Here is a 54,542-nt window from a genome sequence, read left to right as displayed (position 1 = left end):
GGCGCGCCAGATAAGCTCGGTACAGTAGAGATTGTTCTCGCTGTCGAGATTGTAGCCCCGGTCGAAGGGGGTGCGGCGCTCGGCTTCACCTCGGGCCCAGGCAAGCATCCGCGCGCGCTGGTCAGCGTCGAGCGCCAGGCGGAAGACGCCGACATGGTCGACATCGCCGAGAAAGGCCTCGAGCGGGACATCCCGGACGGCGCCGATCTCTTCACCGGGCCCCGGGGGCTGTCCGGGATTGCCCGTGCCGGTATCGGCGTGAACGATGCCCGCATCACAGCCTCCGGCGTCTGGGCTGGCGTCCGGCCGGCCTTCGCCCTGCGTGTCGACAGTTACGACGAGGCCGACATGGCCCCAGCGCCGGTCGGTCGCATCAGACCAGCCCGCAGCAAGCTGCGTCCAGATTGCCGTGCTGGCCCCCTTGAAGACAAGATCGCCAGGCTGCAGGACAGGGCAGAGGCTTTGCGCCAGCTTCGCGGCCCGCTCGCCATCCGGAGCGGCCAGGGCGCTTCCCGCTGCCGAAACAGCGCAAAGCGCGCCTGCGATCAGTACTTTGAGAAGCACGTATTGACGGAATTGGCCGACGGCACGGAGATATTCTGCTTGGCCTCTTCCAGCCCCTTGCCGAGCGTTTCGCCGGTACGGATGGCCCTGGCGATGGCCTTGGCATCCTTGATCGGCATCGGGTCGCCGGAATAGGACGAATTCTCATCGGACCAGAGCGGCGTCGTTATCCGACCCGCAATGCATTCGCAGGTCGAGACGTCATAGGCGTAATCGCCGGCCGCATTGGACCGCTCCACCGCCGCCGGACAGGCAGCAGTGGCCCGCGACGCGATATCTTCCAGCCGCTCAGGCTCTGATGTGGCGCAGGAAGCCAGCAGAAGGGCAGGCACGGCCAGTCCCGCCAGAATGGAAATGTGTCTCATAGTCGTCCCCTCAGACGTGTGGATGATATCCGGCTTATCCCCCTTCGCGCGAACCGGCAACGGCGCTGAAATTTCAATAGGTCGAAATTTTCTGAATTCGTTAACCCCTGTCTAACCATGCCGCGCGGCACGCAATCTGTAATGTTGACGGGGCATGGAACCTTTTTGCGCCATGCGAATTACTGCTATGCGAGTTAAACATGAATTCACCCGAAAGGGACTCCCGGGCTGGCTGGCTTCATGATACATTAAGATAGAAACGGGACTCTCCTATGCAAGTTCGCTGGGGAGTTCGGACTATGAGAGGCGTCGGACAAGGAATGCTTTTAAGCGTATCCACACTTGCCGTGATTGCCTGCCAGGGCTGCCAGTCTGGCGCGAGCGGTGCTTATGGCACGAGCCTGCAGGTTCGTGACACCGCCAGTTCTACGCCAAGTCGTGCCGGTGTGATGCAGGCGTCCGGGCTGACCGGTTCGCGTGCCGCCCTGCCAACATCCGCCAGCGTCGTTGCTGCTGAGCCGGCGCTGCTCCTCCATACGTCTCCTGATTTTTCGCTTTCGCAGTCGCAGACCGTCCCGACACCGTCGATTTCCATTACACCGGTGCTCGGCCGGAGCGGCCTAGACGCCGACGTGTCCTTCAGCCCGGATTTCAGCGCAAGGCGCATGTCGAATGCGTCGGCCATCATCGATTTTGAGGGCGCGCGCAAATCCGCCAATTTCAGCATGCCGGCCCGGTCAGTGAGGGAGTTCGATGCCTCCTTCACACTGTCGGCCGCGAACGCACAGACCGGCTTCGGCTTCGATGTCGGCGTCGTCCCACGCATGAGCGTGCGCAAGGACGGCCAGTTCGAAACCCGCCGCTTCGGTGGTGAAATCCGGATCGGTCAGAACTTTGACCAGCGCGGCGCTGATGTCGAAGCCAAGAGCTGGTACTTCTTTGCTGGCGCAGACGGCGAAGCGCTCGTCTATGAACCGTATGGCGATCGTGGCTGGACAAACAGCATGGCACTTCGTGACCAGGTGACGGTTGGTGACATGCAGGCCGGCCTGTCCCTCACCCAGGGCGGTGGCCAGCTATCGGTAAGCTATATCCGCCGCGAAATCTCATACAATGAGCGGGGCATGCAGGGCCGCGAGGACGTCGAGAACTTTGCCGGCATCAGCTTCACGCTGCGCCGCTAGGCTCTACAATAGAAAAATGCTGATTGATGCGGCGCAGTCTGCGATCGCGAGCTGATTTCTGTAATTTTAGCTGACGAGGCGCTGCCGGCACGCTAGGCCGCAGGAAATTCTCCTGTTCCGGTTTGCCCGCCATGCCATCCTTTCACCATTCAGTGATCCTGTCCGCCCTGTTTGTCCTGGCGCCGCTCGCCAGCGCGCAGGATGGCGGCGACACATCGAACAATCGCGGTGTCTGGTCCCTGACATCCGAGAACGACCTGTTTGGCGGAACGGACCGGAACTACACCAATGGCGTGCGCATCGAACGCGTCTCGCCAGCCAATGACGTCTTCCCGGTCTTGAACTGGGCGGCCGAGCGGCTTCCCTTCCTGGATCTTGAGCGGCGGAACCTGCGTCAGGGGTTGGCGCTTTCACACGCCATCTTCACGCCCCAGGACATTACGCTGAGCGTGCCGGACCCGGACGACCGGCCCTATGCCGGCTGGCTTTACCTTTCGGGCACGGTCGTCGCATCGGACAGGCACATCCAGGACGTGCTGCAACTCAATCTCGGCGTTGTGGGCCCGTCGGCGCTCGGCGAATTCGTTCAGACCAACTGGCATGAAATGATCGGTGCGCCGCAGCCCCAGGGCTGGGACTACCAGCTGCGCGACGAACCCGGGATCGAGCTGATCGCCCAGCGGATGGCCCTGTTTGACGGCCCGGACCTGCCTCTGGGGCTGCAAACGGATTTCGGCTTTTATGGTGGCGGCGCGCTCGGCAATGTGCGCACCTATGCAGGCACGGGCCTGGTCGGACGAATCGGCTGGGATCTCGAATCTGATTTTGGCCCGCCGCGAATCCGTCCGGCCCTTTCCGGCGCGGGGACCTTCTCCCCGGAAAAGCCGCTCGGCGCCTACCTGTTCGCCGGTCTCGACGGACGGGTTGTGCTGCGGGACATGTTCCTGGACGGCAATGCGTTCCGCGACGGGCCGCGCGTCGCCGATCGCAACAAGCTCGTCGGTGACTTCCAGGCAGGCCTTGCCGTGCATGTCGAGAATGTGCAGGTCGCCTTTACCTATGTGCACCGGACCGAGGAGTTCCAGCGGCAGGCGGGCCCGCAGCGGTTTGGCGCGGTGTCTGTCTCGGTGGCATACTGATCCACAGGCCGGCCTTTCGCTGTGGAAATTTGTTAACCCTCAGCTGTATATATCTTGCGTTCGAGAGATGTGTTTGGCACCATATATGGTGCTGATGATCCAGAAAGGGGTAAAGCCATGACACTCGTAAACACGTCAGGCGTCGGCCTGCTGACACCGAGCAAGGCTTACAAGCCGTTCCGCTATCCGTGGGCCTATGATTTCTGGAAAATCCAGCAGCAGGTTCACTGGCTGCCGGAAGAAGTTCCGCTCGGCGAGGACTGCAAGGACTGGTCGAACAAGCTGACCGACAAGGAGCGCAACCTGCTGACGCAGATCTTCCGCTTCTTCACCCAGTCGGACGTGGAAGTCGGCGCGAACTACATGGAAAACTACATGCCGCTCTTCAAACCGGTTGAAGTGCGCATGATGCTGGCCTCCTTCTCCAACATGGAGACGGTCCATATCGCTGCCTACGCCCTTCTGCTCGAGACGATCGGCATGCCGGACTCTGAGTTTGGCGCCTTCATGGAATATGAGCAGATGGCCGCCAAGCATGACTATCTTGGCCAGTTCGGCTGCGACACCGAAAAGGACATCCTGACCTCGATGGCCGTCTTCGGCGGGTTCACCGAGGGCCTGCAGCTGTTCGCATCCTTCGCGATGCTGATGAACTTCCCGCGCTTCAACAAGATGAAGGGGATGGGCCAGATCGTGTCCTGGTCGGTGCGTGACGAGTCGCTGCACTGCGAAGGCATGATGAAGATGTTCCATACCTTCGCCGAGGAGACGGGCGCGCTCACCAAGGATGTTAAGGACAATATCGCCGATTGCTGTCAGACCGTGGTGAAGCTCGAGGACAAGTTCATCGAACTGGCGTTCGAGGCGGGCGAAGTCCAGGGCATGACGCCAGACGATATCAAGCAGTATATCCGCTACATTGCCGACTGGCGCATGGGGCAGCTGAAGCTCGATCCGATCTACGGTGTCGACAAGCACCCGATCCCGTGGCTGACAGAAATCCTGAACGGCGTCGAGCATGCCAACTTCTTCGAGGCGCGCGCGACCGAGTATTCGAAAGGCGCAACGCAGGGCGACTGGCACGGCGCGGACGGCGTCTGGGCCATGTTCGACAAGAAGCGCCACATCGCCGCCGAATAGCCCGGCGGGCCCGCCGGGCCGGACGGGAGTGGATCAAAACAAAAGGGCGCCTCGATCGGGGCGCCCTTTTTCGTGATTTCTGTGTTGAGGCTGCGGCCTATTCGGCGGCCGCCTCGGCCTGGCTGGATTCGCGGGAGTCATCGGAGTTGTCGTCGTCGCCACCGCTGCTACGGCCGCGGGCCAGTGTGGACATCACGCCGTCATTCTCGCCGGAAGCCTCAGCCTTCTTGCGATAGGTGCGCCGGCGCGGCTTGGACTGGCCGTCATCCTCGCCTGAGGAAGAGCTATCATCGGACGTGTTAGACTTGCCGTCATCGTCCGACGCAATGACCCGCATCGGATCATCCTTGTCTTCCTTCTCGGCTTTCGGCTTGCGGCCCCGGCCGCGCGGCTTCTTGCCGTCATTGCCTTCGTCCTGCGAGCCGGAATTGTCCTGATTGTTCTGCGACTCATTGGAGTTGTCGTCAGACGAGGTGTTGTCATTGTCCTCGTCATCATCCGAACTGTTGTCGTCATTCTTGTTGCGCGGCTTGTCCTTCTGGAAGCTCGCAACGATGCGCGCATAATGTTCGGCATGCTGGAAATGCGCTTCGGCCTTCACCCGGTCGCCGGCTGTCAGGGCATCGCGCGCATATTGCTGATACTTGTCGAGAATCTGCTGCGCCGAACCACGGATTTTCACGTCCGGGCCGGTGCTCTCATAGTGCCGGTTCGGATTATTGCTGTTGTTTCCACCTGAACGGCGTCCACGTCCGCGCTTGCGTTGCATACGCTAAGTTCCTGATCCCGTTCTTGTCTGTAATCTCAGACCGTTCGCGTCACATCCCGGTCGGGAATATACTCAGTGATGTTTCGCTTGCTCCTGGCGGGGCATCCATTCTCATGAGAAGGAGCCCTCTGGCCGACTCTTGCTCTAGCGCGCATTTGGGCTTTCGCCAAGCCCCCTGCTGCGCTTTCAACGCCTTGCGGCAACAACGCGGTCCCGCTGACCATGGTCCTGTCCACAGGAAATGGACCCGAAGCCGGCATTTTCGAGCAGCCCGGTGACCGCTTCACGCTGGTCGAAACCGATTTCGAAGACCAGCCACGCCCCTTCCTTCAGGCGTGCCGCCGCGAGCGAGATAATCGACCGGTAGGCCTCCAGGCCGTCCTCTCCGCCATCCAGCGCGTCATGTGGCTCGAAGGCGCGCACGCTTGCGTCGAGCGTGGCGATCGTTCCTGTCCGGATATAGGGCGGATTGGAAATGATGAGATCGACGTCGCCCCAGCCATCCCAGTCTTCCCAGGATCCGATGGTGATCGACGCGCGGCTCCTGACCCGGTGACGAATGAGGTTCTTTCGTGCGATCGCGGCGGCAGCCGGCGATTTCTCGACCGCATGGCCGCTCAGCCCGGGCTGGTTTTTCAATAGCGCAATCAGCAGGCAGCCCGTTCCCGTGCCGAGATCGGCGACACGCGCCGTCCGGCCGAGCGGCAGGCGCGCAAGGGCCTCATCGACGACAACCTCGCTGTCGGCCCGCGGGATCAGTGTCTCGCGCGTGCAGTAGAAGTCGAGACCGTAAAAGCTCGCGACGCCCGTCAGGTACTCGAAGGGCTCACCCGAGACGCGCCGCTCGACCAGGTCAAAGAATGCGCCGCGGGCCTTGTCATCCATTTCGGACAGTTCTTCGCGAATGAGATCGGACGCACTCATTGAGCAAACATGTTGCATCAGCTGGCGCGCTTCGCGGCCAGGCTTGTGGAAGCCGGCGCTTTTCAGCCGCGCAGCGGCAATTGCCAGCTGGGCCTTGAAGGTTCTCGCCTCATGCATCTTCGTCCATGGCGGCCAGCTTGCGCGCCTGGTCCTCGGCGATCAGCGCGGAAATGACCTCGTCCAGCTTGTCGCCGGTGATGATCTTGTCGAGCGAATAGAGCGTCAGGTTGATGCGATGGTCGCTGACCCTGTTTTCGGGATAGTTGTAGGTCCGCACTTTCTGCGAACGGTCGCCCGATCCGATCTGGTCCTTGCGGGCTTCGGCACGCGCGGAATCCTTCTCCTCGCGCTCGCGTTCATAGAGGCGGATCTTTAGCTGCTCCATCGCCTTTTCGCGGTTCACATGCTGGGACTTTTCCGAGCTGGTCGTCACGATGCCGGTGGGCAGGTGGGTGATGCGCACCGCCGAGTCGGTTGTGTTGACGTGCTGGCCGCCCGCGCCCGAGGAGCGCATCGTATCGATCCGGATGTCCTCCGGGCGCACGTCGATCTCGATGTTTTCAGGGGCCGGCAGCACGGCGACCGTCGCGGCGGAGGTGTGGATGCGCCCGCCGCTTTCGGTTTCCGGAACCCGCTGCACGCGGTGAACGCCGCTTTCCCATTTCATCTTACCGAAGACGCCATCGCCTTCGATATTGGCGATGATTTCCTTGTAGCCCCCGACATCGCCTTCGGAGACGGACACCACATCCACTTTCCAGCCTTCCAGCTGGGCGTAGCGCGAATACATGCGGAAGAGGTCGCCTGCAAAAAGGGCCGCCTCGTCGCCGCCTGTGCCCGCGCGCACTTCGAGGACGATATTGGCCTTATCGTCGATATCCTTGGGGATGAGCAGCAGCTGGACTTCCTTTTCCAGCGCCGGCAGCCGTTCCTTGATGTCGTAGTATTCCTCGGTCGCCAGCTCGGCCATGTCCTTGTCGGCGCCGTTCATCATCGTCTCGGCGTCCTTGAGCTGCGCCTTCAGGTCGATCAGCTCCTTGGCCTTGTCGGCAACGGGTTTCAGCTCGGCATGCTCGCGCGAGAGCTGGACGATCTCGTCGCCATCGGTTGTCGCGCCCATACGGGCTTCGACCTGGTCGAACCGGTCAATGACCTGTTCAAGGCGGGAAACGGGAATAGTGGCCATGACCCCGCGTCTAAAACGAAACGCGATGCGGGGGAAGCTCCCCCGCGCCGCTCATATGCTTCAAAGGATCAGGCGACGATCCGGATCACTTCCTTAACAGCCATCACGATCAGCACGATGGAGCTGAGCATGAAGACCAGGAAGCGCTGCGTGACCTGGGATGACAGCACCTGCGCCAGCGAATGAATGACGCGCAGGCCGACATAGGCCCAGGCAAGATACATGAAGATGTTGTCGCTTCCGCCTGTCAGTGCCGCAAAGAAGACCAGCGCGTAGAAGATGGTCGGCTGCTCGTGCAGGTGATTGTAATTGTCCGCGACCGACCGGACGCTGGACGGGATCTTGTCGTTGTAACCGGCACCCGGATGGCGCGCATCATTCGGATCGATCTTCGCTTTCTGCATGGCCGGGATGCGCGTGGCATACATCCAGAGCAGCATGACGAGCGTCCACACAATAAGGGCGAGGACAGGATAAAGGTCTTCGGCTTGAAACGGCATTTTATAGTTCCTCCCAGCTAATTGCCGGGAGAGACGCTAGCCGTATTCGAGGCGGCTGGCACCTCGTTTCCTTGCGGCATGACCTGGTCAAGCCAGTCGAGCCAGAAATCCCAGTCCTGTCCGGTGATCGCGTGCCCGCCGGCGCGCATCCAGAAGACAAGGTCGGCATCGGCGCTCGCCTCGCGCATGCCGGACTGGTCGAGACCGCCCGTGCCGGCGGCCTTGTAGACGGGATCGGCCTCCAGCGTGGCCCGCCAGCTGCCATTCGGGTCAGACCAGACATCGCGCCGCCCATTGCCGATGAGCAGCGGGGTCGGTGCGTTCAGGGCGATCAGGGCGTGCATGTCGACCGGCGTTGTGTTCGGGCCTTCGGCATCGAAAGCCTGATAGGCAGGATCGAACCAGTGGGGGTAGTTTTTCACCATCCCTTCAACGGTCTCGCCCGGCTTGTCGCGGCTGAGTGCCGTGCCGCCTGTGCCGGCCTGGTGGGCAATGATCGCATCGATGCTTCTGTCATAGGTGCCGGCAACCAGCGCCGACTTTCCCGAACGCGAATGGCCGATGATTGCCGTGCGCGCCGGATCGGTCCGCGGGTCGTCTTCAAGGATGTCGATGGCGGCCGAAAAGCCGGCCGCCCAACCGGAGACCGCGCCGGTGATTTCGCCGCGCGGACCGTGCGGGAAGTCAGGCATCAGGGCGCGTGCAGGTTTCCGCGAATCCGGGATGAGTTCGGAGGTGTAGAAGCTCGCATAGGCATAACCGCGCGTGAGCACCTGCTCCATGGGCGGGCTGGAAATGTAACGGCCGAAGATCAGCCGCGCGACGCGCGACATCGTGCTGTCCTCCCCACCGCCGCAAAAGTCGCTGACGCTCTCGTCGATTGGTGGGGACATGTCCGGGTACTGGAAAGCGGTCTGGTTGCCACAGAAGGACTGGCTGATGATTACCGGAACAGGCGTGTCCGATTGCGGCCAGGCAATGCCGAGCGTGAACTGGCGGGACTTTCCGCTGCCCTGGATCTCGATGATGTACTCCTCGAGGCTTGCCAGCCCGCCAATATAGGCGTCGTCGATGACCTCATGGCTGACGAGTCGGGCTTCAACACCTTCGGGGAAGGGCCCGAAGACATGGCTCTCCAGCCGCGCCTTCCACATTTCGCGCTCGGCGAGGAATCCTTCCGGGTCATCGGCAATCGGCGGGTAGGCCGCTGGCTTTCCATCGACATCGAGGCTGGCATAGTTGAGCCCCAGCTGCGTGCAATTGGCCATGCCGGTCAGCAGGACGAGGCCCACAAATACGCGTCCGACCCAGCCAAGACCCGTCAATAGCAGTTTCATGAAGCTTCCTCCGACGCGCGAAGCCTTAGCAGCCCGTTGGCCATCGCGGAATTCAAATCACGGGCTTGTGTTCGGTCAATTGCAGCGCCCGCCACCAGACGAAGCGATCACGTCCGCGCATCGTAGCGGTCACGGTAGCGGCGTGAGCCGGGCACTTCCTCGCCTGTGTCGAGGACCAGCGTGACATCGCCTTCACCCGTCGGAATGATTTCGCGGATATGGTTGGTATCGACGATGTGCGAGCGGTGCACGCGCACATGCCGCCCGCCGGCACTTTCGAGAAGCTTCTCAAGCTCGCTGAGCGTTGCGCGCGCCAGATAGGTCCGGCCCGGCGTGACCACTTCGACATAATTCGACGCGGCCCGGACCCGGATGATGTCGCCGGCATCGACGAAGAAGGTCCGCCCGCCGGATTTCAGGGTCAGGCGGTGGCGTTCGCTGGCTTCGGCCTGTGCCGCTTTCGCTTCCAGTCCACGCTGTTCGGCCAGCCGGTTCATGGCAAAGAGCGCGGCGATCAGGGCGTAGGTGAGCAGGTCCTTGCGGAATTCGTAGAGCCAGACAGAGGGGTCAGCGAAACCAAAATCATAGGGCACGCCGAATACGAGCGGCGTCAGCAGCTTTCGCAGGGCGACCATGGCGACGATGTGCACGGCCGAGAAGACGACGGTTGCGGCAAGATGCATCGGCAGGCTGCGCCGCCAGGCCGAGAGCGGGTAGCGGCTCAGCATGAAGGTGATGAACGGCGTCAGCGCAAAGACGACGAGGTGGGACGTCGCCTGTGACAGCCAAGGCAAGTCGGGATAGGCCGCGCCAACCCGCCTCAAATCGTGCTGGTCCGACATCGACAGGACGATGAACGAGGCAAACAGGAAGCAGCCGAAATAGAGATAGGTTCGCCGGTCGGCACGCCGGTCGGCTTCCATTTCGGGGTGGCGGATGTCCTCAGTCATCAGCGCTTCCTTGCCACAAGCCGGTTCGCAGCCGAAGCGCTTTCCGCGCCGCCCGTCCCGGCATGCCGCCACTCGTCCCGGCGGCCAGCCACTTGTCCCGCCCGGCCTCGTTTCGCGTCTTCGCAGCTGATGGCCTGGGGCCATTCTGCCACGGTCGGCTCAAACCTGACTGGAGACTTCGCCCCGTGACCAAATTCAACACAAGGCGCCATGACCTCGACTGGCTGCGTATCATCGCCTTCCTGCTGCTGATCTTCTACCATATCGGCATGTTCTACGTGCCGTGGGACTGGCACGTGAAAAGCGTGCATGCGGGCGAGGGCGCCGAGCCGCTGATGAGCCTGCTCAACCCGTGGCGGCTGTCGCTGCTTTTCTTCATATCCGGTGTCGCCCTGCGCTTCCTGTCGGCCAAGCTGGGCGCGGGCGGGCTGGCGAGAGACCGGGTGGTTCGCATGGGCCTGCCGATCCTCGCCGGGGTGGTGCTTGTCGTTGCCCCGCAGAGCTGGCTGCAGCTTGTCGAGAGCGGCGAGTTCGATGGCGGTTTCCTTGCCTTCTATCCGCAATACCTGAACCCGGCCTCGGACTTTTCCATCATCACCCCGACCTGGAACCATCTCTGGTACATTGTCTACCTGCTTGTCTATTCGCTGATGCTGGCGCCCGTTGCCGGGCCGATTTCACGCTTCATGGAAGGTCGTGGCGCAGCGATTACGGGACGGCTTTTCGCAGGCCGTCTGGGCATCGTGATGGTTATCGCGCTCCCGCTGCTGCCGCACACCGCCTATCGGCTGTTTCTCGATCCATACTTTCCGACAACCCACAATCTCGTCTGGGACTGGGCCAACCACGCCCACAGTCTGACCATTCTGATGACGGGTTTCCTGCTGGCGAAGGATGCCGCCTTTTGGGCCGCCATTCGCCGCGCCATCCTGCCGGTGATTGTCTTGACGCTTGCTCTCGGCAGCGGTCTGACGGTCGTCTGGAGCAACTGGGACATGCTGGCCAGCAGCACCTCCGGCTGGGACTGGATCATCTGGCCGGCCCGCATGGCGCGGATTGCTTATGCCTGGCTGGCGATCCTGTCGCTGCTGGCGCTGGCGGAACGCTATCTCAACCGGGCTGGCCCGGCGCTCACCTACATGACCGAGGCGGTCTTCCCCTGGTACATCCTGCACCAGACCATCATCGTGATGGCCGGGTTCTGGCTGACCCGGCAGGGCCTTGATGTCTGGACCGAGTTTGCGCTTCTGGTCCTCGTAACCATGGGTGGTTGCGCCCTGCTGCACGAATATCTCATCCGGCGGGTGGGCTGGCTGCGGCCATGGTTCGGGCTGAAACCAAAACCGTCCCGGCGGCCAGCGGCCATGGAACAGGGCAGCCCGGCCTGAACCTGGATTTTGGCTTCACGCTGGCGAAAAGCGGCAGTAGGAAAGCTCATGCGTTTCGTGCTGCCGCTCCTGCTTGCCGCGATTCTCGGACTTGCTGCCGGGGTGGGCTCTGCCTTCTGGATGGGTGGCCTGCTGCCCTTCGGGCCCCGGCTCGGAGACGGCATCGACATCGAGGACTGGCGCAGCGACTGGTCAATCGGGTCAGAGGCCGCCGATCCTTATGTTCGCGCCCGGATCGCTCGCCATGGCCTGCTCGCCCTGCGCAAGGAAGAGGCGGTGTATTTCACCCGGTCGGTTGATGAGAAGGGCCGCGCCCTGAAGGAAAACTGCGCCTACCGGGTCTCTGGCGGCAGCTTCCCGGCCGAGTGGTGGTCGATCACACTCTATGACGCCGACAGCCGCCTGCCGATGAATGAGGACGGCGCCCTCTCCTTCGATGCCAGCGATGCCGAAGCGCTTGGCATGGCGGAAGACTGGACCTTCATGATCGGCGCGGACCAGGGCGGCATGGAGCCCCGCCAATGGGTGTCCAGCAAGGCGGCCGGGACATTTGACCTGACGCTGCGCCTCTACCTGCCCAGCGAGGCGCTGCTGGCGTCGCCGGAAACCGCGCTGACCCCGCCGCGTGTCGAACAGATTGCCTGCGAGAGGAAAGGTTGATGCGCTGGCTGCTTGCCCTCCTCGTCTTTGCGGCAACAGCAGCGCTGGGGCATTTTGTCGTGCTGCACGCCATCCCGGCGAAGATCATGGCGACGGCGATGGAGCGCATGGCGGAACGCGGCGTTCCGATGAACCAGTGGACGGCCTCGCCCCGGATGACGCCGCAGACGCAGACCATCGTCCGCCCTTCGCCCGACCTTTTTTATGCGCTCTGCCGGTTTGAAACGGCGGATGGGCCTGTGCTGATCACGGCTCCGGGCTGGGAGGGGTATGGCTCACTCTCGATCTTCGACCGCCGCACCAACAATGTCTTCGTGGCGTCGCTGGACGGGCAGGACGCAGCGGTTCTGCTGCTGCACCCGAAGGATAAAGGCGCCTCCCCGGAAGGCCTGCCGGACGCGACAGAAACCGTGTTTCTCGACGGGCCGGGCCTTGCGCTTATCCGCCGGCTGGCCCCCAGCCAGGACGCCCATGACCTGGCGCTTTCGCTCGCCGACGGCGCTATCTGCGATGTCGTCCGCGACCGCTGACATTTCGTCGAAGTGTGAGCGTGTCCAGAGCCAGTCGGAGGGATCTTGCATCCTGGTATTGTAGCGGTCGCTACATAGTGCTAGATTGTAGCGATTGCTACAAGGAAACTTCGCCATGGCTGACATTCCACTTCCAAACGCTTCCCATCGATCCGGTGCGGGCCTGACCAGAGCACAGATTGGGCGGCTGGCCGCGATAGGCGTCATAGTGTGGTTTCTGGGCGCGCTGGCGCTTCGTTTTCTTGCTCCGCTAGGCATCTACGACGGATTGGGGCGGGTTGTGCTGTACGTCCTGATGATACCGGCGCTCTTCCCGGTCATTTACTTCCTGCCGCAGCTTGCAGGCATCAGCCGCAACAAGATCGCCCTCGGGACATCTTTCGCGACAGCAGCCGCGGTCATGATGGATGGTTTGGCACTCGCATGGTTTCCGGTGCTGTACGGTGATACCACGGCCCATCACGCAGGCGCAGGCGCGGCGATCCTTTGGGGTGGCGGCGCTGGGATTTTTCTGGCCTTCCTGCTGAACCGCGCTCAGTAAGCGCCGCGCAAGGCCTCGTCGAGACCGAGGCTTTTCAGCAGGACAAGCCCTTCCAGGGAGGCAAGCAGGTGGACCGCGTCACGGGCGCGGTCCGCTTCATTGGCGCTTGCAAGCTGGGCGCTACCCCACTCAAGAAAATGTTCGCCCAGCGACTTGCCCACCGTGCGGAAAGGCTCCTCACCGCGCGCAGACAGGCTCGCCATTTCCAGCCAGAGCTGCATGTAAGGCCAGATTGCATCGTCGAGCAGGAGGTCTGCGAGGCGGCTACGCAGCTGGTCCAGGGGCATTTGGGTCGAGGCCGTGGCGGCTTCCAGCCGCACGGTCAGTCGCTCGGCCACACGCGCAAGTCCGCCAGCGATCACGTCTTCCTTGTCCTTGAAGTAGTAAAGCAGCATCCGGTCGCTGAGCCCGACGGCTTCCGCCAGCGGTCTGAGGCTTGAGCCTGCTATACCGGCAACAAGCAGGTGGTCGGCCACCTTGTCGAGGAGCTGTTCGCGGCGCTCGGCATGTCTGGACATGGCGGCGCGTTACTCCGCCGCGACGGTCTCGTCCGCCTCGCGCTGGGCTTTCATGCGTTCAGCCTTCTGTTCGACCAGCTCGACGATATGCTCGACCATGTCGGCATTGGAGACGTTGTGGTCGGGGCGGCCGGAGACATACATCTTCCCGCTTTCCTTGCCGCCGCCCGTGAAGCCGAGATCGGTCAGCGCCGCCTCGCCAGGCCCGTTGACGACGCAGCCGATGATAGACAGCGAGATCGGTTCGGAAATGTGGGCGAGCCGGTCTTCCAGCGTCTCGACCGTCTTGATGACGTCGAAGCCCTGACGTGCGCAGCTGGGACAGGCGATGATGTTCACGCCGCGCGTTCTGAGGCCCAGTGATTTCAGCATGTCGAAGCCGACCTTCACTTCCTCGACCGGATCTGCCGACAGCGAGACGCGGATCGTGTCGCCGATCCCCATCCAGAGCAGGTTGCCCATGCCGATGGAGGATTTGACGGTGCCGGTGCGCAGGCCGCCCGCCTCGGTGATGCCGAGATGCAGCGGCGCGTCGGTTGCCTCGGCGAGCTGTTGATAGGCCGCCACGGTGAGGAACATGTCAGACGCCTTCACCGAAATCTTGTAATCGTGGAAGCCGAGATCATCGAGGATACGGGCATGGTCGAGGGCGCTTTCGACCATCGCATCGGGACAGGGCTCGCCATACTTCTCCAGCAGGTGGCGCTCCAGCGAGCCGCCATTCACGCCGATCCGGATGGAGCAGCCATTGGCGCGCGCGGCATTTACGACTTCCTTCACACGCGCCTGGCTGCCGATATTGCCGGGATTGATGCGCAGGCAGGCTGCGCCCGCATCGGCGGCCTCGATGCCGCGTTTGTAGTGGAAATGGATGTCCGCCACGATCGGCACGGGCGAGGCCTTGCAGATGGCGGGCATGGCGGCTGTGGCGTCTTCGGTCGGGCAGGAGACACGCACAATGTCGGCGCCGGCCTCTGCGCAGCGCTCGATTTGCGCAATCGTGGCTGCCGCATCCTCGGTTGGCGTGTTGGTCATGGTCTGCACGGCAATCGGCGCATCCCCGCCAATTTCGACCGATCCGACGCGAATCTTTCGCGACGCGCGCCGTTCGATGGAACGCCATGGCCTGACCGGATTGTGGCTCATCGGGGTGTCCTTCCAGAAGCCTGCTCGCCTACCCAAAATGGTATCAGATCAAGGCGAGGTAAAGGCTGCCACCGCAAGCGAAAGGCCGCAGGCAACAGTAGCGGCCAGTTCTGTGAAATTTTATCGATCGGCTGAACGGCGCCGAAACCGTGAGGTGGTAGGTCTGTCGCCATCCAAAAGGTACGCCGGGTGGAGCGCGGAGAAAATCATGAGTTTTCAGAAAGTTCCGGGACTTGTATCGCCGATCTGGCTGAAACGGTTCCGCGCATGGGCTGAGGACCGCCGCGGCGTCGCCGCCGTCGAATTCGCCATGATCGCCATACCTTTCTTCTTCCTGATTTTCGGTCTGCTCGAAGTCTGTGTGATCTTCATCATGTCGGCTGTGCTTGAGCATGGCCTGAACGAGGCAGCCCGCGGCATCCGCACAGGCGAGTTGCAGAGCGGCGAGAATTTCGACCGGGATGCCTTCGAGGACATCGTCTGCGCCCAGGTCTTCGAAATGTTCGAGTGCAAGGGAAAGATCCAGCTCGACGTAAAGACCTATGATGATTTCACGTCCACCAACAATGCCAGCCCGCTTGACGAAAACGGTGAACTGGACGCGACCGGATTCGAATTCGACCCGGGCGGGCGTGATGATATCGTCGTTGTTCGCGCCTTCTATGCCTGGGACCTGATCACTCCGGTGATGAGCGCCCCGCTGGCCAATATGAGTGGTAACCGGCACTTGCTGCAGGCCACTGTCGTCTTCCGCAACGAGCCGTTCTGAGGCCGCCCATGCTGACTGTTTTCGCTCATCGCATCCGCCTTTTCCACGCTGCGAAAAAGGGTATCTCGGCCATCGAGTTCGCCCTGATCGCGCCGGTCATGGTGCTGATCTACTTCGCCTGTGTGGAGCTGTCGCTGATGATGGTCCTCGACCGAAAGGTGACCAGTGCGGCCGCGACGCTGGGCGACCTGGTCGCCCGCGCGGCAACCATCGACGATGCGGAGCTGAACGATATTGTCGAGGCGACGCGCATGATCCTCGAGCCCAATCCGGTCGAAGGCGTGCGCCTGCGCGTCTCGAGCCTGTATGACGACAATGGCACGACCAAGGTCGCCTGGAGCGACGGACGCAACCTGCAGGCCTGGGTCGAGGACAGCGTCGTTGAGGTTCCAGACAACCTCGTGCCCGAGAACGGATCGATCATTTTCGCGCAGATCGAATACGATTATGAATCGCAGCTCGGTTACTTCATCACCACCAAGAAGACCCTGCGCGACGAATTCTACCTCCGCCCGCGCCGCGTTACGCACGTCGCCCGCGTCCGCAACTGATCAGTCTTCGTCCACTGCCGGATGATGCGGTGAGTGGACGGTGGTCAGTACGATCAGGCCGAGGATGAAAAGCAGGCCGATTGCACTCATGCCGATCCGCTGGTCACCGGACCATTGGGTGAAGAGTTCCACCAGGAGCGGTCCCAGCCACACCGTCACCGTCCCGGCAATCGCGTAAAGTCCGAAGAACTCCCCGACCCGCTGCGCGGGGGCGAGATGGACGAGCATCGACCGGCTGGACGAAATACTGGCTGTTGCGGTCACGGCAATGAAGGCCGCTGTGCACAGATAGACCACATCCGAAAGCGTGTTGAAGATCGGTCCGTCCCAGATTGTGAAGCCCGGGAACAGGCCAAACAGGACGGCGTCGGGCGTGATCGACAGCTGGAAGGTGAGCGTGGCGATCATCCCCAGAATCTCGATCATCAGCGCCCGTTTCGGGCCGACCAGGCCGTCGAGCCAGCCGCCGACAATTCCGCCGCCAAAGGCGAAGATCGAGGCCAGGATCGCGTAGGCGGCAAGCTCGACGAGGTTCCATTGCAGGTAAAGACCGATATAGACCCCGCCCAGCGCCAGCAGGGCCTGCATCCCGTCAGCATAAAGCATCCGGGCGCCGAGATATTTGAGGATGTTGATATTGTCGCGCGCCTTCAGGAACGTGTTGAGCAGGCTCCGGGCACCGGACTTGCCGGCCTTGACCCAGCTGGCGCCGCGCGTGCCGCCATCCTCCGAACGCATGAAGAAATAGATCGAGAAGAGGACCAGCCAGACGGCGCAGAGCGGACCGGCCAGGCGGTAATGTTCGCCCGCCTCGACATCGATCCCGAACAGCGGCGTCTCAAACGGCCACTGGATGAGTGCCGGCATCGCAAAGGCAAACACAATAAAGGCCAGTAGCAGTGCGCCCGCCAGGTTGCCGAGCGCCAGCCCAAGCCCGGAAATGGCCGGCAGGGAGGCGGCCCGGCCGTTCACGTTCAGCATCGAATTGTGTGTGACTTCCGAATAGGTGTAGGCGACGGCGGCAATGACCAGAACGCCCATGGTCTGAGCGATCGAGAGGCCGCTGCCGTCTGCCTTCGCGAACCAGAGCATGAAGGACATGATGGCCAGAACGCCGAGGAAAACGGCGAGGAGCGGTTTGCGGCGCCCGCCCTTGTCGAGCGCGGCGCCAAGGAACGGCGCTGTCAAAGCGGCAACGAAGCCTGCCGTTTTCACAATGGAGGCGATCTTCGCCTGGCCCTCGGCGTTGGCCGCTTTCTGGATCGAGTCAGGATCAAGCCCTTCAAGCGCGCCGCTGGCGATGAGGTCCTGCCCGATCACCCCGCCAAAATAGACGGGGAAAAGGTAGATCACGATCAGGATGTAGTAGGGGTTTCGCGCCCATTCGAAGACCGCCCAGGCAAACCCCCGCCGGTCCATGGCCCCGCCGAGATCAAGGGACGGTTCAACGTGGACAGTGTCGGCTGGCGCCGGCACAGCATCGCTGGTGCTCATATGTTTTCCTCCGCGGGCCGCGCATCTTGGTGGCGCGTTTAGGCAACTCTTTCGCAAATTTGCCGCAAGGGGAAGTGGCGCTCAGCGGTGACGCAGCGGAAGCAAACTGCAGTTGAGACTTATTATCGCTTGCAACTAGCACCGTGGACCAATAAAGCGACTGAGAATAAGTCGCAGTCGCTTTGGCGCGGCGCCATCTCCACTCCAACTGCCGAATTGTCCGATATGAAAAGAACCTCCATTGCCTCCGCCCTGCTTGGTACAGCCCTGGCATTGCCATCCTTTGCCCAGGATGCCGGGACGGGCGAGCCAGGTGCAGGCGCAGAGGATCCCTACCGCCTGCTATCGACCGTGCTCGTCTCCAGCAGCGCAGCCGATGCGCAGGAGGTTGCCGGATCGGTGACCTTTCTGTCGGAGGAAGATCTTGCGGTTCAGTCGCAGTCAGACGTGCTGCGCATTTTGAGAGCCGTGCCGGGCGTGAACATCCAGGAAGAGGACGGTTACGGCCTGCGCCCGAATATCGGCCTGCGCGGTTCGGGGTCTGACCGGTCCTCGCGCGTTGTGCTGATGGAGGATGGCGTGCCGATTGCGCCCGCACCTTATGCCTCGCCATCGGCCTATTACTTCCCGACGACGGGCCGCATGCATGCCATTGAAGTCACCAAGGGACCGGCCGCCGTCCGCTACGGCCCGCGCACCACGGGCGGTGCAGTCAACCTGTTCTCGACGCCGGTGCCGGAAGATTTCTCCGGCTATGGCCAGGCCCTGTTCGGCACCGATGATCACCAGCGTCTGCATGGCTGGGTCGGCGGGCGCGAAACGCTCGCTGGAAGCCTGAAAGCTGGCGGCCTCATCGAGTTCTATGACGAGGAAACCGACGGCTTCAAAAGGCTCGATTCCGGCGGCCCGACCGGTTTCGACGCGGACGACATTGTCGTGAAATTCGGCCTCTACAATGAGGACGCCGCCCTCCCCCAATCGCTGGAGTTCAAGTATCAGAGCCGTGAGGAAACCTCGAACGAGACCTATCTCGGCCTGACGCTGGACGATTTCCGCGCAGACCCCTACCGGCGCTATGACGCCAGCCTGAACGACCAGTTCAATGGTGAGAATGAGCTCTACCAGCTGACCCACAAGATCGAATTCAGCCCGGGGCTGACACTGACCACGTTCGGCTACAGCCATGACTTCTTCCGCAACTGGTACAAGCTGCAGGGCATTGCCGCCGATGGCAGCGGTGCAGCGGGCGATACGGGCATTTCCTCGATCATCGCCGATCCGGTCACCTACGCGGCCGCATTCGACATCGTCACGGGCGCCGTCAGCCTGGATGATTCCATCGTGCTGAGGGCCAACCGTCGCAACTATTCCAGCGAGGGTATCCAGTCGGTCCTTAACTGGCAGACGGCTTTCGCTGGCTGGGACCACGATCTCACCATCGGTGTCCGGGTGCATGAGGACGAAGAGGACCGGTTCCAGGAAGAGGACGCTTACCGGCTGGAAGGCGGCGAGCTGTTCCTGACCACGGCGGGCGTGCCAGGCAGCCAGGCCAACCGCGTCTCCTCCGGCGAAGCGGTCGCGCTCTTCATCGAGGACACGATCCGCAAGCACCGTTTCTCTGTCACGGCCGGCGTGCGCTTTGAGGATTATGAGCTGACCCGCAAGGACTACAGTACGGCGGATCCGACGCGTGCGAGCGGCCCGACGCGGGTGCGCACGCTGAGTGACCAGGTCGTCGTTCCGGGTATCAGTGCGCTCTATGATGTGTCCGACGACCTGACGCTGCTGGCAGGCGTGCATCGCGGCTTTGCGATCGCCAGCCCCGGCAATACGACCTCCGACGCGGAGGAGAGCGTCAATTACGAAGCTGGCGGACGCTTCACGCGCGGGCTGTTCCAGGCCGAGGCAGTTGCCTTCTTCAATGACTATTCAAACCTGCTCGGCACCTGCACGAATTCCTCGGGCGGCGGCTGTGTCATCGGCGACCAGTTCGATGGCGGCGAGGTTGACGTGAAGGGGATCGAGCTGACAGCCAGCTGGGATGCGGCCGCGATTATCGATACAGACCTCTCCCTGCCGCTGGGTCTTGTCTACACCTGGACGGATGCGGAGTTCCAGACCGGCTTCTCCAGCGATTACGAGCCGTGGGGCAATGTCGAGGCTGGCGACGAGCTGCCCTATTTGCCTGAACAGCAGCTGACCCTGTCGGCCGGTGTCGAAGGTACGCGCTGGGGCGCTGGCATCCAGGGCAATTATGTCGATGAGGCCCGCGCCCGCGCAGGCCAGGGTGCGATCCCGGCAGCCGAACGCATCGATGGGCGCTGGATCGCCGATGCGTCGGTCTGGTTTGACGTGACGCAGTCCGTTCGCCTGCGGGCCAAGGCCGAGAACCTGTTCGACGAAGTCTATGTCGCGTCCATCGATCCGGCGGGCCTGCGTCCGGGCAAGCCGCAGGAAATCCTGCTGGGCCTCGAAGTCAGCTTCTAGGCGAGCAGTTTCTTGCGGATGGTGTCACGCTTGGCGGTATTAACGCCAAGCGTCGTCGCCAGGTAAGTGTCGAGGTCGCCGGACTGGTCCTTGATCGAGGCGATGGCGGCTTCGAGGAATTGCCGCTCGACCCCGAGGAAGGGCCGGTAGACATCGTCGTCATAATTCTTCTCGAGCATGGTATTGAAATATTCGCGCGCCTCCGGCAGCCGGTCGGCGACCTGCGCGGCTTCATTGGTCAGCTCATAGTCGACGAAGATGTGGTCCATCGAGACGCCGAGCGCATGGTGCGTGAGGGCGCAGAGGATGCCGGTGCGGTCCTTGCCGGCGGCACAGTTCACCAGCGCGGCCTCATCATCGTGCAGGTCTGCGAGATGGTCGAACCAGGCCGTGTACGTCTCGACCAGCGCCGGGCGGTAGGGCGCTTCGACATAATAGGCCCGCATCCAGCCTTTCGAAGCCTCGGCGTCGACAGCAACCTGCTTCAGGAAGTTCACATGCGGCGCATCCGTTTCGCGCCCGAGGTCCGAGAACAGCCGGCGCACGCCCTCGACCGGCCACCGGTCGCCATGGCGTTCGCGCTCGTCCGGGCGGCGCAGATCGGCCTGGACCGTGATGCTGAACTGGTCAATCGCGGCCAGGTCGGACTCCGAGGCTTCCCCGAAATGGCCGGAGCGGTAGAGCTTGCCCCCCTTTACGCGCGCGCCCTCAGCGCCTTCATAGCCGCCGAAGTCACGGAAATTCCGCACGCCGACGAGCGGTTTGATACGATCCTGCATGAGCCTTGCCTCCGGAGACTGGTTCGCGCTTTCAGCTAATGCGAAAGGACCCGAAGGTCCACCCGGACCCTAGCGGAAGGGCGGTTCGTCAAAGGCGCGCAGCTTGCGAGAGTGCAGGGCCTGTCCGCCCTCCTCGGCGAGCCGCTCCAGCGTCTGGATCCCGATCCGGATATGCTCGCCAATGGCGCGCTCATAGAAGCGGTTGGCCGCGCCGGGCAGCTTGATCTCGCCATGCAGCGGTTTGTCGGAGACGCACAGCAGCACGCCATAGGGCACGCGCAGCCGGTAGCCGTTCGCTGCGATGGTTGCGCTTTCCATGTCGATGCCGATTGCGCGCGACTGGTTGAAGCGCCGGGCGGTTTCGGTGAAGCGCAGCTCCCAGTTGCGGTCATCGGTCGTCACGACGGTACCAGTACGCAGGCGCTTCTTCAGCGCGTCGCCCTGTTCGCCCGTGACGTCGGCGGCTGCCTGTTGCAGAGCGATCTGGACCTCGGCAATCGGCGGGACAGGTATGTCCGGCGGCAGCACGCCGTCCAGCACATGATCGTCGCGCAGATAGGCGTGGGCGAGGACATAGTCCCCGATCTGCTGGCTGTGACGCAGGCCGCCGCAATGGCCGACCATGAGCCAGCATTCCGGCCGCAGAACGGCGAGGTGGTCGGTGATCGTCTTTGCATTGGACGGGCCGACACCGATATTCACCAGCGTGATGCCGGACCGATTGTCCGCCATGAGGTGATAGGCCGGCATCTGGTAGCGCCGCCACGGCGCCGCATCGATGGCTGCCTTCGCATCCGGCGTCTTGCCATCCACCAGCAGGCCGCCAGCGACTGACAGGCCGGTATAGCGCGAGCCCTTCTTCAGCTGTTCGACACCCCAGTCGCAAAACGCATCGACATAGCGGTGATAGTTCGTGAACAGGATATAGCGCTGCATGTGCTCGACCGGCGTGCCGGTGTAATGCGCCAGGCGCTTCAGCGAGAAATCGGTCCGCGGGGCGTCGAACAGGGCGAGCGGGCGGCTGGAGCCCGGCTCGTAAAGCTCGCCGTCGGCCACCTCATCGCCAATCGAGCTCAGCTTCGGGGATGGGAACCATTTGGCAAGCTCGGCGGGGCTGACCTCGTCGAGACCGCCGGCATCGGCCTGGTCCCAGACATAGGCATAGGGAATCTCCGAGCCGGACGGCTTGACCTCGACATCCACCGGATAGTCCCGCATCAGCGGGCTGAGCTGTTCGATCAGGTAGGGACGGAAATAGTCGGGCCGCGTGATCGTGGAATTGTACGTGCCTGCTTCCGACATCTTGCCGAAGGCGCGTGAGATCGGCGGCGGCGGGCCGTCCGGATCGTAGCGGATGATCAGCGAGGGATAGCAGAAAGCACGCGATGCACGCACGCCCATGGCTGGCGGTGTGCCATGCTTGAGATAGGCTTCAAGGCTTGTCGTCAGTGCAGTGACGGCATCGGAGTAGATCTTTTCCAGCGCGTCGACGACAGCTTCGGGGGTTTTGAGTTTTGACATGCTTCCCGTTGCCGCAAAGCGCCGTGGCCGTCAATTGCGGTCGAACGCGACGGTGTAGACGATCGGGCCTTCCTCGCCCTCCGGCGGGCGGTACAGAGGGACAAGCCAGTTCGGCAGTCGGCCTGCAAGCAGGTCTGCGGCAAAGCCTTCAGGCGCCGCCGCGGCATAGCCCTGCAATTCGCCAAGGCGCGGGCAGAACAGCAAATGTGTTGCCCCGGTCGTGGCAATCTTTGCCCGGGCCTCCTCCGTCGGGCCCCTGAACACGTCGAGGGTCAGCTCGATGGCGTCAGCGTTGCGGTGATAGGGCGCGGCGGTGGCATAGTTGCGAGTGTAGTAGATGAGCGGCGCGCCGAGATCGATGGGCGTGAAGACGATAATGCGCGGGGCGGCGGCGATCTGCCGATAGGCCTTGCCGGTCCGGCAATCGGCCGCAGCCAGGCGCTCGCCAGTCGAGCCCTGGGGCAACAGATGACGCACCATGGTCCATCCCGAGGGTGAGACAACCAGCGCCCCGGCCAGCAGCATCAGCGCTGGACCTGCGCCGCGCTTCTCGCGCCAGTTCGAGAACAGGTAGCCGAACAAGTAGCCGCTGGCGATTGCGGCAATGGCATGCGTGAGCGAGGCCGCCCGCAATTGCCACATCATGACAAGCGTCATGACACCCAGCAGCACCAGAAGGGCGGCGTGCGAGAGACGCTTCGACGGTGCGCTGAGCCTGTATCCGATGATGGCGGCGGCCAGCCCGGCAAAGGTGACGCCGTAGAAGAAGACGGCGAGGGCAGTGTCCTCGATGAAGACAGTGGAGAAGGGGCGAGCTTCAGTGACGACGTTCAACCAGCCTTCGCGCACGCTGCCAGGCAGGGCCGCATAAGGGCTGCCGATACAGGCCGGGTTGATCGCGATGAAGCTGACAAGCGTCACGCCGCCAGCCATGGCCACCGCGAGCAGGCGTGCCCGCCAGTCCGGCGTGTTCGGCATCACGGTCGCTATGGCGGCAAGCCCGGCGCCGCCGACGAGCAGTGAGACGAAGTGCGACTGGCCATAAGCGTCGCAGACGCCGCGCTGCCCGCCTGCGCCCGGTGCATCGACGACATAGGCCAGCAGTGCCGCGATGATCAGCGTCGCCCCGAATGAACGCAGCCGGCTGGCTTCCGCCTCGCCCCGGATCAGCCAGGCTGTCGAGAAACCGGCAATAATCAGCCCTGCGGCCGGCAAGTTCTCGATCGCGACCGTTATCATCGCCGCCACGCAGATCGCCGCGATGGCTGCCGAGCGGGCCGACCTGTGCGGTGACAGAAGACAGGCAAACGCCGTCAGGATCAGGGCGACGCCAAGGCCGTGATGGTCGATCCGCCCAGGCAGGAAATTGGCAATCGCCGCCGATGTGCAGAAAAAGAAGATACCGGCCAGCTGCCCGCTCAGCGGTGTGTTCAGGCGGCGAAGACAGGCTGTCAGCGCCGTCAGCACCCAGCAGAGTTGCATCAGCGGCCAGATCGTGACCGCCAGCCCCTCGGCCATTTCGCGCCCGGTCAGCGGCTGGGCGAGCAGGACGATAGCGGCGAGGAACAGGTCGGGCAGGCGCGACCAGTGCATCGCTCCGCCTTCCTGGGTCATGAGGCGCGACTGGTCGACATCGCTCCAGCTCTGGCCTGCGATGAGGTCGCGAACCTGCTGCATGCGCATCATGTCGTCACTGCCGCGAAGATCCCCGCCAAGGGCGGGTCCGGCCTGCGAAAGGCCATAGGCGAGCGCAACCAGGATAAACACCACAATAGGCCAGACCGGTGTCTGACGGGTCGGATCGGCAGGTGTCATGGGCGCGCTTCTTGTTCGTGTCATCTTCGTAACGAGGTGTTCACCAGGCCTTGTTATGCAACGAATGTGGTTACGGAAAGGCTGACTGGATGAGTGGCGTGACAGCAAGTACGCGCGCACCGTCGCCGCAGGTCGACACCGCCACCCCCCGCGTGGCGGTCACGCTGCCCTGTTACAATGAGGCGGCGACGATCGCGTCTGTCATCGAAGCTTTCCGGAAAGCCCTCCCCGAAGCCGAGATCTACGTCTTCGACAACAACTCCACCGATGGCACGGCCGATATCGCCCGCCGGGCAGGCGCGCGTGTGCGAACCGAAACCCGGCAGGGCAAGGGCTATGTCGTGCAGCGCATCTTCGCGGATGTCGAAGCCGACATCTATGTCATGGCCGACGGTGACGGGACCTATGACGCGTCCATGGCGCCAACGCTGATCGAACTGATGAAGCGCAACCATGTCGACATGGTCGTGGGTACGCGGGCCAATGTGACCCGCGATGCCGGACGCGGCGGGCACGCCTTTGGCAACCGCGTCTTCAACATCCTGTTCAACACGATGTTCGGGCGCCAGTTCACCGACATCTTCTCCGGCTACCGCGTCTTCTCGCGCCGGTTCGCCAAGTCCTTCCCGGCCGTTTCCAGCGGCTTCGAGATCGAGACGGAAATGTCGGTCCATGCCTGCCAGATCGGCGTGCCGACACTTGAGCGTCCGACGCCCTATGGTGTCCGGCACGAGGATTCGGCCTCGAAGCTGCGGACGTTCCGGGATGGCCTGCGTATTCTCGGCCTGTTCATGACGCTGGCGAAGGAAACCCGCCCGGCCGCCTTCTTCGGTGCCATCGGCATCGTGCTGGCGCTGCTGGCGCTCGGCCTTTCGGTGCCGCTCTTCATCACCTATTTCGAAACCGGCCTCGTCCCGCGCGTGCCGACGGCCATTCTGGCGACCGGCCTGATCATCATCGGGACGGTGACCGCCGTTTGCGGCCTTGTCCTCGACAGCCTTGCGCGGGCGCGCGTCGAGGCCAAGCGCTCGGTTTTCCTCAGCTACCCGCCCGGAGACTGGCAGGCGTGAGACCGCCCGTCCCGATGAGCAGGTTTCTCCGTTTCGCACTGATCGGGGGGCTCGGCTTCATCGTCGATGCCGGCATGCTGACCCTGTTGATACACTTGGGGGCGAGCCCGTTTACGGCCCGGGCCGTTTCGATTGCCCTGGCCATGTTCGTCACCTGGCGGCTCAACCGCGCGATCACCTTTGGCCAGAGCACTGGCAGCCAGCTGCAAGAAGCCGGGCGCTACGCTCTCGTCGCGCTGGGCGTGGCAGCGCTGAATTACGGGCTCTTTGCCGCCATCCTGTTTCTCGTTCCGGCCTGTCCGCCCATTCTCGCCACGGCGATCTCGACAGGCTGCTGTATGCTGGTGTCGTTCGCCGGCTATGGCCGCTTTGCGTTCAGGCCGTAGAGCAAGTTCGGGGCAGACGGAATCGCTTGCGAACGGATACTTGCGCAAAAAACTTCAGAGACCTCTCGTCTGAAGGACGAGGAAGGCGATCCCGTAGACCTGCAGCGCGAGCAGGGCGAGCCCGATAATCAGCGCGATCGCGAACCGGCCCCAATGCTGACCCTGGCTGAGCGCGCAGAGGCATGCGCCAATCCCGCCCATGGTTGTCGACAGGGTCAGAGGATCCAGCCGGCCGAGACCGATTATGGAATCGAGCAGGTAGATCAGGAGCGGCGCGCAGAGCAGCACCGCACCAATATAAAGAAGCAGATCGCGCACCATCGTCATCACCATACCGACGCGTGGCAGCGGGAAAAGCTCCATCTATTCAGTCTGGCTGAATGTGAAGCTATTGCAGCGGAATGCTGCGGGCTCTGCTGACCTTGGGCAGGATGCGCCCATCGAACAGGCAGGCCTCGACTTCTCCGGGCGCCGGGACATCGGGATCGGCCATATAGGCGATAAGGCTCTCCCGCGCCGCTGCATTCATGTCTCCATCGCCAATCGGCTCGTTGGTGCGGGCCAGAACTTTTCGTGCCCGGCACCGGTAGAGCCGGACATGGCGCAGCGCCTTGGCCTCTTCACCCGCGCGAAGGCGGAACAAGGCGTTCAGCTGGCGCTCGGACGTCACGGACAGCGCCGCCGGCCAGGCCGCCGCTTCCGGCCGCGCGATCCAGAGATGCGAGACCTGCGTTTCGGGATCGGTCTGGCGGAAGCGCACGCTGATCAGCTCGCCAGCGAGGGTTTCCTCGATTTCGATGTCGGCCAGCGCCTGCCGCTCCAGCCGGGCGATCCAGTGTTCCAGCGCCTCATCGCGAAGGGCCCGGGCGCGGTCCGCCTCGCCCTTTGCAAAGCGCACGGCGGCATGCATCAGCAGGGTTTCGCTGTCTGTGACATAGCCGGCCCGGTCGAAATGGGCGGCGGCGGCTTCAATGTCGCCAACCCATGCGGCGGCGATGCCTGCAACCTGGTGGGCGCCTGGCGCTTCGGGGCGGTCCGGGCAGCGGCTGAGGAAGGCTTCCGTGACGGTCTGGCGGTAAAGCGGGGTGGCTTCTTCCTGCGGGTCGTCCAGCGCGGCATGCCAGGCTGCGACATCAGACAGTGTGCACGAGCCGCCCGGCTCGGCGGCGGCATAGCGCTGGGCGCCGGAATAAGCGCAAATCATCGAGACGAGCAGCGCGCCGAGATAGCGAAGCAGGCGTTTGCGCATGTTTCATTCCCGCTGGTTACCTTTTGATAACCAGGCAGGTTGCAAGCGCGGTGCCGGATCGGGCCGGGCTCAGCCGGTAAAGGCGCGGATCGTCCAGATAGCGGCGGTCACGAGGATCGCCAGTGAGACCGGAACGACGATCATCGGCCGGTAGAGATCCATGCGGGAGGCCTGTTTCAGCACACCCCGGAAATAGAGCGAGGCGGCAAAGGCCAGGCCGAGGACGGCGGCGTGGGCGACTTCCAGGCCGAGATTGAAGCCGACCAGCGTCATGACGCCGGAATCGCCGCTGACCGGGATCGCGTGATAGGTCTGGGCGAAGCTCATCCCGTGGATAAGGCCGTAAACGAAGACGAGGCCGGTCTTGAACTTCGTCTTGCGCCCAAAGAGGAGGTTTTCGGCGGCGACCAGCGCGACGGTCAGCGGAACCAGCCAGGCGATCGTATCGGCTGGCACCTTGAGCGCGCCGAGGCCAACCAGCCAGAGGGTGAGCGAGTGGCCTGGGACCCAGGCGATAAATTGCACGATCAGCGCATCGGTGCGCGGGCTGGCCAGGAAGATGGCGATCAGGAAGAGGATCTGTTCATTGCCGCCCGGCAGCACCACCCGGATACCCGCCGGCAGGAAACCGCCAAAACCATTCGCGCCAGCAGTCGTGGCGGCGGCAGCGTCAGGCGCGGCGAAGATTGCCGCGGCAGCGATCAGGAAAAGAGCGACAGCCTGGCGGGCTGGATGGATGGCCCGGCAAGGCTCAGAGGCGATGTGTCTCATCATCATGCATCCCCTGTCCCGGAAGAAACGAACCCGGCGCAAGATCGTCATCATGGCCGGAATGGTCATGTGTGCGAATGGGTGCCATCACGAGCAGGATTGCTGCTGTCGCACCCGCTGCCACAGCGCCGAGGCCACGCACGGGGGTCATTTCCTTCAGCGGGGACATGAGCGGTCCCGTCGCCACGAAGATGAGCAGCCCGGCCGAAACCGCGAACAGCGACCCGATCGCTTCTGTGTCGAGCCCGTACATGAACGGGCCGGCCACGATGACGCCAAGCGGCGTCGTTGCGGCAGCAGCAAGGAAGGCGAACCAGAACGCAGTGACATTCCGCACACCGTATCGGCGCAGGATTGCGAAAGCGATAACGCCTTCGGGAAATTCATGCAGGGTCAGGCCCACCGCGGCATAGACGCCGGAGGTGAAGCTCGCGGCGAAGGTGACGGCATAGATCACCCCGTCGATGAAGGAATGGACGGCGATGGCGAGGATGGGCGTCACCGCTTCGTGCCGGCCGACTTTTCCCGTTGCTTGCGGGAAGAAGATCTTCACCAGATTGTTCAGGACGAGGCCCGCAAAGAAGCCGACCGCTAGCCAGACCGGCGCCATGCGGGACAGCGAAAAGGCTTCGGGGATAATGTGCAGGAAGGCCAGCGTCGTCAGCATGCCGGCCGCGGCAAGGCCGAATAGGGCGGCATTTCGCTCGCTCCAGGGCGCACGCTGCGCCACGAAGATCAGCCCGACCGTCGTGCAGAATGCGGCGATGATTCCGAAGAACAACGGAGCCTGCAACGAATCCCACATTTACCGGTTTGCCTTGCGAAGGTTGCGCTGCCAGATAAAGAGCAGCCAGAGGGGACGCGGACGCGTTGTCCCGCTGCGAACGTTATAGTATAGCAGTTTTCGAATTGCGAACGCTTTTTCCGTGACGGCTGAGTGAAGTTCAGAAAGGCCCAAGAATGCGTGCGACCCGAGCTGTTCCCGCCCTCATCTGTGCGATGCTTCTGGCGGTCGCCTGTGACGGCCCCCCCGATCCGGCGAACAAGGATATGGCAGCGCCGGGCGGAACGGTTGAGCCGGGCCGGGCGCCTGCGCCTGAGCCCCAGATGGCCGAAGCACTGGCAGAGCATGACCATGAAGAGACAGGCGGCCGGCTGGAAGCGCATGAACATGGCCGGGCGACGCTCGCCGCTGCGGTCGATGGCAACGAGCTGACCTTCTCCTTCGAGGCCCCGCTCGCGTCGCTGGTCGGCTTTGAGCATGCGCCCGAAACAGACGCGCAGACCGAGGCGCTCAACACGCTGAAAGATGTGTTCGTCGTGCCGGGCAGCATGGTCGCGGTAAATCCATCCGCTGGCTGCCTGCCGCTGATGACAACATCGGGCACGCACTTTGGCGGCGGTCACGGCGCGCTGGAGGTCGAACATGTTTACACATGCGAATCTGCGGATCGTATCGACTCCATCGAATTCCTCCTGATGGACCGCTATCCGCAGCTGGAGAGCATCGATGCCATCTTCCTGTCTGGCACGCGCCAGTCAGCGGGTGAGCTACGCCCCGGCAGCCCGGCCCTGAAGGTTCGCTAACCTCGTGACAGATACGCCTGCCATCAAGATTCGTGATCTCGGTTTTGCCTGGCCGCAGAGCCCGCCGCTGCTCGACATTGCCGGCTTTGACCTCGCGCGCGGCGAGAAGCTGTTTCTCCGGGGGCCGAGCGGGTCGGGGAAATCGACACTTCTAGGCCTGGTTGCCGGCGTTCTGGAGCCGCAATCGGGCACCATAGAGGTGCTTGGTGAGAATATGACCGGGCTGGCGGGTTCGAAGCGTGACCGGTTGCGGGCTGACCGGATGGGCGTGATCTTCCAGATGTTCAATCTCGTGCCTTACCTGTCGGTGGTGCAGAATGTGATGTTGCCGTGCCGCTTCTCGGCCGCGCGCCGGAAGGCCGCCGGTGACGACCTTGCTGGCGAGGCGCGGCGCCTGCTGGCCCGGCTTGGCCTCAGCGACGAGAAGCTGCTGGCCCGGCCCGTCACGGACCTGTCTGTCGGCCAGCAGCAACGCGTCGCCGTGGCGCGCGCGCTGATCGGCGGGCCGCAGCTGCTGATTGCTGATGAGCCGACGTCGGCGCTCGATGCCGATGCTCGCGACCGCTTCATCGAATTGCTGACTGAGGAAGCCTCGGGCTCCGGCGCAGCGCTGCTTTTCGTCAGCCATGATGGCAGTCTTGCGAGCCATTTCGACCGCAGTGTCGACCTCGCCGAAATCAACCGGGCGAGGGCTACGGCATGATGGGAACGTCTATCCTCGGCCTTGCCTGGCGTAGCCTGATGAACCGGCGCGGCTCCGCGCTGCTGACCATCCTCGCCGTGGCGCTTTCAGTCGCACTCTTCCTCGGCGTCGACAAGGCGCGCAATGGCGCCCGCGCGGGCTTCGACAACACGATTTCCGGCACGGACCTCATCGTCGGTGCGCCGACGGGCCAGATCAATTTGCTGCTCTATTCGGTGTTCCGGCTCGGCAATGCGACGGCAGAAGTCAGCTGGGACACATACCAGCAGGTTGCGGCGCGGGGTGACATTGCCTGGACCATTCCTGTCTCGCTGGGCGACAGCCATCGCGGGTTTCGCGTCATGGGGACCGACCAGTCCTATTTCGAACACTACAAATACGGCGACGGCCAGCCGTTGAGGCTGTCTGAAGGTGAGCGCTTCGGTGACATCTACCAGGCGGTGATCGGCGCCGGTGTCGCGCGCGAGCTGGGCTACGAGATTGGCGGCGAGATCGTGCTGACCCACGGCCTTGGCGCTGGCGGGCTGACCGATCACGACAACCGGCCCTTCATCGTCGCCGGCATCCTCGCGCCGACCGGCACGCCGGTCGACCAGACCATCCATATCCCGCTCGAGGGCATGACGGCGATCCATGTCGGCTGGGAGAGCGGCACGAAGAACCCGATGGCCGACACGATCACCGAGGAAATGATCCGCAGCTTCGACCTGACACCGCGCTCGATCACCGCCATCTTTGTCGGGCTGGAGCGGCGCGGGACGATTCTATCGACACAGCGGGCCATCAACACACGTCCCGGTGAACCCCTGCTGGCCATCATTCCGGGTGTCGCGCTCGGTGAGCTCTGGCAGGTGACCGGCGTCGTCGAACGCGCGCTGATCGCCGTGTCCGTCTTCGTCATCGCAGTGGGGCTGGTGTCTGTCCTGACGAGCATCCTGACCAGCCTGAATGAGCGGCGCCGGGAGATGTCGATCTTGCGGGCGACGGGCGCGCGGCCGGGCCATATCTTCTTTCTGATGGTGGCCGAAGCCGGCCTGCTCGGTTTCATCGGCGCTGTGCTGGGCGTCGCCCTGGTGCAGCTTGGCCTGGTCCTGCTCGGCCCCGTCCTCAGCCAGACCTATGGCGTGCAGTTGCAGGGCCTCGGCGTCTCGTTCACCGATCTCTGGACGGTGCTGGCCGTGACCGGCGCGGCGCTTGTCATCGGCATGATTCCCGCCATCACCGCCTTGCGCCGTTCGCTTGCCGACGGGCTTACCGTGAAGCTTTAGGTCGCAGCCACCCAGTGCTTTCCCCTATGGATGATCGAAATCATTGTTCCTAGATTGATGTACATGAAACAGATCCTGCTCGCCGCTTCCGCCCTTGTCCTGGTCTCCGGCCTGACGGCCTGCAGCGAGGCAAGTGAACCACCGGCCAGCGCGCCGCAATCCGATGCGGCTGGCGATGCAACCGGTTCCCCGGATGTCCAGCTGGCGCGGGCGGAAACCGCCGATAGCGGGCCGGAGATCGGCGAACGCGTGCCCGAGCCGGATGAGCGCAAATCCTCCGGCAGCTCGATTGCGTCGGCATCGGCTGCGGAAAAAGCCCGTGCCGATGCGGTGGCCGCCCGCGGCGTGACCGAGATCGGCTGGGAAGAACTGATGCCCGAAGGCGAGGAAGAGCGCATCGCCGAAATGTATCAGGCGCAAATGGCTCGGCTCTATGGCGGGCCGGGCGGCGGTGTCGCGGAAGGCTCGGCGGCTGACCAGGCGATCCAGATCGGCACATTCAACCGGGTCGAGGAAATTCTTGGCCAGCCCGCGGACGGGATGAAGATTCGCCTGCCTGGCTACACGGTGCCCTTCGAGTACGGCAAGGATGCACAGATCAGCGAATTCCTGCTCGTGCCGTATTACGGGGCCTGCCTGCACGCCCCGCCGCCACCGCCGAATCAGACCGTGTTCGTCAAAACCGACAAGCCGATCAAGCTGAAGGACCTCTCCCAGGCGGTCTGGATCGAGGGCACCTTGCGCACTGAAACGCAGAAATCCGACCTCGCCGACGCGGCCTATACGATCGAGATGACGGGCTGGGAAATCTACGAATACTAGGCCGGACCGGCGCGCGGGCCGATCGCCCCCGCGTGTAAAGGCCATTACAGCGCCGCGAAATTGAGAAGGGCGCCACCAATAAGGCGACGCCCTTCAAAACGCTACAAACTCTACTGCGAGCGTTTGTGTCGGAAACTGGTTAAGAGTTTACGACTGCTTGGCCAGCAGATTGCGAATTTCTTCCAGAAGCACTTCCTGGCGCGGCGGCGCTGGCGGTTCCGCCGGGGCTGCCTCTTCCTTGGCCTTCATCCGGTTCATGCCCTTGATGATCAGGAACATGACGAAGGCCACGATGATGAAGGAAATACAGGCCGCGATGAAATTGCCGAGTTCGACAATGGCAGCTTCCTTGATGACCTCGCCATCGGCGCCGACCTCGGCCGGAGAGATGGTGAAGGCGATGGATGACAGGTCGATCCCGCCCATGATTGGCGCCAGAATTGGCAGGAAGACCCCCTGGATAAACGCGGTGACGACGGTCGCGAAGGCGCCGCCCATCACGAAGCCGACAGCCATGTCGACCAGGTTCCCCTTCATGGCGAACTCTTTGAATTCCTTGAGCATTCGTCCCTCCTGACTGGGTTTGCCCGATTTAAGATCGGCAAACTTTCGGCGCGTTCTGCCGCAGCGTCAATATGGAAGGGATCTGGACCCGCCGGGGCCTAGCGCGCTTCGGGGTCGGTTCCGCCGTTCACACGCGCCCTCAAATCCTTGCCCGGCCTGAAGAAAGGCACCGACTTGGCTTCGACATGGACCTTTTCGCCGGTACGGGGATTGCGCCCGATCCTCGGCTTTCGTTCGCGCACGGAGAACGCGCCGAAGCCGCGAAGTTCGACCCGGTTACCCTCGGCAAGCGCCTGGGCAATCTCCTCAAGAATGATCGAAACGATCTTCTCGAGATCATCTTGCTTGAGGTGGCTATATTCCTCGGCAAGCTTGGCTATGAGTTCTGACCTGAGCATGACTTTGAATGTAAACGAAATTTGGGGCGGAAACCAGTGGCTCCGCCCCAAACATTACCTTGTTTTTTTGTCATAAAGCGGATTTAGCACCCGCCCAGACGGTTTTACTCGCCGTCTTCGTCCGATTTCGCCTTCGACTTTGCGGTCGATTTCTTGGCTTTGGACGCCTTCTTGGCAGTAGCCTTTTTCGGCTTCTCCTCAGCGTCGGCCTCGTCGGCTTCAGCCTTGGCTTCGTCAGCCTCGTCGGCCTCCTCGGCTTTCTTGGCTGCAGCCTTCTTGGCCTTCGGAGCGTCGTCTTCCTCGTCCGGCGTATCGCCCTTGGTGGCGAGGGCCGCACCCAGAATGTCGCCAAGCGAAGCACCGCTGTCTGCGGAGCCATACTGCTTCACGGCTTCCTGCTCTTCGGAGATCTCCAGCGCCTTGATCGAGACCGACACGCGGCGGGCCGCCTTGTCGATCTGGGTGACCTTGGCGTCGACCTTGTCACCGACAGAGAAGCGCTCGGGGCGCTGCTCGGAGCGGTCACGCGACAGGTCGGAGCGGCGGATAAAGGCCGTCATGGCCGGTTCGCCGAACTGGACCTCGATACCGCCCGAGGTGACCTCGGTGACGGTGCAGGTGACCGTGTCGTTGCGGCGGACTTCCATGTCGGACATCGGATCGCCGGCCAGTTGCTTGATGCCGAGCGAAATACGCTCTTTCTCGACATCCACATCCAGCACCTTCGCACGGACGACGTCGCCCTTGTTGAAGTTGGCAATCGCCTGCTCGCCCGGCACATCCCACGAAATGTCGTTGATGTGGACCATGCCGTCGAGTTCCGGGCCGAGACCGATGAACAGGCCGAATTCCGTGATGCCACGAACTTCGCCTTCGACTTCGGTACCTGCCGGATGCTCTGCCATGAAGGCCGACCACGGATTGTCCTGGGTCTGCTTCAGGCCGAGGGAGATGCGGCGCTTCTCGGCGTCGACATCGAGCACTTCGACCATGACTTCCTGCGAGGTGGAGACGATCTTGCCCGGATGGACGTTCTTTTTCGTCCAGCTCATTTCGGAAACGTGGATCAGGCCTTCGACGCCGTCTTCCAGTTCCACGAACGCACCGTAATCGGTGATGTTGGTGACAGTACCCGGCAGGCGCGTGCCGACCATGTACTTGCTCTCGACGCCTTCCCACGGATCGGCTTCGAGCTGCTTCATGCCGAGCGAGATGCGCTGGGTGTCCTGGTTGATCTTGATGATCTGGACTTTCACCGTGTCGCCGACATTCACGACCTGGCTCGGATGGTTGATCCGCTTCCAGCTCATGTCGGTGACGTGCAGCAGGCCGTCGATGCCGCCAAGATCCACGAACGCACCGTAATCGGTGATGTTCTTCACGACGCCCTCGCGGACATCGCCTTCGGTCATGGCTTCGACGATTTCGGCGCGCTGTTCGGCGCGGCTCTCTTCAAGGATCGCACGGCGCGAGACAACGATGTTGCCGCGTGCGCGGTCGAGCTTGAGGATCTGGAACGGCTGGACTTCGCCCATCAGCGGGGACACGTCGCGCACCGGACGGATGTCGACTTGCGAGCCCGGAAGGAAGGCATTGACGCCGCCGAGGTCGACCGTGAAGCCGCCTTTGACGCGGCCGGAGATCGCGCCCTTGACCGGCTCGTCCTTGTTGTAGCTGTCCTCGAGCTTGATCCAGCTCTCTTCACGGCGAGCCTTGTCGCGCGAGAGAACGGCTTCGCCCATCAGGTTCTCGATGCGGTCGAGGAAGACCTCGACGATGTCGCCGACCTTGGGCTTTTCTTCCTCGAGGAGGAATTCTTTCATTGGCACCCGGCCTTCGACCTTCAGGCCGACGTCCAGGATCAGCTGGTCACCGTTGATCGCGACGACAGTGGCAGGGACCACGCGGCCTTCCTGCAGGGTCGTTGCACCGGTGGACTCTTCGAACATCGCGGCAAAGTCGTCGGTGCTCGGATTCATGGTTTCAGTTGCAGACATTTTTTCTCCAAAGGGTCTGATCAACGCGGTTCACGGCGCCGAGCGGGATTGCTGGCGCGTACACGCTGTCAGTCTTTATTCTGGAAGGGCGGAGGCCAGGCTTTTGGATTTGGAGCCAGTTTGCTCCAGAGCCTGCTACTCCTGACGGGCCATGACCGCATCCACGGCCGCCCGCGCCTTTTCCACAGCCGCGTCTATAGTCAGATGAGTGGTATCGATCAAGACCGCGTCTGCGGCCATTTTCATCGGCGCATCTTTGCGCGAACGGTCGCGCTCGTCGCGCTCGCGCAACTGGCGGATCAGATCGTCGAGAGAGATGGTTGCGCCGGAGGCTGTCAGCTCGGCATGACGGCGCCGGGCGCGGGCATCGAGGTCGGCATCGACCCAGAGCTTCACATCGGCGTCGGGGCAAACCACCGTGCCGATATCCCGGCCATCGAGTACCGCGCCGGTCGGCTGGTGCGCGAAGTCGCGCTGCAGCTGCAGGAGGGCTGTTCGCACTTCCGGTATCACGGCGACCTTTGAAGCCGCCACACCGGCCTCTGCCGTGCGCAATTCAGCTTCCTCGTAAAGGCCCGGATCGAGCCGGGCGGCGAGGGCGGCGATGGCGTCGGCATCGTCGAGCGCGACGCCCGCCCGCATCGCGGCGACACCGGTCGCGCGGTATAGACGGCCGGTATCCATATGCGGCAGGCCATAGTGGGCCGCGAGTCGCGTGGCGATCGTCCCCTTGCCTGAGGCCAGTGTTCCGTCGATGGCGATAATCATGGCGCGGACAGATGCGTCATGGCGCGGCGAGCGTCAACCGGACTTGCCAAGCCATGATGCAGCCTGTCATCAAGCGCGGACCTTGGATGCAATCAGGAGGCTGTCCGGGATGCAGGATCTTTGCGGCGAGCGGCAGTGGGTCTGCGAGGCCATGCAGCGCATCAATGCCGACTTCAACCGCTCGGCCGATACGCATCTTATCCGGGTCGACCTGCCCGGCTTTGATGACCAGGCCCTCTACCTGAAAGACGAGTCGATCCATCCATCCGGCAGCCTGAAGCACCGGCTGGCCCGCTCGCTTTACCTTTATGGCCTGTGCAACGGAATGATCGGACCGGACACGGTCGTGGTCGAAAGCTCCTCAGGCTCGACGGCCGTGTCGGAAGCCTATTTCGCCCGGCTGCTCGGCCTGCGCTTCATCGCCGTCCTGCCGGAGGGCACGGCGCAGAAGAAAATCGACCAGATCCGTTTCTACGGCGCCGAGACCCGCGCCGTCCCGGCCCCGGACATCTATGCCGAGGCCGAGCGCATCGCCTCAGAGCTTGGCGGGCATTACATGGACCAGTTCACTTTCGCCGAGCGGGCGACGGACTGGCGCGGCAACAACAATATTGCCGAGAGCCTGTTCGCGCAGCTCTCGCTTGAAGAACACGCCATCCCGGACTGGGTCGTGATGAGTGCGGGCACGGGCGGGACGTCGGCCACCATCGGCCGCTTCATCCGCTATCGCGGAGACCTGTCGTCGAAAACGCAGCTTTGCGTCGCCGATCCGGAAAACTCCGTCTTCTACGATCACTATGTCACGCGCGACCCCGATCTCAGGATCAAGGGGCGCTCGCGTATCGAGGGGATTGGCCGCCCCCGTGTCGAGGCCTCCTTCCAGCCACGCGTCATCGACCGGATGATGCAGGTGCCGGATGCCGCCTCGCTTGCCACGATCCACTGGCTGGAAGGCATGCTGGGGCGCAAGTGCGGCGGGTCGACCGGGACGAATGTCTGGGCGGCGCTGCACCTGATGGCGGAAATGCGGGAGGCCGGACGGGCCGGCAGCGTCGCGACACTGATCTGCGATGGCGGCGAGCGCTATCTCGACACCTATTACAATCCTGGCTGGCTGGAGGCGCAGGGCCTCGACCTCGCGCCCCACCTGGAAACCATCGCCCGCCTGACGGCCTGAGGGTCAGGCTTCGAGCGCTGCGGCGAGTGCGTTTGCATTCGCCGCGTCGAAGGCGGTGAGGGTGATCGAAACCGGGTGGCGCTCGGCCATGGCGCGGCACGCGCGCACGGCAATGCCTGCGGCCTCGTTCACCGGAAACCCATAGGCCCCGGTCGAGATGGCGGGGAAGGCGATGGACCTCAGCTCCCGTGCCACGAGTTCGTCGAGGCAATGGCGGTAACACGCCGCCAGAAGCTCGGCCTCCCCCTCCTGCCCGCCGCGCCATATGGGGCCGACCGTATGAAAGATGAGGCGGCCTTCGATCCTGAAGCCATCGGTCACGCGAACCTCGCCGGTCGGGCAGGGTGCGAGTGGTTTGCACGCCTCTTTCAGCTCCGGACCGGCCGCGCGGTGGATCGCCCCGTCGACCCCGCCGCCCCCCATCAGCGAGGAATTGGCCGCGTTGACGATCACATCGCAGGTAATGTCGAGAATGTTGCCGTGGTGAAGAGAGATCATGACTGCAGTCTCTGGCATCGCTGAAGAGTTTATCCCATCATGGCTGGCGGCATGAAGGGAAGGGGGCGGATGATGAAAGTCTGCATCATCGGCATATCAGGCAAGCTTGGCCAGTACATGGCCCGTCACGCGCTCGCGCGGGGATACGAAGTCGTCGGGGTCTGCCGGGAACAGAGCGTGGAAAAGCTCGACGCGCTGAAGGATGAGATCACCGTATTCCCGGGGGCAACGGATGACCGCGATGTCATCCGCCAGGCGGTCAAGGACTGCGACGGCGTTCTGACGGTTCTCGTGCCATGGGGCGTTACGGGCTATGCGACCAAGACGGCCCAGGCGGTACTCGATCTTGCCCCCGAGGATGCCCGTCTGATCTTCTCCTGCGGCTGGCACATCACGCGGGACGGCAAGGACAAGTATAGCTGGCAGCTGAAAGCCCTCTTGGCCGTATTCGGCTTCATTGGCCGGCTGTTTCGTTTGGTCGACATCGACGACCAGGTCGAAGCCTGCCGGCGGGTCTTCGAAAGCGACCGGCAATGGACAGTCGTGCGTGGCAGCAACCTTGAAGAAGGCGAAAGCGAGGGCCTGCCCGTCTGGGCCGAACATGTCGGCGATCCGGTGCTGGAGAGCAATCGGACCCGCCGCGTGGATTTTGCGCTGTTCATGGTCGATGCGCTGACCAATGATGCGCTCATCCAGAAGGCGCCGGCGATTGTGAGCTGTGCCTCGGAGTCAGCTCGCGCTCATGCTGGGGCAGCCAGCGCCTGATCACCCGGTTCAACCCTCCCGGATGTCCGCGCCGAGCTCGGCCATATGGGCCATGAAGTCGGGATAGGACGTCGCGATCATGCCCGGATCATCGATGGAGACCGGCTTTTGCGCGGCCGTACCCATGACCAGCGCGCTCATCGCGATGCGGTGGTCATGATGGGTCTCGACAAGGCCGCCGCCCGGCGGCGGGCCGCCGCAGCCCTGCACGACAAAGCCGTCGGCGCGTTCTTCCACCTCGACACCGTTTACCCTCAGCATGGCGACCGTCGCAGCGATCCGGTCGCTTTCCTTCACGCGCAACTCCTCTGCGCCAGAGACGACGGTTTCACCCTCGGCAAAGGCGGCGATGACTGACAGGATCGGGAATTCGTCAATCATTGAAGCAACCAGGGTTTCCGGAATGGACCGGCCCCTGAGGCTGGCTGTGGCGGCCTGCAGGTCCACCAGCCGTTCACCGGCTGCATCGCCCATTTCCTCGGCGCCGAGCCCCGCGCCCATCATGGCGGCGGCCTGGAAGAAGCCGTCGCGCGTCTCGTTCGACATCACGCCCTCGACGACGACCCCGCCCGATGGCGAGATCAGCGCCCCGGCAATCAGGAAGGCGGCCGAGGAGGGGTCTCCTGGAATGGATGTATCGACCGGCTGGAGCGTCTGGCCGCCCTCGATGCTCACACACTGGCGAACGCCGCCAGCGGGCCGCGTCGATATCTTCACGCCGAAGCCGCGCAGCATTTTCTCTGTATGGTCGCGCGTCGGACGGGATTCGGTGACGCTTGTCGTGCCACGGGCATTGAGGCCTGCCAGCAGGACGCAGGACTTGACCTGCGCGGAGGCCTGTTCCGGCTCGAAGTCGATGGGCGTCAGCGCGTCGGACCCGTGCAGCGTGATCGGCAGCATGCCGCGTCCGTCATGCTCGAAGCGTGCGCCCATCTGCTCCAGCGGCTTGATCACGCGGTTCATTGGCCGCTTCGAGAGGCTGGCATCGCCCACGAGACGCGCTGTGATCGGATAGCCGGCCATCAGCCCCATCATCAGGCGCGAGCCGGTGCCCGAATTACCGAAATCGATATCCTGAGCCGGCGAGCTGAGGCCCGCCTTGCCAACACCCTTGACCGTCCATTTTCCCGGGCCGGTCTGCTCGACGCTGGCGCCGAGCGCGGCCATGGCTTTTGCTGTGTTTATGACGTCTTCGCCTTCCAGCAGGCCGGATATCTCGGAGGTGCCATCCGCGAGGCCCGCAAACATCAGGGCACGGTGCGAGCAGGACTTGTCGCCCGGCGCCCGGATGGCGCCCTGAAACCGGGGAACGGGGTATGAAGTCCAGGCCAAACGCATCTCCTCTGCACAAGCACGCGAAAAGCGCTTTGACAGGGGCGCGCCTTTCTGGCAAGCGCCCCCCCATCATTTCATCCCAGGTGCGGAGACCAAAGACCGATGGCCGATCCAGATCTTGGTATCAAACAGATTTGCCCCAGCTGCGAAGCGAAGTTCTACGACCTGAACAAGCGCCCGGCCGTTTGCCCGAAGTGCAAGACCGAATTCGATCCCGACGATGACGAGGTCCGCACGACCAGCGCCAAGCTGAAAGCGAAGCGCGCCAAGAGCGCTGTGCCGAAGGATGAGGACGAGGACGATCTCGAAGAGGAAGAGAACAAGCGCCGCAAGAAGAAGGCCGTCAGCGATGACGACGATGACGGCGATGATGATGACGACGACATCGAGGAAGATGAAGACGAGGATGACGACGAGGACGAAGCGTCCCGCGAACTCGGCTCGGATGCCGATGAAGTAGTCCTGGAAGGCGGCGACGAGGAAGAAGACGATGAGGCTGCGCCCGGCAAGGTGCCAAGCGGCTTCAACGAGGACGGCATCGACGATGACGATGATGACGACGACATCGACCTCGACGAGGACGAAGATGATTTCGACCTCGAAGACGACGATATCGACCTCGGCGACGAAGACGATCTGACCCTCGACGACGACGATGATGACGACGACGAGGATGATGATGCGTCCGGTGAGGACGAAGACGAAAAGTCCTGATAAATGGACTTGATCAGGAGCGCGTGAGACTATAACTCACGCGCTCCAGAGAAATGGGGCCTTAGCTCAGCTGGGAGAGCGCCTGCATGGCATGCAGGAGGTCAGCGGTTCGATCCCGCTAGGCTCCACCATTCGCTGCCGATTGAGCGTCAGCTCAAAAAATCAGTCCGGGGGACTGATTTTAGGCTGGCGAATGCGGCGGCAGCCGCCTTTTTTGTATTATCCCCGCTACGCTTCGCTCCGCGATGGATCGCGCTCAGGGCTGCGCGTCAGCGGCAGCCATTGTGGCTGGTCCAAGGGTGGCGCAGCGGCCTCTCTATACCAGCCATAGAAAATTTCAGACGAGCGGCACGGGAACGCCGCCATCTCCAGACACGTTTCTCCGGCAAGCTGATAAAAAACGGAGAAAAATATGCATACGCTGACGCTACAGGCTGTCGAAGCCGTCACCCATGACGTCAACCGGTATGTCTTCGACAAGCCGGCAGACCTCACCTACACGCCCGGCCAGGCCATTGATCTCGCCCTTGACCGCGAAGGCTGGCGCGATGACGGGCATCCCTTCACGCCGACCAGCCTGCCGCAGGAAGGCAATCTCGAATTCACCATCAAGACCTATCCGGAGCATGACGGCATGACCAAGCGTCTCGCCACGCTGAAACCCGGCGACACGGTCCTGGCCGATGAGCCCTGGGGCGCCATCCAGGACGAAGGCAAGGGCTGGTTCATCGCAGGCGGTGCCGGCGTGACGCCCTTCATCGCGATCCTTCGCGAGCGGCTGGAGAAGAATGGCACGCTGGATGGCTGCGAGTTGATCTTCTCCAACAAGACCGAAGACGACATCATCCATCGCAAGATGTTCGAGGACATGCCGGGTCTCACCACCTATTTCACGGTCAGCCACCAGTCCGATACGGACCTGCCCAAAGGCATGATCGACAAGGAGCTGCTGGCTCGCCGGATCGAGCCTGGACAAGGCAAATGCTATGTTTGCGGACCGGATGCGATGCTGGATGACATCTCGGCGGCGCTTCTGGAAATCGGCGTGCCTGAAGACGATATCATCACCGAGGAATTCGACTGATCCGGCTTTTTTAGCTGAATCTGAATGGCCATTCAGCGTCAGCTAAAAAAGTGAGCAAATGCCCACATCTTGCCGCCTTTCCGGCTTGAACCGGGCATTATGCGACACCAGATTCACCATGACACCCGAGCCCGGCGGCGAGAGGAGCTGCCGCCAAATGGGGCTTCTCGCCGGGCATCATGTGTCGTGGTCCTGTCTTTGAAGGAAGGAGCATGCCATGACGACAGACCTTCAACATCAAGCCGCCAAGCTGTTTTCGGCGAAGGATCTGGTTTATATCCGCCGGATCGCCGAAAAAGAGCTCGATGGCCTGCCGCCTGAGGCGCTCGACACCGTTGCCGACCGTGACGCACTGTTCGTGCTCGCCAATGGTGACGGCCAGCAACTGGCGATCGTCGAAGGCCGCGAAGCTGCCTTTGCCGCCGCCCGCGCACACGAGATGCGCCCGGTCAGCGTCCACTAGAGACGCCCTCGGCAAGAGATTGAAAGCATGAAAAAGCCCGGCAGAGATGCCGGGCTTTTTTTGTCAATTGGCCTCGCTTTAGTAGCCAGGATTCCTATTGGTCGGGTTGTACCGCGACAGGAACTCCAGGATGTCGCGACGGATCGTCTCTGGCTCGTCGGTACGGTAGGCGCCGTAAGAGTGCCCGGACTTGTCCATCACGACGTACTCAAACGTCTTGTTCGCACTGTCCAGTCGGCTGCGAAGCAGCTCAGCCTGCTCGATCGGCACGATATTGTCTTCTCGGCCATGGAACAGGAACACCGGCGCCTTGAGTCTTTCGACGTGCCGGGCGGGAGAGCGAGCGATCAGGTCGTCGTAATCGTTGACCGGATCGCCGAGCTGCGTCAGCCAGTATTCGTACGTTGACGAATTGCTGCCGCGTTCGGCCTGGGACCATTTCTGCATTTCACGAAGGTCGTACACGCCGCCGCCAGCCAGAACGCAACGATAGGCGTCGGGCGTGGCCACGGCGGCCTGCATGGCAGCGTAGGCGCCATAGGAATAGCCCATGATGCAAGCTCGGTCCGGATCCACCATGCCTTCAGAGACAAGGTGGGTCAGAGCATCTTCGACATCCGTCTGCATGATGCCGCCCCACTCACGATAGCCAGATTGCGCAAACGTCTTGCCCATGCCGGCAGAACCGCGGAACTGCGGCTGAAAGACGGCATAGCCGCGCGAGGCCAGCAATTGCGCCATGCCATCATAAACGAAAAAGTCGCGCGCTTGCGGCCCGCCATGCGGATACATGACGAGTGGCAGGGAGTCGGCCGCCTCGATTCCGGGTGGCAGGGTCAGGTAACCGAAAAGGTCCTTACCGTCCCTTGACTTGTAATCGACGACCTTCACCTCGGCGGTTGCCTTGCCCGCCATTGGTGCCCGGCGCACGGCGACTTCCCTGATCTTTACCTCATCGAGGTCGAAGGTCAGGTATGTGCCGGGATTGCCGGGGCCCGTCGCGGCGATCAACCACTTGCGGCCATCATTGCTCATGTCGACAAATTCGAAGGTCTGCTGGTCGCCGAGATAGTTTTCCAGCGCATCGACATATTGTTGCTGCGCCGGATCAAACAGCAGCATGCCTGGCTTCTTGCCTTCCCAGCGAACGCCGATCAGTTCATTGGTATTGGGGTCGAAGATGCCGCCCTCCATGTCATAGTCGGGATGTTCGGCAATCTTCTCGACATGCTCACCCGTAGCGAGGTTGTAGAGATAGATTGCATGTCTGTCCTGCGTGCCGGGAACATCGCGGACATAAAATAGCGGCGCTTCTTCGGCTGGCTGCAGGATCTGGAATTTGAACGGTGTTTCGAGCTCGTCGACCAGGTCGTTAATCTTGATTGACGCGCCGCGCTCCCATGAAAGCTTGCCGTTTTCCTTCTTTGTCAGAACGTAGAAGATGTTTCGCGTGCCGGTGGAGTTTTCGTCGATCCGGTAAATCAGGTTACCGTCCGCATCGGTCTGGTATTGCGTGGTGCGGTCATTGCCGCGTACGAACTCTTCGAAGTCGCCGGAGTTGACATTGACCCGGTATACGTCGGCACCGCCAAGCGTAATGTTGTCGCTCTTCTTGTTGCCATAGTCCGGCGCGCGCCGCGAAACCAGCATGTGCTCGGGGTCGGACGGAACGACATCGATCAGGTTCACCTGGGTGTAGATGTTGTCCATGTCGCGGTCGCCCTCGAAGAACCGGACGAGGTTTCCGCCGTCGCGGTCGATGCCATACAGCGCATCGACGCGATACCCACGGGCATCTGGATCGAACCAGTCCGCTTTGTTCATCAGGCTGTTGGTGTTGCGGTTAAATACCGCATACGCCTCGACGATCAGGCGGTCCTCAGTTGCCCAGTGAACTTCGGTAATGCGGAGATCCTCGAACTTGGTGCCGGCAAATTTCAGCTCCGCATCTTCGAGGTCTGTGACGACGAGGAAATAGTCCAGCCCGTCCCGCCGCACGCCTGCCATATAGCGGCCGGATGGCGACAGCTCGCCGCTGAAGAATGTCGGCTCGGCAACGATCTCCTCGATTGTGGGGATGTTGTTTCCGATCGTGTAAACGGTATCGAGCCTGCGCTCGGAATCTCCGTTTGCGTCCTGTGCGCTCGCCGCAAACGAAAGCAGCAGGCTTGCCGCAGCCAGAAGCCCGGACTTCGCCGTCAAATTCATCGATTACTCCTTGTCGACCCTACAGGGAATTAATGGATTTCCAGCCTGTCCCGTCAAGGGGAAAGCCGCACAGCCTGTGATTGACTCAGGCGGGTCTAGAGGATCGCCGGGATGACGCGGTCCGGGGGCTTGTGGCCGTCGGCGAAGGTCTTGATGTTGATGATGACCTTTTCGCCCATCTCGATCCGGCCCTCGACCGTGGCCGAGCCCATATGCGGCAGCAGCACGACATTCGGCAGGCCGACCAGTTCAGGGTTGACCACCGGCTCGCGTTCGAACACGTCGAGGCCGGCGCCGCCAATCCGTCCTGCCTTCAGCGCCCGGGCGAGGGCGGCCTCGTCGATCACCTCGCCGCGCGCGGTGTTGACCACGAAAGCGTCGGGCTTGAGCAGGTCGATCCGGCGCGCATTCAGCAGGTGGAAGGTCGCCGGCGTGTGCGGGCAGTTGACTGAGATGACGTCCATCCGCGCCAGCATCTGGTCGAGGCTCTCCCAGTATGTGGCCTCCAGCTCGTCAGTGACCTGGCGGTTCAATGGCTTGCGGTTGTGATAATGGATTTGCAGGCCGAACGCCGTGGCCCGGCGGGCGACGGCCTGGCCGATGCGGCCCATGCCGATAATGCCAAGACGCTTGCCGGCGAGGCGGCGGCCCAGCATCCAGGTTGGCGCCCAGCCATCGAACTTGCCCGCTTCCAGCAGCTTCACGCCTTCATAGAGGCGGCGCGGCACGGACAGGATCAGCGCCATGGTGACATCGGCGGTGTCGTCGGTCAGCACGCCGGGCGTATTGGTCACGGTGATGCCGCGCTGGACGGCGCTCTCAATGTCGAGATTGTCGACCCCGGCGCCGAACTGGGCGATGTGGCGCAGCTGCGGCCCGGCCTGGGCAAGCAGGCGCCCATCGATTCGGTCGGTCACGGTCGGCACGAGAACGTCGGCACGCTTCACGGCATCTATCATCTGCGCGTCGGAAAACGGGACGTCAGTTTCGTTGAGTTCCGTGTCGAAAAGCTCCTTCAGCCGGATCTCGACGGGATCCGGCAGGCGCCGCGTGACGATGACCTTCAGCCGCTTTGCGGTCATGAACGTTTCCTTTCCTGCTTCTGCGCATAGCAGAGCATTTGCCGATCGCCAATGCGCAGCCCTGCGGCTTTACCGCCGATTCACCGGCGCGCGCGATAAAGGCCTCATGAAACTGCCTGCACGTCTTGTCTTTGCTGTTTGCCTTATCCTGAACGCCGCCAGTTATGCAACTGCCGTTGCAGAGCCCGAGCCGGTGCGCATCAGCCAGTTTTCCGGCAAGCCGGTGCCGCGATTCGAATCACTGCGCTACTCGGCGGTTCATGGCCGGCGCGGGCCATCCAAGGACCACGAAATCGTCTGGCGGTATGAGCGCCAGGGCATGCCGGTACTCGTGGTCAAGGAAACCCGCGACTGGCGCCAGATCCGCGATGCCGACGGCGACGAGACCTGGGTGCAGGCGCGGATGCTGAACGATCGCCGCAACGTTGTCCTGCTGACCAAGGCGATCATGCGGCGCAAGCCCAATGAGCTCTCACGCGGCATGGCGTCCATCCAGAAGGGCGTCATTGCCGAGCTCGAACAGTGCGAGGATGGCTGGTGCCGAATCAAGGCCGACGGCTTCAAGGGCTGGGTCGAGCAGGCCTCGCTCTGGGGCATTGAGACGCATACGGACGGGCTCTGACGTCACCCATTCCTGCAACCCAGCGTCTCGTTGTCATTGCTTGACAATCCAGCCTCAGGCAGGCTCATGCGCGTTTTCTTGTTCTGATCAGCAGGAGTCCCCTCATGAGCGGACCGCACGACTTCCATACCCCCAAGTCCTCCTACACCAAGGAAGACCTCCTCATCTCGGGCCAGGGCCAGCTTTTCGGGCCGGGCAATGCGCAGCTGCCCATGCCGCCGATGCTGATGATGGACCGGATCACGGAGATCAGCCTGGATGGCGGCCAGTTCGGCAAGGGGCATGTAATCGGCGAGTACGACATCCAGCCGGATCTCTGGTTCTTCCAGTGCCACTTCCCGGGCGACCCTGTGATGCCGGGCTGCCTCGGCCTTGATGCGATGTGGCAGGCGGTCGGCTACTGGCTCGGCTGGTCCGGCTCGCCGGGCAAGGGCCGCGCGCTCGGGGTCGGCGAGGTGAAGTTCACCGGCGAGATCACACCGGACAAGAAGCTCGTGCGCTATGAGATCGACATCAAGCGGGCCCGCCGCGGCCGGCTCGTCCTCGGCATTGCCGATGGCCGGGTCTATGTCGATGGTGAACATGTCTACACCGCGCTCGACATGAAGGTCGGCCTGAAGAACGTCCTTGATGGCAATGCGAGCATGCCGGGCGCTTGACGCATCCGGCGCGCGCGCCTAGCCCGAAGGCTGGAAAACATATTCACCGTCAGGGAGTGAGCGATCATGTCGGACGACTGGAACATGCCGTCAGGCGAGCTGATGAAGGGCAAGCGCGGCGTCGTCATGGGCGTTGCCAACCAGAATTCGATTGCCTGGGGCATCTCGAAACAGCTGGCTGCCCAAGGCGCCGAAATCGCCTTCACCTATCAAGGCGAAAGCCTCGAGCGCCGGGTCCGGCCGCTGGTGGAATCCATCGGCATGGACGCGATGATCCCGGCCGACGTGACCGATGATGCGAGCATGGATGCTGCCTTCGCGGCCATCAAGGAAAAATGGGGCAAGATCGACTTCCTCGTTCACTCCATCGCCTTTGCCGGCAAGGAGGAGCTGCAGGGCTCGATGGTCGCCAATACGACGCGTGAGGGCTTCCGCCGCGCCATGGACATTTCGGTCTACTCCTTCATCGATTGCGCCCGGCGCGGGGCCGAGCTGATGCCAGATGGCGGCGCAATGATCTGCATGACCTATCTCGGTGCTGAACGCACCGTTCCGTCCTACAACGTCATGGGCGTCGCCAAGGCGGCGCTTGAAGCGGCCACCCGTTACGCGGCGCGGGACCTCGGTGCGCAAGGCATCCGCGTCAACGCCATCTCGGCGGGCGCGATGCGCACCCTGTCGCTGGCCGGTATTCGCGGCGGCAAGTCGCTGATGGGCACCGGCCGCGACTGGTCGCTGCTGAAGGAAGACACGAAGATGGAAGGCGTCGCCGGCGCTGCGCTCTACCTCCTGTCCGATCTCGGCCAGTCCATCGCCGGCGAAGTCATGCACGTCGATGCGGGCTTCCACGTTGTCGGTGTCCCGGACCTTCCGGACGAATAGGATGAAACCCCTCCGCGCCGCGCTTGCCCCGATCATTGCGCTTTCGCTCACCCTGCCGGGGTGCGCGACGCACGAACCGGGCACGCATGCCGCAGATGACGCGCCTGCCTTCGATCTTTCAAAATGCCAGGGCTTCCGCAATTTCGACCTCGCCGAAATCCGGGAGCGGATGAGCGAAGAGGACTGGCAGAAGGCGTCAGACCGGGTCACCAATATTCTCGCCGATCAGCATGTTCCCGAAGTGGCGAAAGATGCCGAGACGCTGATCCTTGCCTACCAGGCCTCTTACCCGACTGTGCGGACCACGATCTGGTATAGCGCGGAGCGTCAGGAGTGGCGGGGCTACAGGACGTCATCCGGCACCGCCTACGGCCCGGTACCGCCGCCACCGCCGCCGCCCCCTCCGCCTGAAGACCCCGACCAACTGGCCAAATATGAAGCCGCCCGTGCCAAGGAGCAGGCCCGCAAGGAAGCGGCCGAACGCGCGGAAGAAGAGCTGCGCCGCGAGGGCTATCTCTACACCGCTGCGAGCACCGCGATCATCGAAGCCTGGATGAATGACCCGTGCTTTGCCGCCGAGCCCGACTTCATCAGAACACCGCTGACACTGAAGCTTGGCGACCGGGCCGGCGAGGGCTGGTACTGCCCGCCCGATGGCAATTTCTGGGTCGGCGAAATCCGCAAGCGCGGCGAGACCGTGCGCCAGATGTCAGTGCCCTGCATCTCCAAGACCGCCACCCACGGCTTCCTCGCCTGGGCAACGTCCTATTGAGGCCGTCATGACCACCCGAACCGCCTCCTGCCGCTGTGGCCAGCTGACCGTCACCTGCACGGGCGAGCCGGTCCGCGTCTCCGTCTGCCACTGCTTTGCCTGCCAGCAGCGCTCGGGCAGCGCCTTCGCGGTGTAGGCGCGCTGGCCGGACGAGCAGATCAGCATTGAGGGCGAGACGAAGACCTGGGTGCGCACGGCAGACAGCGGCAACAAGGCGACCTATCGCTTCTGCCCGCATTGCGGCTCGACCATGGCCTATATCATCGAGGGTTGGCCCGGCGTGACCGCCATTCCCGTCGGCAATTTCACCGATCTCGACTTTCCCGCCCCGAAGCACTCGGTCTTCGAGGACCGCAAACATGCCTGGATCGAGATTCTCGGCGAGGATGTGCAGCACGTGACCTCGACGCAGGCCGCGAAAAAGCCGTCGCTGGAATTGCGCGGCGAGGAAAGCTGACGACCCCACCCCGACCCTCCCCAGAGGGGAGGGGGAACGTTGCGCCATGCCAAGACGTTAGCGCGCACGCCCGCATGGTGAGCGAAGTCGAACCATGCGCGGGCTTTGCAACATTAGAGACAGCCTTCCCCTCCCCTCTGGGGAGGGTCGGGGTGGGGCTTGCGCTCACGTGTGACTTGCCCCAAATACAGCGCTCCAATGGAGTGTTGATGACACGCAACCTGTCTGAGTCCCGCTAAGGGGCCTGCCGCGAGCGCCGTAACCGGCGAGGCAGGCCGACAAGCGAATGCCGGTCTCTCAAAGCTGAGAGGCCGAGGACTTGTCATGCGTGCGCCCTTTAAAGCGGGCCGCGCACACCTTCCGGACTACAGACACATGGATATCTCCCGCGCCGAACAGCGCATCCTTCACCTGCTCGCCCAGGGCGGGCGCATTGAAACCATCCGCCAGGGAAAGAAGCTCGCCGAGCTGCACTGCTACTCGCGCGATGGCTGGCGGTTTGCCGGCCTCGACGAGCATCTTTTCCGCAAGCTGAAGCGCAAGCGCGCCATCGCCTCGAGGGGCGGTGCGCCCTATCGCATCACGCGGCGGGGACTGGAACTGGTCAGGGCCGAACTGGACAACCGCTAGGCTGGCCGGACCGCCTCTCTCAGCGACGCGAAAACGTCCATCCCGAAGTCGCCCTCATAGGCGGCTTCGGGTGTGGCCCGGACCGCTTCGTCGAGAGCGGCGGCGTCCGGGCCGATCAGGATGCGCCACTGGCCCGCGCGCACGCCGTCGAGGATGACCTTTGCCGCGTCGGGTGCGCTGGTGATGGCATTGTCGCGAAACATCTCGCCGCGCGCCTTTGCGGCTTCATACTCTTCATTGCCCCCGCCAATCGCGGAATTGTCGCCGAACTCCCGCAGCGTGTTGAGCGCGATCTGGGTGCCGATATGGCCGGGCATGACGACCGACGCCGTCACATGCGGGGCGTTGATGCGAAGATCCGTGATCAGCGCTTCGGTGAACCCCTTCACGGCGAACTTGGCGGTCGAATAGGCCGTATGCGGTGTTTCCGGCCCGAGGCTCGCCCAGAAGCCGTTGACCGAGCTCACATTCACGATGTGGCCTTCATCGGCGGCGATCAGCATCGGCATGAAGGCGCGAGCATTGTAGTAGACGCCGTACCAGCAGACATTGAAAGTCCGTTCCCAGCTTTCGCGCGGATCGCTGACGAAGCTGCCGCCGCCGCCAATGCCGGCATTGTTGATCAGCAGGTGGATATGGTCGGTCTCGTGCGCGGTGCGGACATGGTCTGCAAAGGCCTGGACCTGGTCTTCCTTGCCGACATCCGCGCGGAAGGCGGTGATCCTCACCCCCTGCGGCGCGAGCGCCTCGGCAGCCGACACCGTGCCGGCCATATCCTCTTCGGAGATGTCGCAGATCGCGACGCTGCAGCCGGCCTCGGCGAGCTGTTTGGTCATCTCCCGGCCCATGCCGGCTCCGCCGCCAGTGACAACGGCGATCTTCCCGCTGAAATCCTTCATTCTTTCCTCCCGGTTTTATAGTTGCCGGAAGCGTAATCCCGCGATTGGCCGCCGCACAGGCATGACCGCGAGGAAACTGTCTGGAACACGCGCCGCCGTGCCATGTTATGGACAGGCAGCACAACGGAAAGGATCTCAGCCATGGCCAACATCTTCCTGATCGGCGCGACAGGCGGGGTCGGCAGCCGGCTGGTGCCAGACCTCATCGCGCGCGGCCATGCCGTCACGGGCCTGCATCGCAAGCCCGAGCAGGCCGAGGCCCTGCGTGCGGCCGGTGCCATGCCGGTCGAGGCCGACCTGATGGAGATCTCCGCCAGCGACCTGGAAATGATGGTGCAGGGCTCGGATGCTGTCGTCTTCTCCGCCGGGGCGGCAGGCAGCGGGCTCGACCGGACAACCGCCATCGACGGCGACGGCCCGGTCAAGCTGATCGAGGCGGCCCGCAAGACGGGCGTCAAACGTGTCTACCTCGTTTCCGTCTTCCCCGATGCGGGGCGCAGCCGCGAGCGCCGCGACGGCTTCGAGCACTATATGGCCGAGAAGAAGCGCGCGGACGCCGCGCTGGCTGGCAGCGAGCTCGACTATGTCATCATCCGCCCTGGCACGCTTCAGAGCGAGGCGGGCGACGGCCGGGTCCGCGCCGGTCACGCCATCCCCTATGGCAATGTCGCGCGGGGTAATGTCGCCGCCTTCATTGCAGAGCTCATCGACACGCCATCGATCCGCCGGGAGATTTTCGAGCTGACCGATGGGGATGTGCCGGTCGCCGAGGCGGTGGCGAGCCTCAGGCGGGACTGACCCCCGAGATCTCTCCACGCGACCAGACCGCGCCGCGAAACGGCCTTGCGGCTGCGCCGCCAGTACCGCTTCGAAGAAACTGCTTGCGATTCATGCGCTGAACAATTATGAATTCATTCAATGTTTACTGAGAAAGGGGCTGGCATGGCCGCACGTATCTTCATCTGGGTCGGACATCCGCGCGATACCTCGCTCTCGCATGGAATGGCCGATGCCTACCAGAAGGCCGCCGAAGCCGAAGGCGCCGAGACCCGCCGCATGAATTTGCACGAGATGGACTTCGATCCGGACCTGACCGAAGGCTATCATGCCCGCAAGACGCTGGAGCCGTGCCTGGAAGAATGGCGCGAGAATATCATGTGGGCGAACCATCTTGTCTGGGCCTATCCCCAATGGTGGGGCGGCATGCCCGCCAAGATGAAAGGCGTTATCGACCGCTGCTTCCTGCCTGGCTTTGCCATGGCCTATCACGAGAAAGGGCCCTGGTGGGACAGGCTGCTGGCTGGCCGGTCAGCCGATGTGTTCATGACGTCTGATGCGCCGGTCTTCTGGGATGCGCTATCCTATCGCCGCGCCGCCAAGAACCAGGTCGAACGGCCCGTCTTCAACTTTGCAGGCATCAAGCCCTTCCGCACCTTCCAGTTCGGCCCGGTCAAGGGCACGCCCCAGGCCGGGATCGACACCTGGCTCGCCAAGGCGTCAAAGCGCGGCGCGGCCATGGCGCGCAAGCTGGCGAAAGCGTGATTTGCCCGTTCGCGCGGGCTGCGCCAGACCGGTTGCATGAGGACCTCACCAGAAACCCATCTCCCGCTGGAGGGCTACCGGCTGTTGCCGGAAGCGGAGATGCGCCAGCGTGCGCTCGCCTTCCATGAGACCATGCGCACCCGCCGCTCGGTGCGTGCCTTTTCAGTCAGGCCCGTGCCGCAAGGGTTGATCGAGGCCTGTGTCCGGGCGGCCGGGACAGCGCCATCGGGGGCCAATCACCAGCCCTGGTTCTTCGCCTGCGTCGGCTCGCCGGAGAAAAAGCGCGAGATCCGGGAGGCCGCAGAAGCCGAGGAGCGCGCCTTCTATGCCGGCAAGGCGGGCATGGAATGGCTGGACGCACTGACGCCCATCGGGACCGATGCGGACAAGCCCTATATGGAGACCGCGCCCTGGCTCATCTGTATCTTCGCGCAGCGCCGCGGCGGGGCCGAGGCCGGTGAGGACCGGAAGAATTACTACATCCATGAGAGCGTCGGTATCGCGACCGGCCTGCTCATCGCGGCCTGCCATGAAGCGGGGCTGGCGACGCTGGTGCATACGCCGAATCCGATGAATTTCCTGAACGGGATTTGCGGGCGCCCCGCGACGGAGAAACCCTTCCTGATTCTCGTTGCCGGGCATCCGGCAGAGGGTGCCATGGTGCCGAAGCACGCGCTCAAGAAGAAGCCGCTCAGCGATATTGCGGATTTTCTCTGACGGTCAGATCACGCCGGCGCCCTGCAGGCGGGAGATGACAGGGGCGAGCATCCGGTCGATTGCTTCGGCGCCCGGAATGACATCGCCATAGGCCGGCAGGCCCTCATCGGCGATGACAAGGTCGGCCTCGAACTTGGCCGGATGGGTGAAGCGGTAATGCGCCGCGCGCACCGTTGTCAGATAGTGCTCCAGCACGTTCTGCACGGTTCGTCCGCGCTCCAGCACGTCGCGGCGGATGCGGCGCGCCAGGCGCAGATCGTCCGGCGTGTCGACATAGATTGACAGGTCGATCAGCGGGAACAGCTCGGGCACGGAAAGGGCGTGGATGCCTTCCAGGATCAGGACCGGTTTCGGATCGATACGAAAGGTCCGCGTCGTGTCGCGGTCATGCCGGTCGAAATCATAGACGGGCTGCTCGATATACTGGCCGGATTTCAGCGCCTTGATGTCATTGACGAGGTGGCGGTTATCCTTTGAGGCCGGATCGTCATAATTGGCCTGCGCGATGATCGCGGCGCGCTGCTCGGGCGTGTCGCAGGGGCCGTAATGGCGCATCGGCCAGTAATAGCCATCCTCATGGAAGATGACGGCCTTGTCCGCGCCGAGGCGCTCGATCAGGGCATCGGCAAGCGTCGACTTGCCGGAACCCGAGCCACCCGACATGGCAATGAGGAAGGTTGAGCTGGTCATGCGCCGGATGTAGCCGGAACCCGCCCGGCAGGGAACCCATCCCCGCAGATGCGGGCCGCTCGCTCCACCCCGACCCTCCCCAGAGGGGAGGGGATGAGGCTGCGAAGTCGAGTCGAACCTACCCGTATGCGTCCCCTCCCCGCTCGCGGGGAGGGTCAGGGTGGGGCGAGTATCGCCACGACAGTTCGTCATAAATCCGGTCTGCAACGCCACTCGCATTCTGCCAGACGTCACCGTTGAAAAACCTCAACGTATCAAAGCCCAGCGCCTTGAGCGCGCGATCACGTCTTGCGTCTTGTTCATGGCTATGGGTTTCGCCGTCGATCTCGATCACAAGCTGCGCGCGATGGGAGAGGAAATCAACGATCCAGCGATCAACAGGGGCTTGCCGCCGGAGATGAAACGGCTTGAAGCGTTCGGTCCGCAGAATGGACCAGAGCAGCCGTTCTGCGGGCGTCATATCGCGCCGGAGTTGGCGGGCCCTGAGAATCTGGGAGCGAGAAGCCATTAAAGAACAAAAACAGAACATTTTTCCTTTGTAAAGCCCCACCCCGACCCTCCCCAGAGGGGAGGGGGCGCTAGACGCAGCCTTTCTCGCCGGCCCATGGTTCGACTTCGCTCACCATGCGTCCCGACAGTTGTACCGGGCATAACCTCATCCCCCTCCCCTCTGGGGAGGGTCGGGGTGGGGCCTGATCCGGGGATCAAACAAAACAAAGGGCGCTCTCCATCAGGAAAGCGCCCCTTGCTCGTGGACGGGAGCCTCCTCCCGTCTCGGGGTCTTCTGGCCTAGCGGCTGACGATCGGGCCGCGCAGCACGTAGGTGTCGGTGTTCAGCTCGACGAGGATGTCCAGATAGGCATTGCCCGGCTGGTCGACGCTCTCAGCCGTCAAGCGCATCATCTGGCCACCGGCGAGCCGGTTGCCGGCATCGTCGGTGAGGTTCCAGCCGGCGGTGCGGAAATAGTCCTCACTCATGCGGGGCTGGAAGCTGGTTGCGCCCGCGATCTGCAAAGGGAGCGGCGTTTCCAGCTCACCATCGACGGTTGTCAGCATCTGCACGACATAGACGCGGTCATTGCCCTCGGCGACGCCGAGGCCGGTTGCGTTGAAACGCTCGCGGGTCAGGTTTTCCCGGTTGGCCTTGTCGGAGCGGATCGCCTCATAGATGTGCTCGGCGCTGGCATCGGCACCCAGCACGACGACATTCGCGCCGGTTGCGCTGGCAAGGACCTGACGGTCGAGCGCGCGCATCCGGTAGACATGGCCGCGGCCTTCAAGGTCGCTGTGGCCGGCATAGTTGCGCGCTGCCATGTCCAGGGCGTGAGCGCGGGCAGCCTGGTCCAGCGAGGCGCGGCGTTCGAGCGGCTCGAGGCCGGCTTTGGCGCGGGCAGCATTGGTCTTCTCGAAGACGGCCGTTTCGCGGTCAGCGGAAAAGGCGTCTGATGCGCCGAGGCAGGCCTGGACTTCTTCGACATAGGAGACAACGTCGTCGCCATATCCGTC

At 63.0% G+C, this 54,542-nt stretch carries 59 protein-coding genes, 1 tRNA gene and 1 pseudogene (2 of these 61 only partly in view); 31 read left to right on the top strand and 30 right to left on the bottom strand.

What is annotated here, in order from left to right; genetic code table 11:
• Both D1227_RS01690 and D1227_RS01685 read right to left on the bottom strand, forming a co-directional pair.
• Positions 1–564: the 5' portion of a YiiX/YebB-like N1pC/P60 family cysteine hydrolase gene (locus D1227_RS01690; protein WP_119403559.1), read on the bottom strand. The gene continues 159 nt to the left of window position 1, outside the view; 564 of the gene's 723 nt are visible here — the first part of the coding sequence; its start codon is at positions 562–564; the stop codon falls past the left edge of the window.
• Positions 546–929, bottom strand: a complete 384-nt coding sequence (locus tag D1227_RS01685) for a hypothetical protein (RefSeq protein WP_119375473.1) — start codon at positions 927–929, stop codon at positions 546–548. The genes D1227_RS01690 and D1227_RS01685 overlap by 19 nt, the downstream gene beginning before the upstream one ends.
• A 320-nt stretch (positions 930–1,249) precedes the next feature.
• On the opposite strand from D1227_RS01685, the gene D1227_RS01680 reads away from it, so the two are divergent.
• The 3 genes from D1227_RS01680 to D1227_RS01670 all read left to right on the top strand — a co-directional run bounded on the left by D1227_RS01680 (position 1,250) and on the right by D1227_RS01670 (position 4,392).
• The gene (locus tag D1227_RS01680; RefSeq protein ID WP_158586539.1) at positions 1,250–2,113 is read left to right on the top strand and encodes a lipid A-modifier LpxR family protein; all 864 of its coding nucleotides are present in this window, start codon (positions 1,250–1,252) and stop codon (positions 2,111–2,113) included.
• 131 nt (positions 2,114–2,244) lie between these two features.
• The gene (locus tag D1227_RS01675) at positions 2,245–3,252 is read left to right on the top strand and encodes a lipid A deacylase LpxR family protein (protein WP_119403558.1); all 1,008 of its coding nucleotides are present in this window, start codon (positions 2,245–2,247) and stop codon (positions 3,250–3,252) included.
• A 117-nt stretch (positions 3,253–3,369) separates the two neighbouring features.
• Positions 3,370–4,392, top strand: coding sequence for a ribonucleotide-diphosphate reductase subunit beta (locus tag D1227_RS01670; RefSeq protein WP_119375470.1), 1,023 nt, complete (start codon positions 3,370–3,372; stop codon positions 4,390–4,392).
• Between the two features lie 97 nt (positions 4,393–4,489).
• Here the strand turns inward: D1227_RS01670 and D1227_RS01665 are convergent, their stop codons facing one another.
• From D1227_RS01665 to D1227_RS01640, 6 genes are all read right to left on the bottom strand, one after another.
• Positions 4,490–5,161, bottom strand: coding sequence for a DUF4167 domain-containing protein (locus D1227_RS01665; RefSeq protein ID WP_119403557.1), 672 nt, complete (start codon positions 5,159–5,161; stop codon positions 4,490–4,492).
• Positions 5,162–5,347: 186 nt separating this feature from the next.
• Positions 5,348–6,202, bottom strand: a complete 855-nt coding sequence (prmC, locus tag D1227_RS01660) for a peptide chain release factor N(5)-glutamine methyltransferase (protein WP_119403556.1) — start codon at positions 6,200–6,202, stop codon at positions 5,348–5,350.
• Entirely contained in the window at positions 6,195–7,271 is a 1,077-nt protein-coding gene (gene prfA / locus D1227_RS01655) for a peptide chain release factor 1 (protein ID WP_119403555.1), read from the bottom strand. The genes prmC and prfA overlap by 8 nt, the downstream gene beginning before the upstream one ends.
• 68 nt (positions 7,272–7,339) lie before the next feature.
• Positions 7,340–7,771: an MAPEG family protein gene (locus tag D1227_RS01650; RefSeq protein WP_119403554.1), complete on the bottom strand. Its 432-nt coding sequence runs from the start codon at positions 7,769–7,771 to the stop codon at positions 7,340–7,342.
• A gap of 17 nt (positions 7,772–7,788) precedes the next feature.
• Positions 7,789–9,108 carry an alpha/beta hydrolase family protein gene (locus D1227_RS01645; protein WP_119403553.1) on the bottom strand — a complete coding sequence of 440 codons (1,320 nt, stop codon included), beginning with the start codon at positions 9,106–9,108 and terminating at the stop codon, positions 7,789–7,791.
• Between the two features lie 107 nt (positions 9,109–9,215).
• Positions 9,216–10,058 (bottom strand): LytR/AlgR family response regulator transcription factor, encoded by an 843-nt coding sequence (locus tag D1227_RS01640; RefSeq protein WP_158586538.1) that lies wholly within the window; start codon positions 10,056–10,058, stop codon positions 9,216–9,218.
• 185 nt (positions 10,059–10,243) lie between these two features.
• Between D1227_RS01640 and D1227_RS01635 the strand changes: the two genes are divergently transcribed.
• The 4 genes from D1227_RS01635 (at position 10,244) to D1227_RS01620 (ending at position 13,177) form a co-directional block, all read left to right on the top strand.
• Complete coding sequence (locus D1227_RS01635) at positions 10,244–11,446, top strand: acyltransferase family protein (protein ID WP_119403551.1); 1,203 nt, start codon at positions 10,244–10,246, stop codon at positions 11,444–11,446.
• A 48-nt stretch (positions 11,447–11,494) separates the two neighbouring features.
• A complete protein-coding gene (locus D1227_RS01630; RefSeq protein ID WP_119403550.1) occupies positions 11,495–12,106 on the top strand; it encodes a DUF1214 domain-containing protein in 612 nt (203 codons plus the stop codon).
• Positions 12,106–12,636, top strand: coding sequence for a DUF1254 domain-containing protein (locus D1227_RS01625; protein ID WP_119403549.1), 531 nt, complete (start codon positions 12,106–12,108; stop codon positions 12,634–12,636). Before D1227_RS01630 ends, D1227_RS01625 begins: the two co-directional genes overlap by 1 nt.
• A gap of 115 nt (positions 12,637–12,751) precedes the next feature.
• The gene (locus D1227_RS01620) at positions 12,752–13,177 is read left to right on the top strand and encodes a hypothetical protein (RefSeq protein WP_119403548.1); all 426 of its coding nucleotides are present in this window, start codon (positions 12,752–12,754) and stop codon (positions 13,175–13,177) included.
• Here D1227_RS01620 and D1227_RS01615 read toward each other — a convergent pair.
• Entirely contained in the window at positions 13,171–13,695 is a 525-nt protein-coding gene (locus D1227_RS01615) for a TetR/AcrR family transcriptional regulator (protein ID WP_119403547.1), read from the bottom strand. The genes D1227_RS01620 and D1227_RS01615 overlap by 7 nt on opposite strands.
• 9 nt (positions 13,696–13,704) lie before the next feature.
• Entirely contained in the window at positions 13,705–14,841 is a 1,137-nt protein-coding gene (gene ispG / locus D1227_RS01610) for a flavodoxin-dependent (E)-4-hydroxy-3-methylbut-2-enyl-diphosphate synthase (protein ID WP_119403546.1), read from the bottom strand.
• 208 nt (positions 14,842–15,049) lie between these two features.
• On the opposite strand from ispG, the gene D1227_RS01605 reads away from it, so the two are divergent.
• Together D1227_RS01605 and D1227_RS01600 are read left to right on the top strand one after the other, a co-directional pair.
• Positions 15,050–15,610, top strand: a complete 561-nt coding sequence (locus tag D1227_RS01605) for a TadE/TadG family type IV pilus assembly protein (RefSeq protein WP_119375456.1) — start codon at positions 15,050–15,052, stop codon at positions 15,608–15,610.
• An 8-nt stretch (positions 15,611–15,618) separates the two neighbouring features.
• On the top strand, positions 15,619–16,161 hold the full coding sequence (locus D1227_RS01600; RefSeq protein WP_119403545.1) for a TadE/TadG family type IV pilus assembly protein: 543 nt from the start codon (positions 15,619–15,621) through the stop codon (positions 16,159–16,161).
• Here D1227_RS01600 and D1227_RS01595 read toward each other — a convergent pair whose 3' ends face one another.
• Complete coding sequence (locus D1227_RS01595) at positions 16,162–17,655, bottom strand: MFS transporter (RefSeq protein WP_119403544.1); 1,494 nt, start codon at positions 17,653–17,655, stop codon at positions 16,162–16,164. It abuts the gene before it with no gap.
• Between the two features lie 225 nt (positions 17,656–17,880).
• Between D1227_RS01595 and D1227_RS01590 the strand changes: the two genes are divergently transcribed.
• Positions 17,881–20,142 carry a TonB-dependent receptor family protein gene (locus tag D1227_RS01590; RefSeq protein WP_119403543.1) on the top strand — a complete coding sequence of 754 codons (2,262 nt, stop codon included), beginning with the start codon at positions 17,881–17,883 and terminating at the stop codon, positions 20,140–20,142.
• On the opposite strand, the gene D1227_RS01585 is transcribed toward D1227_RS01590, so the two are convergent.
• The 3 genes from D1227_RS01585 to D1227_RS01575 all read right to left on the bottom strand — a co-directional run bounded on the left by D1227_RS01585 (position 20,139) and on the right by D1227_RS01575 (position 24,257).
• Positions 20,139–20,921: a tyrosine-protein phosphatase gene (locus D1227_RS01585; protein ID WP_119403542.1), complete on the bottom strand. Its 783-nt coding sequence runs from the start codon at positions 20,919–20,921 to the stop codon at positions 20,139–20,141. The genes D1227_RS01590 and D1227_RS01585 overlap by 4 nt on opposite strands.
• A gap of 69 nt (positions 20,922–20,990) precedes the next feature.
• Positions 20,991–22,442 (bottom strand): AMP nucleosidase, encoded by a 1,452-nt coding sequence (locus D1227_RS01580; protein WP_119375451.1) that lies wholly within the window; start codon positions 22,440–22,442, stop codon positions 20,991–20,993.
• Positions 22,443–22,472: 30 nt separating this feature from the next.
• Positions 22,473–24,257: a hypothetical protein gene (locus D1227_RS01575; protein WP_119403541.1), complete on the bottom strand. Its 1,785-nt coding sequence runs from the start codon at positions 24,255–24,257 to the stop codon at positions 22,473–22,475.
• An 89-nt stretch (positions 24,258–24,346) separates the two neighbouring features.
• Between D1227_RS01575 and D1227_RS01570 the strand changes: the two genes are divergently transcribed.
• Together D1227_RS01570 and D1227_RS01565 are read left to right on the top strand one after the other, a co-directional pair.
• Positions 24,347–25,327 carry a glycosyltransferase gene (locus D1227_RS01570; protein ID WP_119403540.1) on the top strand — a complete coding sequence of 327 codons (981 nt, stop codon included), beginning with the start codon at positions 24,347–24,349 and terminating at the stop codon, positions 25,325–25,327.
• A 14-nt stretch (positions 25,328–25,341) separates the two neighbouring features.
• Positions 25,342–25,713: a GtrA family protein gene (locus tag D1227_RS01565; RefSeq protein WP_119403539.1), complete on the top strand. Its 372-nt coding sequence runs from the start codon at positions 25,342–25,344 to the stop codon at positions 25,711–25,713.
• A gap of 54 nt (positions 25,714–25,767) precedes the next feature.
• Here D1227_RS01565 and D1227_RS01560 read toward each other — a convergent pair whose 3' ends face one another.
• The 4 genes from D1227_RS01560 to D1227_RS01545 form a co-directional block, all read right to left on the bottom strand.
• Positions 25,768–26,076, bottom strand: coding sequence for a hypothetical protein (locus D1227_RS01560; protein WP_119403538.1), 309 nt, complete (start codon positions 26,074–26,076; stop codon positions 25,768–25,770).
• Between the two features lie 25 nt (positions 26,077–26,101).
• A complete protein-coding gene (locus D1227_RS01555; RefSeq protein WP_119403537.1) occupies positions 26,102–26,962 on the bottom strand; it encodes a hypothetical protein in 861 nt (286 codons plus the stop codon).
• 69 nt (positions 26,963–27,031) lie between these two features.
• Positions 27,032–27,739: a HupE/UreJ family protein gene (locus D1227_RS01550; RefSeq protein WP_158586537.1), complete on the bottom strand. Its 708-nt coding sequence runs from the start codon at positions 27,737–27,739 to the stop codon at positions 27,032–27,034.
• On the bottom strand, positions 27,714–28,514 hold the full coding sequence (locus D1227_RS01545; RefSeq protein WP_233349498.1) for a ZIP family metal transporter: 801 nt from the start codon (positions 28,512–28,514) through the stop codon (positions 27,714–27,716). Before D1227_RS01545 ends, D1227_RS01550 begins: the two co-directional genes overlap by 26 nt.
• 179 nt (positions 28,515–28,693) lie before the next feature.
• On the opposite strand from D1227_RS01545, the gene D1227_RS01540 reads away from it, so the two are divergent.
• From D1227_RS01540 to D1227_RS01525, 4 genes are all read left to right on the top strand, one after another.
• A complete protein-coding gene (locus D1227_RS01540) occupies positions 28,694–29,320 on the top strand; it encodes a ZrgA family zinc uptake protein (RefSeq protein ID WP_119403534.1) in 627 nt (208 codons plus the stop codon).
• Between the two features lie 4 nt (positions 29,321–29,324).
• Entirely contained in the window at positions 29,325–30,023 is a 699-nt protein-coding gene (locus D1227_RS01535) for an ABC transporter ATP-binding protein (RefSeq protein ID WP_119403533.1), read from the top strand.
• Entirely contained in the window at positions 30,020–31,291 is a 1,272-nt protein-coding gene (locus D1227_RS01530) for an ABC transporter permease (protein WP_233349499.1), read from the top strand. Before D1227_RS01535 ends, D1227_RS01530 begins: the two co-directional genes overlap by 4 nt.
• Positions 31,292–31,354: 63 nt before the next feature.
• Positions 31,355–32,113, top strand: coding sequence for a DUF3299 domain-containing protein (locus tag D1227_RS01525; RefSeq protein WP_119404000.1), 759 nt, complete (start codon positions 31,355–31,357; stop codon positions 32,111–32,113).
• Between the two features lie 147 nt (positions 32,114–32,260).
• Here the strand turns inward: D1227_RS01525 and mscL are convergent, their stop codons facing one another.
• The 4 genes from mscL to cmk form a co-directional block, all read right to left on the bottom strand.
• Positions 32,261–32,677 (bottom strand): large conductance mechanosensitive channel protein MscL, encoded by a 417-nt coding sequence (gene mscL, locus D1227_RS01520; protein ID WP_119375440.1) that lies wholly within the window; start codon positions 32,675–32,677, stop codon positions 32,261–32,263.
• A 98-nt stretch (positions 32,678–32,775) separates the two neighbouring features.
• Positions 32,776–33,075 carry an integration host factor subunit beta gene (gene ihfB, locus D1227_RS01515; RefSeq protein ID WP_119375439.1) on the bottom strand — a complete coding sequence of 100 codons (300 nt, stop codon included), beginning with the start codon at positions 33,073–33,075 and terminating at the stop codon, positions 32,776–32,778.
• Between the two features lie 104 nt (positions 33,076–33,179).
• Positions 33,180–35,072: a 30S ribosomal protein S1 gene (gene rpsA, locus D1227_RS01505; protein ID WP_233349501.1), complete on the bottom strand. Its 1,893-nt coding sequence runs from the start codon at positions 35,070–35,072 to the stop codon at positions 33,180–33,182.
• A gap of 135 nt (positions 35,073–35,207) precedes the next feature.
• Positions 35,208–35,840 (bottom strand): (d)CMP kinase, encoded by a 633-nt coding sequence (cmk, locus tag D1227_RS01500; RefSeq protein ID WP_119375438.1) that lies wholly within the window; start codon positions 35,838–35,840, stop codon positions 35,208–35,210.
• A 109-nt stretch (positions 35,841–35,949) separates the two neighbouring features.
• On the opposite strand from cmk, the gene D1227_RS01495 reads away from it, so the two are divergent.
• Positions 35,950–37,017, top strand: a complete 1,068-nt coding sequence (locus D1227_RS01495; RefSeq protein ID WP_119403532.1) for a PLP-dependent cysteine synthase family protein — start codon at positions 35,950–35,952, stop codon at positions 37,015–37,017.
• A gap of 3 nt (positions 37,018–37,020) precedes the next feature.
• Here D1227_RS01495 and D1227_RS01490 read toward each other — a convergent pair whose 3' ends face one another.
• Positions 37,021–37,515: a macro domain-containing protein gene (locus tag D1227_RS01490; RefSeq protein ID WP_119403531.1), complete on the bottom strand. Its 495-nt coding sequence runs from the start codon at positions 37,513–37,515 to the stop codon at positions 37,021–37,023.
• Between the two features lie 72 nt (positions 37,516–37,587).
• Between D1227_RS01490 and D1227_RS01485 the strand changes: the two genes are divergently transcribed.
• Positions 37,588–38,280 carry an NAD(P)-dependent oxidoreductase gene (locus D1227_RS01485; RefSeq protein WP_119403999.1) on the top strand — a complete coding sequence of 231 codons (693 nt, stop codon included), beginning with the start codon at positions 37,588–37,590 and terminating at the stop codon, positions 38,278–38,280.
• 9 nt (positions 38,281–38,289) lie between these two features.
• On the opposite strand, the gene aroA is transcribed toward D1227_RS01485, so the two are convergent.
• Positions 38,290–39,618, bottom strand: a complete 1,329-nt coding sequence (aroA, locus tag D1227_RS01480; RefSeq protein ID WP_233352882.1) for a 3-phosphoshikimate 1-carboxyvinyltransferase — start codon at positions 39,616–39,618, stop codon at positions 38,290–38,292.
• Positions 39,619–39,717: 99 nt separating this feature from the next.
• Here aroA and D1227_RS01475 point away from each other — a divergent pair, with 99 nt between their 5' ends.
• The 4 genes from D1227_RS01475 (at position 39,718) to D1227_RS01460 (ending at position 41,876) form a co-directional block, all read left to right on the top strand.
• Positions 39,718–40,329 (top strand): TIGR02300 family protein, encoded by a 612-nt coding sequence (locus tag D1227_RS01475; protein WP_119403530.1) that lies wholly within the window; start codon positions 39,718–39,720, stop codon positions 40,327–40,329.
• 55 nt (positions 40,330–40,384) lie between these two features.
• Positions 40,385–40,460, top strand: a tRNA-Ala gene (locus tag D1227_RS01470).
• A gap of 281 nt (positions 40,461–40,741) precedes the next feature.
• Positions 40,742–41,413, top strand: coding sequence for an FAD-binding oxidoreductase (locus D1227_RS01465; protein ID WP_119403529.1), 672 nt, complete (start codon positions 40,742–40,744; stop codon positions 41,411–41,413).
• A 217-nt stretch (positions 41,414–41,630) separates the two neighbouring features.
• Positions 41,631–41,876: a DUF1150 family protein gene (locus tag D1227_RS01460; protein WP_119375433.1), complete on the top strand. Its 246-nt coding sequence runs from the start codon at positions 41,631–41,633 to the stop codon at positions 41,874–41,876.
• A gap of 78 nt (positions 41,877–41,954) precedes the next feature.
• On the opposite strand, the gene D1227_RS01455 is transcribed toward D1227_RS01460, so the two are convergent.
• Both D1227_RS01455 and D1227_RS01450 read right to left on the bottom strand, forming a co-directional pair.
• Entirely contained in the window at positions 41,955–44,084 is a 2,130-nt protein-coding gene (locus tag D1227_RS01455) for an alpha/beta hydrolase family protein (protein ID WP_119403528.1), read from the bottom strand.
• A 95-nt stretch (positions 44,085–44,179) separates the two neighbouring features.
• Positions 44,180–45,166, bottom strand: coding sequence for a 2-hydroxyacid dehydrogenase (locus D1227_RS01450; RefSeq protein ID WP_119403527.1), 987 nt, complete (start codon positions 45,164–45,166; stop codon positions 44,180–44,182).
• A gap of 106 nt (positions 45,167–45,272) precedes the next feature.
• On the opposite strand from D1227_RS01450, the gene D1227_RS01445 reads away from it, so the two are divergent.
• From D1227_RS01445 to D1227_RS01420, 6 genes and pseudogenes are all read left to right on the top strand, one after another.
• Positions 45,273–45,788 (top strand): SH3 domain-containing protein, encoded by a 516-nt coding sequence (locus D1227_RS01445; RefSeq protein WP_158586536.1) that lies wholly within the window; start codon positions 45,273–45,275, stop codon positions 45,786–45,788.
• A gap of 104 nt (positions 45,789–45,892) precedes the next feature.
• On the top strand, positions 45,893–46,447 hold the full coding sequence (gene fabA, locus D1227_RS01440; protein WP_119375430.1) for a bifunctional 3-hydroxydecanoyl-ACP dehydratase/trans-2-decenoyl-ACP isomerase: 555 nt from the start codon (positions 45,893–45,895) through the stop codon (positions 46,445–46,447).
• Between the two features lie 66 nt (positions 46,448–46,513).
• Positions 46,514–47,329 (top strand): enoyl-ACP reductase FabI, encoded by an 816-nt coding sequence (locus D1227_RS01435; RefSeq protein WP_119403526.1) that lies wholly within the window; start codon positions 46,514–46,516, stop codon positions 47,327–47,329.
• Between the two features lies 1 nt (position 47,330).
• Positions 47,331–48,101 (top strand): hypothetical protein, encoded by a 771-nt coding sequence (locus D1227_RS01430; RefSeq protein ID WP_119403525.1) that lies wholly within the window; start codon positions 47,331–47,333, stop codon positions 48,099–48,101.
• Positions 47,983–48,558: pseudogene (locus tag D1227_RS20550) on the top strand (GFA family protein). The gene D1227_RS01430 and the pseudogene D1227_RS20550 overlap by 119 nt, the downstream one beginning before the upstream one ends.
• A gap of 375 nt (positions 48,559–48,933) precedes the next feature.
• Complete coding sequence (locus tag D1227_RS01420; protein WP_119403524.1) at positions 48,934–49,188, top strand: YjhX family toxin; 255 nt, start codon at positions 48,934–48,936, stop codon at positions 49,186–49,188.
• Here the strand turns inward: D1227_RS01420 and D1227_RS01415 are convergent.
• On the bottom strand, positions 49,185–50,087 hold the full coding sequence (locus tag D1227_RS01415) for an SDR family NAD(P)-dependent oxidoreductase (RefSeq protein WP_119403523.1): 903 nt from the start codon (positions 50,085–50,087) through the stop codon (positions 49,185–49,187). The genes D1227_RS01420 and D1227_RS01415 overlap by 4 nt on opposite strands.
• A 141-nt stretch (positions 50,088–50,228) precedes the next feature.
• Here D1227_RS01415 and D1227_RS01410 point away from each other — a divergent pair, with 141 nt between their 5' ends.
• The 3 genes from D1227_RS01410 to D1227_RS01400 all read left to right on the top strand — a co-directional run bounded on the left by D1227_RS01410 (position 50,229) and on the right by D1227_RS01400 (position 52,346).
• On the top strand, positions 50,229–50,885 hold the full coding sequence (locus tag D1227_RS01410) for an SDR family oxidoreductase (protein WP_119403522.1): 657 nt from the start codon (positions 50,229–50,231) through the stop codon (positions 50,883–50,885).
• A gap of 144 nt (positions 50,886–51,029) precedes the next feature.
• On the top strand, positions 51,030–51,629 hold the full coding sequence (locus D1227_RS01405) for an NAD(P)H-dependent oxidoreductase (protein WP_158586535.1): 600 nt from the start codon (positions 51,030–51,032) through the stop codon (positions 51,627–51,629).
• 36 nt (positions 51,630–51,665) lie between these two features.
• The gene (locus tag D1227_RS01400) at positions 51,666–52,346 is read left to right on the top strand and encodes a nitroreductase family protein (protein WP_119403520.1); all 681 of its coding nucleotides are present in this window, start codon (positions 51,666–51,668) and stop codon (positions 52,344–52,346) included.
• 3 nt (positions 52,347–52,349) lie between these two features.
• Here D1227_RS01400 and udk read toward each other — a convergent pair whose 3' ends face one another.
• The 3 genes from udk to D1227_RS01385 form a co-directional block, all read right to left on the bottom strand.
• Positions 52,350–53,036 (bottom strand): uridine kinase, encoded by a 687-nt coding sequence (gene udk / locus D1227_RS01395; protein WP_119375421.1) that lies wholly within the window; start codon positions 53,034–53,036, stop codon positions 52,350–52,352.
• Between the two features lie 118 nt (positions 53,037–53,154).
• On the bottom strand, positions 53,155–53,586 hold the full coding sequence (locus tag D1227_RS01390; RefSeq protein WP_147373246.1) for an endonuclease domain-containing protein: 432 nt from the start codon (positions 53,584–53,586) through the stop codon (positions 53,155–53,157).
• 239 nt (positions 53,587–53,825) lie between these two features.
• A protein-coding gene (locus D1227_RS01385) for a CAP domain-containing protein (RefSeq protein ID WP_119403518.1) crosses the window boundary here: on the bottom strand, positions 53,826–54,542 show its 3' portion. The gene runs 111 nt beyond the window's last position; 717 of the gene's 828 nt are visible here — the last part of the coding sequence; the start codon falls outside the window, past its right edge; the stop codon is at positions 53,826–53,828.

It is taken from the genome of Henriciella mobilis, from assembly GCF_003576315.1.
Lineage (GTDB): Bacteria > Pseudomonadota > Alphaproteobacteria > Caulobacterales > Hyphomonadaceae > Henriciella > Henriciella mobilis.
Note: the sequence above shows the minus strand (reverse complement) of the source record. Positions and strands in the feature narration are given on the sequence as shown.

Coding starts and splice junctions, on each gene's coding strand:
- D1227_RS01685 (WP_119375473.1), bottom strand. CDS start 929: ATGAGACACATTTCCATTCTGGCGGGACTGGCCGTGCCTGCCCTTCTG.
- D1227_RS01680 (WP_158586539.1), top strand. CDS start 1,250: ATGCTTTTAAGCGTATCCACACTTGCCGTGATTGCCTGCCAGGGCTGC.
- D1227_RS01675 (WP_119403558.1), top strand. CDS start 2,245: ATGCCATCCTTTCACCATTCAGTGATCCTGTCCGCCCTGTTTGTCCTG.
- D1227_RS01670 (WP_119375470.1), top strand. CDS start 3,370: ATGACACTCGTAAACACGTCAGGCGTCGGCCTGCTGACACCGAGCAAG.
- D1227_RS01665 (WP_119403557.1), bottom strand. CDS start 5,161: ATGCAACGCAAGCGCGGACGTGGACGCCGTTCAGGTGGAAACAACAGC.
- prmC (WP_119403556.1), bottom strand. CDS start 6,202: ATGCATGAGGCGAGAACCTTCAAGGCCCAGCTGGCAATTGCCGCTGCG.
- prfA (WP_119403555.1), bottom strand. CDS start 7,271: ATGGCCACTATTCCCGTTTCCCGCCTTGAACAGGTCATTGACCGGTTC.
- D1227_RS01650 (WP_119403554.1), bottom strand. CDS start 7,771: ATGCCGTTTCAAGCCGAAGACCTTTATCCTGTCCTCGCCCTTATTGTG.
- D1227_RS01645 (WP_119403553.1), bottom strand. CDS start 9,108: ATGAAACTGCTATTGACGGGTCTTGGCTGGGTCGGACGCGTATTTGTG.
- D1227_RS01640 (WP_158586538.1), bottom strand. CDS start 10,058: ATGACTGAGGACATCCGCCACCCCGAAATGGAAGCCGACCGGCGTGCC.
- D1227_RS01630 (WP_119403550.1), top strand. CDS start 11,495: ATGCGTTTCGTGCTGCCGCTCCTGCTTGCCGCGATTCTCGGACTTGCT.
- D1227_RS01625 (WP_119403549.1), top strand. CDS start 12,106: ATGCGCTGGCTGCTTGCCCTCCTCGTCTTTGCGGCAACAGCAGCGCTG.
- D1227_RS01620 (WP_119403548.1), top strand. CDS start 12,752: ATGGCTGACATTCCACTTCCAAACGCTTCCCATCGATCCGGTGCGGGC.
- D1227_RS01615 (WP_119403547.1), bottom strand. CDS start 13,695: ATGTCCAGACATGCCGAGCGCCGCGAACAGCTCCTCGACAAGGTGGCC.
- ispG (WP_119403546.1), bottom strand. CDS start 14,841: ATGAGCCACAATCCGGTCAGGCCATGGCGTTCCATCGAACGGCGCGCG.
- D1227_RS01605 (WP_119375456.1), top strand. CDS start 15,050: ATGAGTTTTCAGAAAGTTCCGGGACTTGTATCGCCGATCTGGCTGAAA.
- D1227_RS01600 (WP_119403545.1), top strand. CDS start 15,619: ATGCTGACTGTTTTCGCTCATCGCATCCGCCTTTTCCACGCTGCGAAA.
- D1227_RS01595 (WP_119403544.1), bottom strand. CDS start 17,655: ATGAGCACCAGCGATGCTGTGCCGGCGCCAGCCGACACTGTCCACGTT.
- D1227_RS01590 (WP_119403543.1), top strand. CDS start 17,881: ATGAAAAGAACCTCCATTGCCTCCGCCCTGCTTGGTACAGCCCTGGCA.
- D1227_RS01585 (WP_119403542.1), bottom strand. CDS start 20,921: ATGCAGGATCGTATCAAACCGCTCGTCGGCGTGCGGAATTTCCGTGAC.
- D1227_RS01580 (WP_119375451.1), bottom strand. CDS start 22,442: ATGTCAAAACTCAAAACCCCCGAAGCTGTCGTCGACGCGCTGGAAAAG.
- D1227_RS01575 (WP_119403541.1), bottom strand. CDS start 24,257: ATGACACCTGCCGATCCGACCCGTCAGACACCGGTCTGGCCTATTGTG.
- D1227_RS01570 (WP_119403540.1), top strand. CDS start 24,347: ATGAGTGGCGTGACAGCAAGTACGCGCGCACCGTCGCCGCAGGTCGAC.
- D1227_RS01565 (WP_119403539.1), top strand. CDS start 25,342: ATGAGCAGGTTTCTCCGTTTCGCACTGATCGGGGGGCTCGGCTTCATC.
- D1227_RS01560 (WP_119403538.1), bottom strand. CDS start 26,076: ATGGAGCTTTTCCCGCTGCCACGCGTCGGTATGGTGATGACGATGGTG.
- D1227_RS01555 (WP_119403537.1), bottom strand. CDS start 26,962: ATGCGCAAACGCCTGCTTCGCTATCTCGGCGCGCTGCTCGTCTCGATG.
- D1227_RS01550 (WP_158586537.1), bottom strand. CDS start 27,739: ATGATGATGAGACACATCGCCTCTGAGCCTTGCCGGGCCATCCATCCA.
- D1227_RS01540 (WP_119403534.1), top strand. CDS start 28,694: ATGCGTGCGACCCGAGCTGTTCCCGCCCTCATCTGTGCGATGCTTCTG.
- D1227_RS01530 (WP_233349499.1), top strand. CDS start 30,020: ATGATGGGAACGTCTATCCTCGGCCTTGCCTGGCGTAGCCTGATGAAC.
- D1227_RS01525 (WP_119404000.1), top strand. CDS start 31,355: ATGAAACAGATCCTGCTCGCCGCTTCCGCCCTTGTCCTGGTCTCCGGC.
- mscL (WP_119375440.1), bottom strand. CDS start 32,677: ATGCTCAAGGAATTCAAAGAGTTCGCCATGAAGGGGAACCTGGTCGAC.
- ihfB (WP_119375439.1), bottom strand. CDS start 33,075: ATGCTCAGGTCAGAACTCATAGCCAAGCTTGCCGAGGAATATAGCCAC.
- rpsA (WP_233349501.1), bottom strand. CDS start 35,072: ATGTCTGCAACTGAAACCATGAATCCGAGCACCGACGACTTTGCCGCG.
- cmk (WP_119375438.1), bottom strand. CDS start 35,840: ATGATTATCGCCATCGACGGAACACTGGCCTCAGGCAAGGGGACGATC.
- D1227_RS01495 (WP_119403532.1), top strand. CDS start 35,950: ATGCAGGATCTTTGCGGCGAGCGGCAGTGGGTCTGCGAGGCCATGCAG.
- D1227_RS01490 (WP_119403531.1), bottom strand. CDS start 37,515: ATGATCTCTCTTCACCACGGCAACATTCTCGACATTACCTGCGATGTG.
- D1227_RS01485 (WP_119403999.1), top strand. CDS start 37,588: ATGAAAGTCTGCATCATCGGCATATCAGGCAAGCTTGGCCAGTACATG.
- aroA (WP_233352882.1), bottom strand. CDS start 39,618: ATGCGTTTGGCCTGGACTTCATACCCCGTTCCCCGGTTTCAGGGCGCC.
- D1227_RS01475 (WP_119403530.1), top strand. CDS start 39,718: ATGGCCGATCCAGATCTTGGTATCAAACAGATTTGCCCCAGCTGCGAA.
- D1227_RS01465 (WP_119403529.1), top strand. CDS start 40,742: ATGCATACGCTGACGCTACAGGCTGTCGAAGCCGTCACCCATGACGTC.
- D1227_RS01460 (WP_119375433.1), top strand. CDS start 41,631: ATGACGACAGACCTTCAACATCAAGCCGCCAAGCTGTTTTCGGCGAAG.
- D1227_RS01455 (WP_119403528.1), bottom strand. CDS start 44,084: ATGAATTTGACGGCGAAGTCCGGGCTTCTGGCTGCGGCAAGCCTGCTG.
- D1227_RS01450 (WP_119403527.1), bottom strand. CDS start 45,166: ATGACCGCAAAGCGGCTGAAGGTCATCGTCACGCGGCGCCTGCCGGAT.
- D1227_RS01445 (WP_158586536.1), top strand. CDS start 45,273: ATGAAACTGCCTGCACGTCTTGTCTTTGCTGTTTGCCTTATCCTGAAC.
- fabA (WP_119375430.1), top strand. CDS start 45,893: ATGAGCGGACCGCACGACTTCCATACCCCCAAGTCCTCCTACACCAAG.
- D1227_RS01435 (WP_119403526.1), top strand. CDS start 46,514: ATGTCGGACGACTGGAACATGCCGTCAGGCGAGCTGATGAAGGGCAAG.
- D1227_RS01430 (WP_119403525.1), top strand. CDS start 47,331: ATGAAACCCCTCCGCGCCGCGCTTGCCCCGATCATTGCGCTTTCGCTC.
- D1227_RS01420 (WP_119403524.1), top strand. CDS start 48,934: ATGGATATCTCCCGCGCCGAACAGCGCATCCTTCACCTGCTCGCCCAG.
- D1227_RS01415 (WP_119403523.1), bottom strand. CDS start 50,087: ATGAAGGATTTCAGCGGGAAGATCGCCGTTGTCACTGGCGGCGGAGCC.
- D1227_RS01410 (WP_119403522.1), top strand. CDS start 50,229: ATGGCCAACATCTTCCTGATCGGCGCGACAGGCGGGGTCGGCAGCCGG.
- D1227_RS01405 (WP_158586535.1), top strand. CDS start 51,030: ATGGCCGCACGTATCTTCATCTGGGTCGGACATCCGCGCGATACCTCG.
- D1227_RS01400 (WP_119403520.1), top strand. CDS start 51,666: ATGAGGACCTCACCAGAAACCCATCTCCCGCTGGAGGGCTACCGGCTG.
- udk (WP_119375421.1), bottom strand. CDS start 53,036: ATGACCAGCTCAACCTTCCTCATTGCCATGTCGGGTGGCTCGGGTTCC.